Source organism: Shewanella sp. TB7-MNA-CIBAN-0143, from assembly GCF_040310065.1.
In the GTDB taxonomy this organism is placed as follows: Bacteria; Pseudomonadota; Gammaproteobacteria; order Enterobacterales; family Shewanellaceae; genus Shewanella.
In genome coordinates this window covers 115343-160459 of the sequence record NZ_JBEOPL010000011.1, presented here as the reverse complement: position 1 = coordinate 160459, position 45117 = coordinate 115343, and the positions used below count along the sequence as shown (strand labels likewise).

Annotated in this window: 36 protein-coding genes and 1 pseudogene (1 of these 37 running past the window's edge); 6 read left to right on the top strand and 31 right to left on the bottom strand. The window is 42.7% G+C overall.

From position 1 onward, the window contains the following. Nucleotides 1-70: 70 nt before the first annotated feature. The 7 genes and pseudogenes from AAEY97_RS11055 to AAEY97_RS11025 all read right to left on the bottom strand — a co-directional run. Nucleotides 71-1158: pseudogene (locus AAEY97_RS11055) on the bottom strand (IS4 family transposase); the annotation flags it as partial. Nucleotides 1159-1447: 289 nt separating this feature from the next. Then, entirely contained in the window at nucleotides 1448-2632 is a 1185-nt protein-coding gene (gene megL, locus AAEY97_RS11050) for a methionine gamma-lyase (RefSeq protein WP_350998840.1), read from the bottom strand. 221 nt (nucleotides 2633-2853) lie between these two features. Then, nucleotides 2854-3903 (bottom strand): 2-alkyl-3-oxoalkanoate reductase, encoded by a 1050-nt coding sequence (oleD, locus tag AAEY97_RS11045; RefSeq protein ID WP_350998837.1) that lies wholly within the window; start codon nucleotides 3901-3903, stop codon nucleotides 2854-2856. 66 nt (nucleotides 3904-3969) lie between these two features. Further along, a complete protein-coding gene (oleC, locus tag AAEY97_RS11040) occupies nucleotides 3970-5664 on the bottom strand; it encodes an olefin beta-lactone synthetase (RefSeq protein WP_350998834.1) in 1695 nt (564 codons plus the stop codon). Between the two features lie 121 nt (nucleotides 5665-5785). Then, complete coding sequence (locus AAEY97_RS11035) at nucleotides 5786-6661, bottom strand: alpha/beta fold hydrolase (RefSeq protein WP_350998831.1); 876 nt, start codon at nucleotides 6659-6661, stop codon at nucleotides 5786-5788. 58 nt (nucleotides 6662-6719) lie between these two features. Continuing rightward, nucleotides 6720-7769 carry a 3-oxoacyl-ACP synthase III gene (locus AAEY97_RS11030; RefSeq protein WP_101086711.1) on the bottom strand — a complete coding sequence of 350 codons (1050 nt, stop codon included), beginning with the start codon at nucleotides 7767-7769 and terminating at the stop codon, nucleotides 6720-6722. Between the two features lie 255 nt (nucleotides 7770-8024). Next, nucleotides 8025-9341 carry a methyltransferase gene (locus AAEY97_RS11025; RefSeq protein WP_101086710.1) on the bottom strand — a complete coding sequence of 439 codons (1317 nt, stop codon included), beginning with the start codon at nucleotides 9339-9341 and terminating at the stop codon, nucleotides 8025-8027. A 79-nt stretch (nucleotides 9342-9420) separates the two neighbouring features. Between AAEY97_RS11025 and AAEY97_RS11020 the strand changes: the two genes are divergently transcribed. Beyond that, nucleotides 9421-9648, top strand: a complete 228-nt coding sequence (locus AAEY97_RS11020; protein ID WP_101086709.1) for a DUF1289 domain-containing protein — start codon at nucleotides 9421-9423, stop codon at nucleotides 9646-9648. Nucleotides 9649-10045: 397 nt separating this feature from the next. Here AAEY97_RS11020 and AAEY97_RS11015 read toward each other — a convergent pair whose 3' ends face one another. From AAEY97_RS11015 to AAEY97_RS10985, 7 genes are all read right to left on the bottom strand, one after another. After that, nucleotides 10046-10402, bottom strand: a complete 357-nt coding sequence (locus tag AAEY97_RS11015; RefSeq protein ID WP_041413485.1) for a YajD family HNH nuclease — start codon at nucleotides 10400-10402, stop codon at nucleotides 10046-10048. Between the two features lie 85 nt (nucleotides 10403-10487). Then, entirely contained in the window at nucleotides 10488-12458 is a 1971-nt protein-coding gene (locus tag AAEY97_RS11010; protein WP_192115240.1) for a choline BCCT transporter BetT, read from the bottom strand. Nucleotides 12459-13056: 598 nt separating this feature from the next. Next, the gene (locus AAEY97_RS11005; protein ID WP_101086708.1) at nucleotides 13057-13638 is read right to left on the bottom strand and encodes a DUF502 domain-containing protein; all 582 of its coding nucleotides are present in this window, start codon (nucleotides 13636-13638) and stop codon (nucleotides 13057-13059) included. A gap of 139 nt (nucleotides 13639-13777) precedes the next feature. Then, nucleotides 13778-14482 carry a phosphate signaling complex protein PhoU gene (phoU, locus tag AAEY97_RS11000; RefSeq protein ID WP_041412865.1) on the bottom strand — a complete coding sequence of 235 codons (705 nt, stop codon included), beginning with the start codon at nucleotides 14480-14482 and terminating at the stop codon, nucleotides 13778-13780. A 48-nt stretch (nucleotides 14483-14530) separates the two neighbouring features. Beyond that, complete coding sequence (pstB, locus tag AAEY97_RS10995) at nucleotides 14531-15349, bottom strand: phosphate ABC transporter ATP-binding protein PstB (protein ID WP_101086707.1); 819 nt, start codon at nucleotides 15347-15349, stop codon at nucleotides 14531-14533. A gap of 26 nt (nucleotides 15350-15375) precedes the next feature. Next, complete coding sequence (gene pstA, locus AAEY97_RS10990; protein ID WP_162023451.1) at nucleotides 15376-17037, bottom strand: phosphate ABC transporter permease PstA; 1662 nt, start codon at nucleotides 17035-17037, stop codon at nucleotides 15376-15378. 58 nt (nucleotides 17038-17095) lie between these two features. After that, nucleotides 17096-19351 (bottom strand): ABC transporter permease subunit, encoded by a 2256-nt coding sequence (locus tag AAEY97_RS10985; RefSeq protein ID WP_101086705.1) that lies wholly within the window; start codon nucleotides 19349-19351, stop codon nucleotides 17096-17098. Nucleotides 19352-19555: 204 nt separating this feature from the next. Between AAEY97_RS10985 and AAEY97_RS10980 the strand changes: the two genes are divergently transcribed. The 4 genes from AAEY97_RS10980 to AAEY97_RS10965 all read left to right on the top strand — a co-directional run bounded on the left by AAEY97_RS10980 (nucleotide 19556) and on the right by AAEY97_RS10965 (nucleotide 22457). Then, the gene (locus tag AAEY97_RS10980) at nucleotides 19556-20062 is read left to right on the top strand and encodes a glycine cleavage system transcriptional repressor (RefSeq protein WP_011636830.1); all 507 of its coding nucleotides are present in this window, start codon (nucleotides 19556-19558) and stop codon (nucleotides 20060-20062) included. 94 nt (nucleotides 20063-20156) lie between these two features. Further along, nucleotides 20157-20975, top strand: coding sequence for a DUF2797 domain-containing protein (locus AAEY97_RS10975; RefSeq protein WP_350998826.1), 819 nt, complete (start codon nucleotides 20157-20159; stop codon nucleotides 20973-20975). A gap of 304 nt (nucleotides 20976-21279) precedes the next feature. Beyond that, entirely contained in the window at nucleotides 21280-21885 is a 606-nt protein-coding gene (locus AAEY97_RS10970) for a LysE family translocator (protein WP_101086703.1), read from the top strand. A gap of 29 nt (nucleotides 21886-21914) precedes the next feature. Then, nucleotides 21915-22457 carry a DUF1415 domain-containing protein gene (locus AAEY97_RS10965; RefSeq protein ID WP_101086702.1) on the top strand — a complete coding sequence of 181 codons (543 nt, stop codon included), beginning with the start codon at nucleotides 21915-21917 and terminating at the stop codon, nucleotides 22455-22457. A 1624-nt stretch (nucleotides 22458-24081) separates the two neighbouring features. Here AAEY97_RS10965 and AAEY97_RS10960 read toward each other — a convergent pair. The 17 genes from AAEY97_RS10960 to metA all read right to left on the bottom strand — a co-directional run bounded on the left by AAEY97_RS10960 (nucleotide 24082) and on the right by metA (nucleotide 44371). Beyond that, nucleotides 24082-26082 carry a methyl-accepting chemotaxis protein gene (locus tag AAEY97_RS10960; RefSeq protein ID WP_162023452.1) on the bottom strand — a complete coding sequence of 667 codons (2001 nt, stop codon included), beginning with the start codon at nucleotides 26080-26082 and terminating at the stop codon, nucleotides 24082-24084. Between the two features lie 296 nt (nucleotides 26083-26378). After that, entirely contained in the window at nucleotides 26379-27185 is an 807-nt protein-coding gene (locus tag AAEY97_RS10955) for an alpha/beta fold hydrolase (protein WP_162023453.1), read from the bottom strand. A 25-nt stretch (nucleotides 27186-27210) separates the two neighbouring features. Continuing rightward, nucleotides 27211-27576, bottom strand: coding sequence for a hypothetical protein (locus AAEY97_RS10950; RefSeq protein WP_162023454.1), 366 nt, complete (start codon nucleotides 27574-27576; stop codon nucleotides 27211-27213). Between the two features lie 175 nt (nucleotides 27577-27751). After that, nucleotides 27752-29344, bottom strand: a complete 1593-nt coding sequence (locus tag AAEY97_RS10945) for an ABC-F family ATPase (protein WP_101086698.1) — start codon at nucleotides 29342-29344, stop codon at nucleotides 27752-27754. Between the two features lie 355 nt (nucleotides 29345-29699). Continuing rightward, complete coding sequence (locus AAEY97_RS10940) at nucleotides 29700-30650, bottom strand: hypothetical protein (protein ID WP_350998821.1); 951 nt, start codon at nucleotides 30648-30650, stop codon at nucleotides 29700-29702. Nucleotides 30651-30835: 185 nt separating this feature from the next. Beyond that, complete coding sequence (locus tag AAEY97_RS10935) at nucleotides 30836-31756, bottom strand: M14 family metallopeptidase (RefSeq protein ID WP_101086696.1); 921 nt, start codon at nucleotides 31754-31756, stop codon at nucleotides 30836-30838. 101 nt (nucleotides 31757-31857) lie between these two features. Continuing rightward, nucleotides 31858-32796, bottom strand: coding sequence for a DMT family transporter (locus AAEY97_RS10930; RefSeq protein WP_350998818.1), 939 nt, complete (start codon nucleotides 32794-32796; stop codon nucleotides 31858-31860). A 7-nt stretch (nucleotides 32797-32803) separates the two neighbouring features. After that, nucleotides 32804-33010 carry a hypothetical protein gene (locus AAEY97_RS10925; protein WP_101087206.1) on the bottom strand — a complete coding sequence of 69 codons (207 nt, stop codon included), beginning with the start codon at nucleotides 33008-33010 and terminating at the stop codon, nucleotides 32804-32806. A gap of 203 nt (nucleotides 33011-33213) precedes the next feature. Beyond that, nucleotides 33214-33972 carry an SDR family oxidoreductase gene (locus AAEY97_RS10920; RefSeq protein WP_011636818.1) on the bottom strand — a complete coding sequence of 253 codons (759 nt, stop codon included), beginning with the start codon at nucleotides 33970-33972 and terminating at the stop codon, nucleotides 33214-33216. 12 nt (nucleotides 33973-33984) lie between these two features. After that, nucleotides 33985-34884 (bottom strand): 3-hydroxyisobutyrate dehydrogenase, encoded by a 900-nt coding sequence (gene mmsB / locus AAEY97_RS10915; RefSeq protein WP_101086694.1) that lies wholly within the window; start codon nucleotides 34882-34884, stop codon nucleotides 33985-33987. Between the two features lie 14 nt (nucleotides 34885-34898). Then, entirely contained in the window at nucleotides 34899-36017 is a 1119-nt protein-coding gene (locus tag AAEY97_RS10910) for an enoyl-CoA hydratase/isomerase family protein (RefSeq protein ID WP_350998814.1), read from the bottom strand. Further along, nucleotides 36017-36799 (bottom strand): enoyl-CoA hydratase, encoded by a 783-nt coding sequence (locus tag AAEY97_RS10905; RefSeq protein ID WP_162023460.1) that lies wholly within the window; start codon nucleotides 36797-36799, stop codon nucleotides 36017-36019. The genes AAEY97_RS10910 and AAEY97_RS10905 overlap by 1 nt, the downstream gene beginning before the upstream one ends. Nucleotides 36800-36849: 50 nt before the next feature. Then, on the bottom strand, nucleotides 36850-38007 hold the full coding sequence (locus tag AAEY97_RS10900; protein ID WP_101086691.1) for an acyl-CoA dehydrogenase family protein: 1158 nt from the start codon (nucleotides 38005-38007) through the stop codon (nucleotides 36850-36852). Nucleotides 38008-38172: 165 nt separating this feature from the next. After that, entirely contained in the window at nucleotides 38173-39666 is a 1494-nt protein-coding gene (locus tag AAEY97_RS10895; RefSeq protein ID WP_162023462.1) for a CoA-acylating methylmalonate-semialdehyde dehydrogenase, read from the bottom strand. Between the two features lie 166 nt (nucleotides 39667-39832). Beyond that, a complete protein-coding gene (locus AAEY97_RS10890; RefSeq protein ID WP_182744703.1) occupies nucleotides 39833-41023 on the bottom strand; it encodes a thiolase family protein in 1191 nt (396 codons plus the stop codon). 310 nt (nucleotides 41024-41333) lie between these two features. Then, nucleotides 41334-43331: a diguanylate cyclase gene (locus AAEY97_RS10885; RefSeq protein WP_350998809.1), complete on the bottom strand. Its 1998-nt coding sequence runs from the start codon at nucleotides 43329-43331 to the stop codon at nucleotides 41334-41336. 95 nt (nucleotides 43332-43426) lie between these two features. Then, nucleotides 43427-44371 carry a homoserine O-acetyltransferase MetA gene (gene metA, locus AAEY97_RS10880; RefSeq protein ID WP_101086687.1) on the bottom strand — a complete coding sequence of 315 codons (945 nt, stop codon included), beginning with the start codon at nucleotides 44369-44371 and terminating at the stop codon, nucleotides 43427-43429. A gap of 361 nt (nucleotides 44372-44732) precedes the next feature. Here metA and AAEY97_RS10875 point away from each other — a divergent pair, with 361 nt between their 5' ends. Then, nucleotides 44733-45117, top strand: partial view of an SDR family NAD(P)-dependent oxidoreductase gene (locus AAEY97_RS10875; RefSeq protein ID WP_101086686.1) — the 5' portion only. It continues 359 nt past the right edge of the window; only the first 385 of its 744 coding nucleotides appear in the window; its start codon is at nucleotides 44733-44735; the stop codon falls past the right edge of the window.

The window sequence follows — 45117 nt, the reverse complement described above, 5'->3', positions numbered from 1 at the left end:
TGAGCTCTCATTGACCGCCCCCTCTATTTAATTATTGGATGATTTTAAGGGGTGACAACAATCCTGACACAGGGGGGGATTTGGCCATTAATATCATTTTGTATCGAATTAAATTATAGGCCAATAATACTCCCCACAGCTCTTGTGTGATTAACTCCGGCCAGTTGCTTCGTAGCGTAAATCGGCTTTCTAATAAATACTGTTTCATCTTTCGATAGCCCACTCAATTCCCCATCGATGGGCATATAAATACACGATTTCAGCGCTCGGATACGCCATTGGGTCAAGCATTGAACTCTGAATACTGACTTACTTACCCTTCACTTGACGAGTGGTTAATCTCGCTTCTATCGTCATTGGGAGTTCAGGCCGTTTTTTCCTCGATTAAGGTGTGGTACTCAGCCTTACCCGTTTATAATGCTTACCTAAGCTACGAACTTTCTCATACTGAGTGCCTTTTTTTAACGGCAGCAACCAGTGAGTATTGTCTCCTTTTGACTGCCAAACGTGTAATAAACCTAACGAGTAAAAACCTCTATCAAACAAGGTTAAGCTATTATCATGCACGCGAGCGATAAGCTTAACGACTAAGTTCATTTCATTTTCAGCAACACTGTCAAAGACACTATCTACGAGCAAATGACTACTGTTCTCCATCATGCAAACCATGCAGACTTGTGGGTAACCTGACTCTCACGCTTTGTTTGCTGTACGCGCAAACGTAGCACTGTTATCTTTGGTTTCTGGCGTGCGCCATACTACGCCATCGACGCCAAAAAGATTCAAGCCACACCAATGTGGGTGCTCAGCCCGCTGATGCCACGAGGCAGCAGAACGATGGAAGATATCTCGAACAACATCACTGCCTAGCTTTTTTCTTTCCTGTGTTACGGCACTTCGAGCGACATAATCAACCTCTTGCGGTAACGCAATACAAGCTTATTAATCAATTGACGGACGGATTCTGAGCGAAATAAAGACATGCCTATAACAGCCCAAACCATCGCGTCCATGGGTAATTTACGTCGTCTTAATGTCGCCACGCCATTAGACTCAAAGCAAGATTGAATAATATCGGGTTCTAGAACATCAGGCCAGAGATGAAAACTCAGTTAGGCGATTAATTGAGGTGCGAGCAAGGGCTTCTGAAAGTTCAATAAAAAAATCCGATAATAAAGATTATCGGATTTTCGCAGACTAGAAAGATCGGTCAACCGATCAGTTAAATTTTTCGTTTTACCGCTTAACTGATCGGCATTACGCTTAATGCGCTCTTTTTTATACCTATAATACTCGCAACATAACTTAAGCGTTGTGAGGATAACCTATCGGTAAGTATTATCAGTCTTTTTTGTAAGGTTCATAGCCGTGTTACGATTACATTGACCGTTATTAAAGTATTTACGTTTAAAATCGCTATTAACAGATTTTGCATTAGCTACCGTATTCATTTTAACGCTTGTTCTATATCCGCGATAAGATCTTCTACATTCTCTAATCCGACTGAGATACGTAGTAGGTTGTCGGTAATGCCTGCAGCTAGTCGGGCTTCTGGGGTGTAAGGGGAATGGGTCATTGATGCAGGGTGTTGGATCAGCGATTCTGCGTCACCTAAGCTTACGGCGATAGTGAATAACTTTAAACGATTAACAAAGTTGATTGCGTCTTGCTTATCACCCGCCAATTCGAATGCGATGACACCGCCAGCGCGCTTCATTTGGTTGCCGATGAAACGATGACCTTGGTGGTGTTCTAAGCCTGGGTAAAAGACCTGGCTGAATTTAGGGTGTTTATCTAAAAATTCAGCTAACACTTCTGCATTGTCGCAGTGACGAGTTAACCGTACGTCTAGGGTTTTTAAACCGCGTAAAATTAACCATGCATCGTGAGGTGAAATCACGCCACCGAAGTCTTTTAGGATTTCGTATTTCAATCTGTGCATGTGCTCTGCATTGCCGCACACAATACCTGCGATGACATCGCCATGACCGTTTAAGTATTTGGTGGCACTGTGGATCACCATGTCAATGCCTAACGCTAGCGGTTGTTGCAATAGCGGTGTCATAAAGGTGTTATCGACGATAGACACTAGGTTATGGGCTTTGGCGACGTTGGCCATGGCGGTAAGATCGAATACTTGTAAATGTGGGTTTACTGGTGTTTCGCAGAACAGCACTTTGGTGTTTGGCTTGATGGCCGCCTCTACTGCGTTCATGTCGGTGAAGTCGACTAATGTACTCGTAATGCCTAAGCGGGTTAACTGAGTGGTCATGAGTGCGAAGGTGCAACCATAAACCGCTTTAGATGCGATTAAGTGATCGCCTGCATGCAGATGAGTTAATAATGCACTGGATACTGCCGCCATACCAGATGCAGTTGCTGCGGCATCTTCAGCACCTTCTAGCAGCGCCATTTTACGCTCAAGCTCTGCGGTGGTTGGGTTACCGAGACGAGTATAAATATAACCCGGTTCTTCTCCGGCAAAACGTGCTCCGCCCTGCTCGGCTGTATCAAATACAAAGGTGGCAGTTTGATACAAAGGTGTGGTAAGTGAGCCAAAGGCTTCGCGTTGATGTCCGCCATGAATGGCTAATGTGGCTAAGTTCCATTTACCCTGATTGTTATCTTGCATTGCTTCTCCCTGCGCCACCTTGTTATGAGTTGTTACCCTCTTTGGGGTTATTGTTGTGGTGGTCGGAATTTAAGATACAGTGGAATAAAATATAACCAAGTGATTGTTGAAAAATAACCCACGAAGTGATGTAAAAACAATTTTACAAACAGCTGTTTACATCGTTTAAATCACATATGTTAGTGCGGTGAATATACGGAAGATGTGTGACAGCAAGGCAATTAGTTCGACAAAGATTGCTTCAGTTTAAGCATTCCTTGATCGATACTCACCAGCGGCTGGTAGCCTAAGTCTTGTTTTGCTGCGCCAATGTCAAAGTAATGGCTGGTCGACAGTTGCCTTGCTACAAAGCGAGTCATAATGGGCTCTTGCTGTTTATTAAACAAACCATAAACAAATTCAAGTACAACACCTGCGGTGTAAGCGACACGCGTTGGTACACGTTTGGTCACGGGCGGTAAGTCGACACACGCTAAAATGCGATTAAGCATGTCTGCCATGGTAATAGGTTGATCATTACTTAAAAAATACGCTTTACCGGCGCATTTAGCGTCTGCTATTAAGTCTACTGCAGCCAAAATATGGGCGTAGGCGGCGTTATCAACATAAATGGTATCGACCAGTTTATCTTCATTTCCCACTAGCTTTAATCGCCCTGCTTTAGCACGTTCAATCACTCGAGGTACCAGGTGAGGATCGTTTGGCCCCCAAATTAAATGTGGCCGTAAGGCGGTGGTTCGAAGTTGAGCAGAATTAGCTGCAAGCACATTTTGTTCGGCAATGGCTTTAGATTCGCCATAGTAATTGAGGTATGTGTCAGCGTAAGGAGCTGATTCGTTAATGCCGTTTTCGTCACGCCCTGCAAAGGTCACGCTTGGGGTGCTGGTATACACTAAACGTTGAATATTAAGCGCTTTACAAGCATTAACAATATTAGCCGCACCATCAACATTAGGCGAATAATAACTTTGCTTACTGCCCCACACGCCTGCCTTTGATGCTACATGAAACACTACGTCACAGCCTTGCATTGCCTGTTTTACCGTGTCAAAGTCGCTGATATCACCTTGACGCATATCAACACCAAGCTCAACAAGCTTAGGATAATATCCTCTGGCAAAACCCACTACCTCAATACCTGCAGCCAATAAGCGCTGGCAAATAGCAAACCCTAAAAAGCCGCCTGCACCGGTAACAAACACTTTGTTGACCGATAGCGCTAATTGTTTAAGTGCGGCTTGCTCTAGGGGATGTAAGTCTGTCAGCTTCATTATTATTACCTTGCTCTAACTTTAGGACTGGTCTTATTCTTACTTAATAATTACTTGAGTACGGCCTTATTCTTTCCACTGCTTTTGTGCCCAAACAGCGAGCTTTTCTCTGAAGATTTTAGCATTATGGCGTACATCTACAGGGAAGTCGGGATGAATTAAAAAACGACCAATACCTTGCGTATGTGGATACTGCTCGGCTAATTCTATTAACTCTTGATAAAGGGCTTTAGCCGTTGAGCAAACAATATCTTTTTGCAATTCGATACACATAACTGGCACAACGTCCCCACCCACATTAACGCCAACAATGGCAGAACGTTTGACTTGAGTGTGAGTATTAAACACTCGCTCACAGGGCAGTGTATAAAAGCGCTTTAATTTTTGCTTACCGCGCGTGGCATCAACAATATGGCCTTTACGACCACACATCCACAATAAGCCATTATCATCGAGATAACCCACATCTCCCATGCGGTGCTTAACGTGTTCACCGTCGTGTATTTTTGCTAACTCAGTGGCATGTTGACGCTGATAATAGGCTTGACTGACCATAGGGCCGCTCACTACAATTTCACCAATTTCGTTAGCGACAAGTTTTTTAACATCGACCCAATGAGGTTGAGGCTTATCTGTAATCGCAATAATATCAACGCTCACCGACGATATCGGTTTGCCGACACATATGCCTTTACCTTGATCGGTCAGTTCACTGGTCGCAAACAACGCATGACTACCAATCATGCTAATAGGTAACGATTCAGTGGCACCATAAGAGTTAAGCACTTCAACCTGTGGGTTGAGCATTTGGCTAAAACGTTTAATAGAACTAATCGTTGCCGGTGCGCCTGCTGATATCACTCGCTTAACGCTAGTCAGTTTATGCTGAGTTTGCTCGCCAGCTTGACCTAATCGCTCTAGCAAAGCTGGGTTAACAAACATATTGCTACATTGATATTGCTCGATTGCAGCAAACAAATTGGCTGGGTTTGCGGTAATAGGTTTACTGGCATCCATGTCTGGCACAATCGATGCCATGCCAAGCGCTGGGCCAAATAATGAAAACAGCGGGAAAGTGGCTAAGTCTCGCTCACCAGGAGCGATGCCGTAATCGTGTTTAAGTGCGCTTATTTGCGCTTCAAACATGGCATGACTGTACACCACGCCTTTGGGAGTACCGGTGCTACCACTGGTAAACAAAATAGCGGCCATATCATCTGGCTTTAGCAGGGCCATTTCAAAAGGATAAGCCTCATTTCGGCCTATTTCGGTAATAGTTTCTAAACTTGTGGCATTTGTTAACCAACGTTCAATGCCTGAACCACCGACATTAATTACCTGTTTAACACTGCTTTTGCCCCAACCCAGTACACGTCTGGCGATATGCGCTTTCGGGATACCGATAAAAGCATCTGGTTGCGACTCTGCAAAACACTGTTTAAGGTTTTTGATGCCCATACCTGGGTCAACTAAAATGGGGATAATACCTGCTTTGAACAAGGCAAATGTTAACGAGAAAAACTCAATGCTTGGGGTGACCATTAACACGGCTTTCATGCCACGCTTGATACCGTATTGAATAAGCCCTTTGGCAATCATGTCTGATTGTTGATGTAAGGTCACAAAGTCGATTTCTTGATAATTGAACTGGCCCTGCTTAGCGTGTTGCACTGCAACAGCAAGTCCGGTAGGCATAGCTTGCGCAGCCGTTTTAAGGTGCTGACAGATATTGGCATTAGCAAGTGTAGAGGTTTTGGTCATGTGGCTTCATTTTGGGCTAATGTGAATAACGCATATATGCTGGTTAACAAGTACGCCAACATATAGATAATTTTAGACGATTAAATAGCTAAAAGGCTCAAATGAGCCTTTTAGGGTGTAATTAATTTTTTGCGATAAAGTCTTTAATTAAGCCAATCACTTCGTCGCTGGCATCTTCAAGAATGTAATGACCGCAGTCAGCAAACTCGTGCACCGTGGCGTGAGGCATTCGCTGTCGCCATTCTTCTAAAAAAAACTTATCAAACACAAAATCTTGTAAACCAAAACAAATCAAGGTTGGTACGTCAGCAAACTCGCTTAAGCTATCGCCAATGCTAGTCACTAAGTCGTAGTTTCTGTCGCCAGGTTTAAGTGGAATGTCTTGAACAAAGCGTAGTGTCGAAATACGGTTTTTCCAAGAATCAAATGGCGCTACATAAGCTTCACGCACTTCTTTAGACATGGGTTTACGTTTAACCCCCACATACGAGGCTGCTGATGAAAATGCATTTAACCCACGGACTAACAAGGTGCCGAGTAAGGTTTCGCGGCAAATCCATAATGCCCAGGGAAAAGGCTTAGTTTTAGGAAGATGAAACGCGGCCGTGTTTAAACACACAATGCGTTTGATGCGCTCAGGATGACGAGCCGCAAAGCCCATTCCAATCATACCGCCCCAGTCGTGTACCACGAGGGTGATGTTTTGTTTTACATCAAGGCTGTCTAGCAAGGCTTCTAAATCATCAATACGGTTTTTTAGGGTGTAATCGTATTGTGGATCATCGGGTTTGTCTGATAAGCCGCAACCAATATGGTCTGGCACAATACACTGATGCTGATCGCTCAACGCGCTCACTAAATTACGGTAATAGTAACTCCAACTAGGATTACCGTGCACCATAACGACTGGCTCGCCTTGGCCTTCGTTTATGTAATGTAGTTTATTGCCGTTACGGTCTAAATAATGACTTTTAAATGGCAGTAAGTTGTCTAGCATGATGCATCCTGTTAACTATTTTTATAATGATATGCAAAAATTCAGTGCAGCCCAAGGCTTACCACTTAATTCCTAACATCATGCAGTTCAAACCACTGCCTATCCCTAAAAAGCTGACTTGGTCGCCAACACGTAAAAAACCTTCATCGTGGGCAATTGCAGCAGTAACAGGTAATGAAACCGTACCCATGTTGCCTAAGGTTTGATAGGTGGGATATTCTTTTTCGTGGGGGATGTTTAATGCATTTAGCACTTGTCGGCGGTTTGATGCGCCCACTTGGTGACAAATCACTTTATCAACTTGCTCAACAACCCAATCACGCTGCTCTAGGAAATGCTCCCAAGTGTGCTTAGCAAGCTCTACGCCTTCTTTGAGCAAGGTAACTGCATCGGTACGCATAAACTCGCGATACAATAAGTGCCCTGCTTCTTGTAGGCCCCACTGACACAATTGGTGGTGCTCTGGTGCAGACAAATGACTGGCGCCTAATAACTGATGCTGACGCGTGGTGGTGAGTGGCAAAGTGCCATCGGTTAAAATGACTGCTACCGCACCTGAACCACCGGTTAACGTAGCCAATGACTGAGCAAAATTCTGCATTGTCGGTTCGGCTAGCATGTGATCGATGGTGGCATCAACGATATCTCGTGCAGATTCGCACGACACAACCATGCCGGCTTTGATTTGCCCAAGTTCAATACGATTGGCAATATCTAAAATACCCGACAACACCCCTAAACAAGCATTGCTGATGTCGTAAATGGCTGTGTCTTTAGACACGCCAAGTTCGGCAGCAATACGGCAAGCGGTTGCTGGTTCGTGTTGGTCACGGCACACACCCGTGTAAACCACAGCACCTAAGTCGCTGACATTAATACCGGTTTCATTCACGGCTTTACGTGCAGCAGCAATAGCGCCGTCTGATAAACGATGACCTTTAGGCCACCAACGACGCTCGGTAATTCCGGTTAATGCGGCAAGTTGCCCCATAGGAATACGAAACTTTTGATAAAGCGGGGCCAAGCGAGATTCTAAATCGCTACTCGACACTACTTGGGGTGCTAGCTCATAAGCCAGACTATTGATAAAGACGCGTGAATATTTCATTAAACCGTATAATTCGCTTCGCTCTAGCAAGCACAAAAGCCACTAGAATAGTTGTTATTCGTTATTAACCCGCCATTTGAACAAGAATGGCTTAATTATTCAATCAAAAACAGCAAGCTAATGCGGTAATTTGGATAATATATTGTGGTTAGATTTTATTATTTGATTAACTAGTTTGTTGATTTTCACAGTTTTAGGGCAAATAGACTAGTATAAACAAAGGTTTAATTTACAGTTTTGTGACAAAGACTGCTATTAGTTTGTTTTAATTGCTTGGATCATCGCATTTCGTGGTGTAACACTGTTTGCACAAAATTCAGTCAAAGCCACTTGATATCCCTGCTCTTGTAAAAAACACACTCGATCGAGCAACAGCCAATGCTCCAAAGCTCGGCGAAATAGATGGGCCACTAAATCTATTCGCTTAGTAAGCCGTTGTCGCTCAATTCCGCGGTGCAAATAATGGCTCAAATTAATCTCACTGGATATAACTAAATGCTTTTGATTTGCAGCCCATTGGCAAAAGTCGCTAAAACTGCCACTAAGCTGGCTTTTTTTAATGGTCGGCACCGATAAATAAGCATCGATGCCGCGAATTTCTCGTTGCAAACTGTCAAAACCTAAGCGCCATGATATCTCTTGATTGCGTAATGTTTGTTTTTTGGTGCCTGCAATAACGCTTTGTTGCAATGGCAGCTGTAAGTCATGCTTTGACAGTTTGACCGCACTGACTTTGGCTAAGGCCGATAGCGGTTGATAATGTGTATGTTCAATCAAATGATAACAGCAGGGTGAAATAGACATCACCCGAGTGCCTGCCGATACTGCGAGTTGGAGTAAACGAATGTGTAAATCACCACAGGCGTGCAATGCGATTGCATGTTGATCAATTAACAAAAGCGGTTTACCTGGGTCGATTGGCGCAAAAGCATCGGCACAAATAAAAGTTTGCGGTAATTGCCATTGTTTTGCAAAAACCTGGCCTTGTGAGCATAAACTCGCTTGCCACTCAATACTTGTTACCTCAACATTTTGCTGCTTAGCCACCAAGCGGCCCAAATGCCCTTTACCAGCACACCACTCTAAAATAGGTAACCGAGGTAGTTGGGGTTGAGATTGTGGATCAACTTGCTCCGAGAACGCGGTAATCTGTTGCCACTTTCGACCTTTAATATGGGCACTAAAATGCGCTGAATCGCTATTTAGGTGATCATTCACGAGTGTTTCAGTGTCAGAAACAGCTTGAGCATCGTCACTGTTAATCGTACTTGTAGGCAAAGTGATGACTAACAAGCTTAATTGGCTAATTAACTGATCAACCTGCGGCAGTTTGCTTTGCTTGATATCGCGAATCAGACTTGGCAACAACGACTCTACAAGCTGTTGCTGATCCATATCAATAGTATCAATTTCTACATCATCAAGTTGCCACACCTTTTGGGCTAATTGTGGGAAATCGTGCTGCCAAGGTAAGTGGTCACACTCAAACGCGACCAGCTGCCATAAGGGTTTTAGAGCCTCAAGAAGTGAGTCTATGGCATTAAAGGTCTGTTGATATTTGATTACGGACATATTGAGACTTGTAGTTAACCTTAGCCGATTGAAATGATAGGATGCGAGTCATTAAATCACCGAACTGGAATTATAAACTATGCACTCACCTTGTGTCGCCCGTTGTGGCTTAAATGCTGACGATTATTGTATGGGCTGTTTTCGTCACATTGATGAAATTGTAACGTGGTCACAAGCCAGTGAAGAACGTAAGAAACAAATTTTTGATAGTTTAGAAGGCAGAAAACAGCTGTATTTAGGCGACAACAACAACCAAACGTTGTCACGGGCAAAATGGTTAGAAGCTGAAAAGCGAATCAAGCGGTAACGTTGAGATAAAATGTGATAACGAGCGATTACAAGCGATTACAAGCGATTACAAGCGGTAACAAGCCTAGATGCTAGGGCGGACTGCGTCCAGCTAGTGCGCTTCGCTTCTATAACAACGGTAAAACATCAAGCAGATCCCTGCTCAGAAGTATTTCCATGATGGGACCTAGCCCTAAGCTTGTATCTTTTGAATTTGATTTTATAGCATCTCGCCGCGAAGCGACCTAGCTCCGAGGCTGTTTCCCGCTTGTTATCGCCTGTCATCGCCTGTTATCGATTTTTATCGTTCTTACCAACTTTTGACATTGCCTGTATAGCATCTCGCCGCGAAGCGTCCTAGCATCTAGGTTGTTTATCGCTTGTCATCGCTCTTAACCGCTTCTACCGTCTCAGCTCTACTTCTTCATCATCGCTTTTAAGTCTGCGAACGGATTGAAAGTGGCAGCATCTTGTTTGGCTTCTTTAGTGCTACCGTAACGAATAAGCTCTTCAAAGCGTGAGTGTTCATTGTCGTGACAGTACAGGCACAACAACTCCCAATTCGTGCCATCTGACGGGTTATTGTCATGATTATGATCACGGTGATGCACAGTTAATTCAGATAAATTTTTATGAGTAAATTCTCTAGTGCAACGCCCACATACCCAAGGATAGAGCTTAAGCGCTTGCTCACGATATCCTTTTTCACGAGAGGCTTTGTAGTCTCTGGCTTCAGCTAATACTTTATCTAATTTACTTTCGTTGGCTGACATTAATTTATCACTCGTAAAAAAAATTACCCCAAGGATAATCACTGTTATCGCTTGGGGCAATTGTTTGCTAGATCTTATTTTAAGATTATTCTGCTACAGGCGAAGAATTCGATAAATAAAGGTAATGTAAATAACGCTCATATTGAGTCACGATATCTGCAATTATCTGTGATTGGGTATAACCCATCACATCATATTGCTGACCGCCGTGCTCAAGATACACTTCAACACGATAGAAAGCTTGTTCAGCATTTTCGACAGTTAATTCAGCACCCATCATGTTGTGTGCTCGAATCCGTAAACCATACGCAAACGCCAGAGCTTCATCTGAACCAATCACCAAACGTATACGCTCATCACTCAGTATCATCTCAGCTTTAATATTTTTTGCGATGAAGGTGTCTTTGACTTCATTAAGTGCAGGACGAGCAATGGTGTCGAGAAACACCTGTGCATCTTGATGGCTTGGTTGTGACACCAATACGTCAAGGCGATCTTGCCAGCTCATGTTAGCTTTAACATATTGCACACTCGTATTATGCGACTGCACACTGTTGATTTTAAGCCAATCATCTTGCAATGCTCGGTACAAACCAACACACATAAACAACATTACAATTAAAAATGGTAATGCACTGGCAATTGCCGCGGTTTGTAAGGCTTGTAATCCGCCAGCAACTAACAATACAGAAGCAACAACACCTTGTAACAGAGCCCAAAAAATACGTTGCCAAACAGGCGCGAAAGCATCGCCACCAGATGTGAGGTTATCAATCACTAATGAACCCGAATCCGATGACGTAACAAAGAAAGTTACCACTAAACATAAGGCGATAACAGACAACAAATTTGACATTGGCATATGCTCAAAAAACATAAACAATGCCACTGATACGTCACTTGATACCGCTTCAGCCAAATAAGTTGCACCATGATTCATGATGGCATCAATTGCTGTGTTACCAAATACCGTCATCCATAAGAATGTTAACGCACTAGGTACAAACAACACACCAATTAAGAATTCGCGAATTGTACGACCACGACTTACGCGGGCAATGAAAGTACCGACGAAAGGTGACCATGAAATCCACCAGCCCCAATAAAGCAGAGTCCAACCACCGATCCAGTCGTCTTTTTGCTGATAGGCGTATAAGTTAAACGTTTTACCAACAATATCACTTAAGTAACTACCTGTGTTTTGTACAAAAGCTTGCAATAACATTACGGTCGGACCAAGTAATAACACTGCAAGTAATAACAAACATGCTAAACCAAGATTTAACTCACTTAAGCGTTTAACCCCTTTATCAAGGCCAGAAAATACCGATACAGTTGCAATTAAGGTGATAACAATAATTAAGCAAACTTGCACTGTGGTATTGTTTGGAATATCGCTCATTAGATAGCTCAGGCCAGAGTTAACCTGTAAAACACCAAAGCCTAATGACGTTGCCACACCAAACATGGTACCGATAACCGCAAAAGTATCGACCGCATGACCTATTGGGCCGTATATGCGCTCACCAATCAGCGGATAAAGCGCAGAACGAGGTAACAAGGGTAACTTATGACGGTAGGAAAAATACGCTAAACTTAAGGCGACTACAGCATAAATAGCCCAAGCATGAATACCCCAATGGAAAAAGGTAATTTTAAGCGCATCTTTTGCTGCTTGGATGGTTTCTGGCGTCGCATCTGGTGGGGCTAAATAATGCATCACCGGCTCTGCTACACCAAAGAACATCAAACCAATTCCCATACCAGCAGAAAATAGCATCGCTATCCAGCTTTTATAGCTGTAGTCAGGTACGGAATGATCTGGGCCAAGCTTTATGTCACCGAAGCGACTAACCATGACAAAAATAATAAAGATTAAAAATATCGCAACACTGAGGATATAAAGCCAACCGACTTTTACTTCAACCCAAGATTGGACACTTTTAAAAAATTGACTGGCACCTTCCGGCCAAACAGCACAGAGCAACACCATTAAAAATATGATCACCACCGACGAGAAAAAAACAGGTGGATTGATACTCGACTTTATAGCCACAAACTCTCCTTTTCGAGTGAAAAACACTCGAAAATCAAAAATACCGAAATAAGTGCAAGAAATTCTATCTAATAAAAATGGCTTGCTTTATAAAGAATAACGGACGTTATTCACACATATTGTTGGTTAACTAGATGATAGTTACCATTTTGTGCACTTATACTAAAACTATGCTGACAATGCAACAAAGATAAACTAAAGCCTAAAACCAATCTCTGCCTGACTAACTACAGGTTAGAACTTAGCATTGCTAGATGCTATACAAGCAAAGTAACAAACGATGATAAGCGCATCGCTCGCCGTTATCGCGTGATACCGATGGTTACCGTCAACAGGCTCTTATAGCAGCGAAGCGAACTAGCAGGACCCTGTCCGCTCTAGTCTCTAGGTTTGTTATCGCTTGTTAGCGCCGTTACCGCTTGTTATCGCCGCTATCGCTTGATACCGATGGTTACCGTCAACGGGCTCTTATAGCAGCGAAGCGAACTAGCAGGACGCAGTCCGCTCTAGTCTCTAGGTTTGTTATCGCTTTATTAGCGCCGCTATCGCTTGATACCGCTTTTATCAGTGTTATCGCTCGAACCGTCTTTCAGACTATTTAAGCTGCTTTACTGTTCGATATTCCAGCGGTTAAATTAAAGCGCATTGCATCTTCAAATGACCAATCGACAAAAATAAGGTCGTCGCGTTTAACCAGACTGGTCACCCCAGCTATTTGGTAACTGAGTTGGAATAATACTGGCACCCAATCACCTTCTGGCAATGCATCGGCAAGGGGTTGTGGTGCTGAGTCACTCATAATAAAGCCCACGACAAAACTACCATTGGCTTGTTTGACTAATACCGTTTTTTGAGTTTTAGGTTGGCCGTCGCGGTTCATTAAACTGGCGATATCACGAATACTGCCATAGACGGATTTAAACAAAGGAAACTTCATCAGTTGGTTTTCAACCCAACCGTACACCCAAGCAATTGGACTAACGGAAAATAATAATCCCGCTACAAACACTAAACTCGCCACCAAACAAAATCCTGCGCCAACAAAAGCCGATTTTACCCCCACAATATCAAGCAATAATTTACCTAAGCCATCGAGTGAGATAAACAATGACCAAAATAGCCAAATAGACAACACCATAGGTAATAAATTGGTTAAACCACGAGTAAGGGTATTTTTCATGAACGATTTCTTCTACATCAGATTTAGGCGCCAAAGATAACAAATATCCATCAAAACCGCTAAACAAAAACGCCCTATGCGGGGCTGTTTGTTAGATAAACAGTGCAACATAGGGCGTTTCTAAAGTCGCTAAGACCTATTACAGCTCTTTTTCCATTTCTTCGTAAGAAATATGGCGAACGTCTTTACCTTTCACATAGTAAATAACGTATTCACAGATATTTTTACAACGGTCGCCGACACGCTCAACTGCACGCGCAGCCCATAATACGTCTAACACACCAGGGATTGAACGAGGATCTTCCATCATATGAGTCATTAATTGACGAATAATACCTTCATACTCTTTGTCTAATTTCGCATCTTCTTTGTGTAACTCAAATGCTTGATCAGCATCCATACGTGCTAATGCATCTAACGTTGAGTGCAACATACGTGTAGCATGACGCCCCATGTTTTCAATACTCACCAATAAAGGCTGTTGACTGTTAGCGCGCTTTTCTACCGCGGCTTTGGCGATACGAACACAAGCATCACCAATGCGTTCAAGATCGGTAATGGTTTTAGAAATAGCCAAAATTAAGCGTAAATCACTGGCAGCAGGTTGACGCTTAGCAATAATACGGGTGCACTCTTCATCAATAGCCACTTCCATACCATTGACTTTGTGGTCGCCTTCAATCACTTGTTGCGCTAATTCTGAGTCAAGTGTTGCTAGCGCATCCAATGCTTGCTCAAGCTGGCGCTCAACAAGCCCGCCCATGGCTAATACGCGATTACGAATATCATCAAGCTCGGCATTAAACTGACCTGATATGTGTTTACTTAAATTCATTTTTTCCATGATACCCACCTAAATTCTGTATGTTAATTAAAAGCGTTTTAAGCAAGATTAACCGTAACGACCAGTAATATAATCTTCTGTTTTACGCTTTTTAGGGGTCGTGAAAATGGTGTTGGTATTAGCGTACTCAACCAATTCACCCATGTACATAAAGGCCGTTTGATCTGACACTCGTGCCGCTTGTTGCATGTTATGCGTCACAATCACCACGGTATATTTTTGCTTTAACTCAGTAATCAATTCTTCAATAGTTAAGGTTGAGATTGGGTCAAGTGCTGACGTTGGCTCATCGAGTAATAATACTTCTGGCTCAATGGCAATGGCACGGGCAATCACCAAACGTTGTTGCTGACCACCGGATAAGCCAAATGCATTGTCGTGTAGACGGTCTTTCACTTCGTCCCAAATCGCTGCGCCACGCAATGAACGCTCTGCCGCTTCGTCTAAATCACGACGATTACTTAACCCTTGCAAACGTAAACCATACACCACGTTTTCGTAAATTGACTTAGGGAACGGGTTAGGACGCTGAAACACCATACCGACGTTACGACGTAGTGCCGCTACATCGACTTTCTTGTCATAAATGTTCTGCCCATGAAGTAAGATTTCACCTTCAATTTTACAACTATCAACCAAATCATTCATGCGGTTAATACAACGTAACAGCGTTGATTTACCGCAACCACTTGGGCCGATAAATGCCGTAACTTGTTTTTTAGGGATCTTCATCGACACATCAAATAGCGCTTGTTTGTCACCGTAACGTAAATCAAGATTACGGATTTCAAGTGCGGTATCCTGTGCCGGTAAATTAGCTAAATCAACGGCTTCTGTTTGCATTGCTGAACTATCAATAGAAATCATTTTATCTTTCCTCAGGATATCGCTAATTAATGTTCTAGCGAACGGAATTTTTCACGTAAATGGTTGCGCACGCTGATAGCGGTTAAATTAAGAGCAACAATTACAGATACTAATAAGAACGAAGTTGCGTACACCAATGGGCGTGCGGCTTCTACGTTAGGGCTTTGGAAGCCTACATCGTAAATATGGAAACCTAAGTGCATGAACTTACGTTCTAAATGCACAAACGGGAAGTTCATATCAATCGGTAATGTTGGGGCTAATTTTACTACACCCACTAACATCAACGGAGCCACTTCGCCGGCAGCACGTGCCACGGCTAAAATCAAACCAGTCATAATTGCTGGGCTTGCCATTGGAATAACAATGCGCCATAAGGTCTCGGCTTTAGTCGCGCCTAATGCCAAGCTGCCTTGACGCACAGCACTCGGAATTCGGCTTAAACCCTCTTCGGTTGATACAATCACCACCGGCAAGGTTAAAATGGCTAAAGTTAATGCAGACCAAATCACCCCAGGAGAGCCAAATGTCGGTGCTGGTAACGCTTCTGGGAAGAACAATTGGTCAATTGAGCCGCCCATCATGTACACAAAGAAACCTAAACCAAACACACCATAAACAATTGACGGTACACCGGCTAAGTTAATCACCGCAATACGGATAAGCTTAGTAATAGGGCCTTTCTTGGCGTATTCGTGCAAGTAAATAGCAGCGACAACTCCAAATGGCGTCACGATAACGGCCATGAGCATCACCATAAATACCGTGCCAAAAATAGCGGGGAAAACACCACCTTCAGTATTGGCTTCACGCGGGTCATCACTCACAAAGCGACCTATTCCCACAAACCAGTGACCCACTTTACCTAGCAAACTCATGTGATTGACATAACTTACGTCTAAAATTGAGTCCAGTTGCAAGGTGACTTCAACACCGCGCATGTCTTTAATCACCACAGAATCACGCGCCGCTTTATCACGCAGGGCAAACAAGTCTTTTTCAAGCACTAAGTAGTCTTGGTTAAGCTGTTCGATTTGCGCCTTGATATCCGCTTTACGCTCAGCCGTTAATTCACCATCAAGCTCATAACCACGCTCTTTCAAACGTAGACGTTCCATTTGATAATTTATCGAGCCAATATCGCTTTTTTGCAACGCCAAGGCTTCGTCAGAAATTGCCACTGCGCGGTCGATATGGTCAAACAAAGACGCTTCTATGTCTGCTTCATTAGTTAGCTCTAAACGTTTACCGTCTTCGATTACCGCAACAGGATAACCGTAAAAATTACCGTTTTTAGTTCGTTCAAGTTTAGCGACATCAGCAGGCATAGAGCGGCTAACGATATCGGTTCCTAAAATCCAACGAAAATCTAAACCAACAAACTCACGGTTACCGGTTTTTACCAAGTAACGAGTAACAAACTCACCAGGGTGTTTGGCAAATTTATGACCAGCTGAAATTAAGCGCTCTGTAGGCACCTCTTCACGGTCGTAAATCTCACCAATTAAGGTACTTTTAACACCATTGTTGTCTTCGAGTTGCCATTCATAAACATCAGCAGGCCAAAAGTAACTCAAGCCACGCCAAGCGATTAACAGTAATAAGCCTAAAACGGCAATCAAACTGATACTAACGGCACCACCGGTCATCCAAATCCACGGTGAACCTGATTTAAACCACTTACCCATTGCACAAACCTCTCAAGGCGATTGGCGAATTAATCATTAATTGAGTCATCATCTTTCCTTACAGTGAGCTATAACGTTCGCGTAAACGTTGGCGAACAACTTCAGCAATGGTATTAAAGAAGAAGGTGAACACGAACAATACAAAGGCAGCTAAGAACAATACGCGATAATGCGTACTGCCAATGGCCGACTCAGGCATTTCTACGGCAATGTTTGCCGCTAAGGTACGCATACCTTCAAATACACTCCACTCAAGGATTGCAGTATTACCGGTAGCCATTAACACAATCATGGTTTCACCCACTGCACGGCCTAAGCCCATCATGATAGCCGAGAAAATACCCGGACTGGCGGTAAGCAATACCACCTTGGTCAGGGTTTGCCAGTTTGTTGCACCCAGTGCCAAACTGCCGTTTGATAAATGACGTGGTACAGAGAAAATCGCATCTTCAGCAATCGAGAATATGGTTGGAATGACCGCAAATCCCATGGCAATACCCACAACCAGCGCATTACGTTGGTCGAATGTGATGCCTAAATCATTGGTAATAAATTGACGAGTATTGCCGTCAAATAACGCCACTTCAATTATTGGGCTGATTTCAAAGGAGAACCAACCAATAAATAGAATCACTGGCAATAGCATTAGCTCTTGATAGGTTTCAGGTAAGCGCTGCTTCCATTTTTCTGGCAATTTACTCCAAGCAAATGCAGTGGCAAGTATTGATGTGGGCAATAACATCAACAACACCACAATGCCGGGCAAATGATCTTCAATCAGTGGCGCTAACCATAAACCAGCCAAGAAACCTAAAATAACCGTCGGTAATGCTTCCATGATTTCAATGGTAGGCTTTACTACATTACGCACTTTAGGTGTCATGAAGTAAGCGGTATAAATCGCCCCCGCAATCGCCAATGGCGCAGCGAATAGCATGGCGTAAAATGCCGCTTTCATGGTACCAAATGCCAGTGGCATTAAGCTCAACTTGGCTTCAAAGTCGTCAGAACCAGAAGTGGACTGCCACACATATTGTGGTTCGGGGTAACCTTCGTACCATACTTTTTCCCACAGAGCGCTCCACGATATTTCTGGATGATCATTTTCAACAGAGAAAAGGTTAAGTTTGTTATCGGCTTCAATCACCAAGGCGTTTGAACGCGGGCTAAAGCCCATTTTACCTGGGTTAGTTAACTGAAATTTCTCGTCGAATAACTGACGTTCACTGGTTGTATAAAGCAGGGTTAATTCGCCATCTGCACTCAACACTGCAAAGCTTTTACGATAAAACTCTGTCGCCATTACACTGACAGGAGCAAGGTCATCAAACTCACGAATCTGCTGATATAAACGACCTTTTTCGCTATTAACTTGGAAGTACTGACTCACAATACCGCTGTCATAACTCACCAATATAGAGCTTGCTCCGGCAAGTAAATTTACTTGCTTAACTTCAGCATTCACTTTTTTAACATCGACAACTTGTAGTAACTCAATAGAGTCGGCATCGCGAGTGTTATAAATAAATAGTTTATTATTGGTACTCAAAATAAGCTGACGATGATCTGGAGTCATTATCGCTGATATAACATGATTAGGTGCATCATCAATAAACACTTCAACAGATGACCACTCAACTTCTTCAGTCATCATGTTTTCTTCGCCTTCTTGGCGATTAAGCTTCCAAGCACCATTGGCATTTTGGTAAGCAAAGCTCATGCGGCTGTCGCTAAAATCAAACACCAGATTATAAACAGCGCCCTCACTATTAATCGTTAATGGCGTTTCTCCCATCGGATAACGTAAAGTCGGCGTAATCAAGCGTTTATTGTCTGGGTAGGTTAGTCCAAACTCAATGCCGACAACAATCACTTGGCCGTTGCTCAGCCCTAATGCAAAACGTTGCTCACTTGGGCTCGATTTAGCACTGCTGGTGACCGTTGTGCCTTCAGGAATTTTTGGCTTAAAAGATGAAATCAATTCACCGCTCGCGGCTGAATAAAAGTCAACTACACCCGATTCGGTCACGCGATAGAGCACTTCGTTTTGTTCATCGCTACCAACAGTTAAGGTTTTAACATCAGCATGTTGATAACTCACACTCGTAACAGGTTCTATATGTGCCCCATCAAAAATGGGCTTGATGACATACAGCAAATAGAAAAATATTAATAACAGGGTGACAAACACTAATGTGCCGCCAACGGTTACCCCAATCTCTGCTGCTTTATCCTTAAATGCTCTGCGGGTTGCATGTCTATCAACGAGTAGACTTTTTTCCGCAGAACCAGGTTTATTGACCTGACTTTCCATTAAGAACCTCTAATAATTAATCGATGCCATAATTAGCGCTTTGAATGTGTAGTCTACTATGCTAACAATAAATATTTATGACTAAATATATGAAAGTAAACAGCAGTAAAACAATAACACAATCTTAAGTGCTTAAGTGGCTGCGATTATATGACGTAAATATGACATTTGTGTTACAGACATTATTTATAGGAGAAATATCGAATGATGCGTTATCTTATTACTCTTCAAGCACCTGATAGGAAAGGTTTAGTAGAACAAATTGCTAATGTAGTTAGTCGCCATGGTGGTAACTGGCTAGACTCTGAAATGCGCCATATAGACGGTATTTTTGCAGCAATATTACAATTAGAAGTGCCTGCGCTAAAATGGGATGAGTTAATTGACGCCTTGGAATGCATTGACGGCTTAACTTTAACCTTCGCTAAAACAACCTTAAGTGCTAAACCTATTAAACATTTGCACTATAACTTAGTCGCATATGATCGCCCAGGGATTGTGTTGCATATATCTAATAAAATGAATGCCCTAGGCGTAAATATAGAACAATTTAGTAGCCAATATGAAACCGCCAGTCACACGGGCATTGCATTATTTAGAGCCACTATGGCATTAGGATTAACCGATCCGAGCCAAGAAGAGCAAATTACAGCATCACTGTATGAAATGGGTGATGATGTTGTATTAGATAAACTCAGTAAATCAGCATAAGTTAATTTAGACATTGAAAACCAATTAAGTCTAAAATCCGTTTTGATCCTCTGTTAAACTGCCACGAAATAATGATGATAAAAATGGATTAACCATGTTTGGAACGCTATCAAAACTGAAAACCCACCTCAATGATAACCATGAGGTGGAATATCATTTACCTGTTGGTGAAGCGCGTTTGGCGCTTAACCCGCTTATTGGTAAGTCATTAACCATGACTCATACAGGTAATATTTTTTGCAGCAACTGCGGTAAAAAGACCAAGAAAAGTTATTCTCAAGGTCACTGCTACGTATGCATGACAAAACTGGCCAGTTGCGACTTGTGTATAATGAAACCAGAAACATGCCATTTTGATCAAGGCACTTGCCGCGAACCTGAATGGGGCATATCAAATTGCTTTGTGCCCCACTACGTGTATTTATCGAATACATCAGGGATTAAAGTCGGCATTACTCGCCATACTCAAATCCCAACCCGTTGGATAGACCAAGGGGCGACTCAGGGCTTACCGATTTTTAAAGTGTCGACGCGTAAAATGTCGGGCTTAATCGAAATTGAATTAGCTAAATTCATTAACGACAAAACCCATTGGCAAGCTATGCTAAAAGGTCATAATGATGATGTCGATTTGGTTGAACAAGCAGCCCAACTTATTCCGCTAATTGAAGATAAACTGCAAGCGCTCGCAGCCGAATACCAAGACATTGTTATTGAACGCCTTGATGCCAACATTCAAGCGATTAGCTACCCAATTACGCAGTTTCCGGTGAAAGTTAAATCACACAACTTTGATAAAATTGCTGAAGTCACTGGTATTTTGCAAGGCATAAAAGGTCAATACCTTATTTTTGATACTGGGGTAATTAATATTCGTAAGTTTTCATCTTATGAAGTAGACGTTAGTTATTAAACTATCTAGCGATTAACTTGCTAATGACTTGTAACTTAATCGCTAAAAACCGTCTACATGCCGAAATAACGAGTTCAAAAGTAAAATTTGAACTTGTTAAGTAAAAATGACCAACCAGAATTACACTTAGTAACTAATAATTTATTTGATAAATATCAAACCGTTAACAGTAAAACGAGTGTTTTTTTAGTCTTGAAATGACAAATTTAACCAAGCGTTAAAAAAATCATTATGGTGAATCACTCATTTCCCCTAGAATTCGATTTATAAAAATATCTTATTAATTCACTACAGAGACCCTTTCATGGAGTTAGTATTCGCCATTGCTTTATTTGCTTTTTCTGCCGGTATTACTCCTGGCCCTAACAACATTATGCTAATGACCTCTGGGGTTAATTTTGGTATTAAGCGCAGTATTCCGCACTTAATGGGTATTAGCTTGGGTTTTCCGACCATGATATTAGCGGTCGGGCTTGGGTTAAGTGCAATATTTCAAGCTTATCCTTTTATTCATATTGTGATTAAAGTGATTGGTATTAGTTACCTACTTTATCTGTCATGGTTAATTGCCAATAGCAGCAGTAAAATGGAAGGTAAAAAAGTAAGCAAACCGTTTAGCTTTTTACAAGCGGCAGCATTTCAATGGGTAAATCCAAAGGGATGGATTATGGCGGTAGGTGCCATTGCTACATTTACCTCAGTACAACAAGAGATCAATAGCCAAGTCGTGACCATTGCCAGCGTATTTTTATGCGTGGCATTTCCGTGTGCGATTGTTTGGTTAGGGTTTGGCGTGGCACTTAAACGTTTACTTAAAAATGAGCGTCAGCAACGTATTTTTAATATCACAATGGCTTTATTATTAGTGGCATCGATCATTCCAATGATGTTACCGCCAGCAACCCACTAATCAATTTTTTAGCGTTAAAAGGTTAACTAATGGAACAACATGAATGTCTTACTCATACTGAAAATTGGGTAAAAGATGTCATTATGAAATACAACATTTGTCCGTTTGCCCGTCGAGAAGTCGAACGCGCTAGCATTCGTTATGTTGCCATTGAAGAAACTAAAACAAAGTCTGTGTTAAAGGCGCTAATTGAAGAGTGCCAATACTTAGATAATCATCCTGAAACTGAAACCACGCTGTTTATTTTGCCGCGAGGTTTTGAAGGTTTTTACCCTTATTTAGATTTAGTCGATTACGCTACCGATGAGTTAATTGAGCAAGGCTATGAAGGTGTTTATCAATTAGCGACCTTTCATCCGGACTATTGTTTTGAAGGTGAACCACAAGACAGTGCGGCTAATTTTACCAATCGCTCCCCCTACCCTTGTTTGCATATTATCCGTGAAGCCAGCATGGAAATGGCATTAGCCAACTATACTGATCCTGAATCCATTCCTGAGCGAAATATAGCTTTTGCGGAACGTAAAGGCAGCGATTTCTTTGTCCAATTACTGCAACATTGCACTAAATGAGTTGAGAAAGGTCACAGGCGATAAAGAGCGCTGACTAGCGATGACAAGCGATTAACAGCCTAGAGACTAGGGCGGACTTCGTCCTGCTAGACGCTGCGCGGCTATAAGAGCGGATAACAGTTGGATCCGTGGTGTAGCAAAAAACCTTCAGACTTAGTCGCTCAAGCTTTTATAGCCTCTAGCCGCGAAGCGTTCTAGCATCTAGGCTCTTTCGCTTGTCATCGCCCTTACCGCTTGTTATCAATTTATAGCCTAGAGACTAGGGCGGACTTCGTCCTGCTAGACGCTGCGCGGCTATAAGAGCGGATTAAGCGAGTAAGTGATGAAAACGATAACGAGCGATGATAAGCCTTCTAGCATCTAGGCTTGTTCGCTTGCTATCTTTGCTTAGATTGTCATCGCCCTTACCGCTTGTTATCAATTTATAGCCTAGAGACTAGGGCGGACTTCGTCCTGCTAGACGCTGCGCGGCTATAAGAGCGGATTAAGCGAGTAAGTGATGAAAACGATAACGAGCGATGATAAGCCTTCTAGCATCTAGGCTTGTTCGCTTGCTATCTTTGCTTAGATTGTCATCGCCCTTACCGCTTGTTATCAATTTATAGCCTAGAGACTAGGGCGGACTTCGTCCTGCTAGACGCTGCGCGGCTATAAGAGCGGACAATAGTTGGCTCCGTGGTGTAGCAAAAAACCTTCAGACTTAGTCGCTCAAGCTTTTATAGCCTCTAGCAGCGAAGCGTTCTAGCATCTAGGCTCGTTCGCTGTTCTCTCGCTTGTCATCGCCCTTACTGCTTGTTATCGCTTGTTATCAATTTATAGCCTAGAGACTAGGACGGACTTCGTCCTGCTAGACGCTGCGCGGCTATAAGAGCGGACAATAGTTGGATCCGTGGTGTAGCAAAAAACCTTCAGACTTGGTTGCTCAAGCTTTTATAGCCTCTAGCCGCGAAGCGTTCTAGCATCTAGGCTCTTTCGCTTGTCATCGCCCTTACCGCTTGTTATCAATTTATAGCCTAGAGACTAGGGCGGACTTCGTCCTGCTAGACGCTGCGCGGCTATAAGAGCGGATAACAGTTGGATCCGTGGTGTAGCAAAAAACCTTCAGACTTGGTTGCTCAAGCTTTTATAGCCTCTAGTCGCGAAGCGTTCTAGCATCTAGGCTCGTTCGCTGTTCTCTCGCTTGTCATCGCCCTAACCGCTTGTTATCGCTTGTTATCAATTTATAGCCTAGAGACTAAGGCGGACTTCGTCCTGCTAGACGCTGCGCGGCTATAAGGGCGGACAATAGTTGGCTCCGTGGTGTAGCAAAAAACCTTCAGACTTAGTCGCTCAAGCTTTTATAGCCTCTAGCAGCGAAGCGTTCTAGCATCTAGGCTCGTTCGCTTGTCATCGCCCTTACCGCTTGTTATCAATTTATAGCCTAGAGACTAGGACGGACTTCGTCCTGCTAGACGCTGCGCGGCTATAAGAGCGGACAATAGTTGGCTCCGTGGTGTAACAAAAAACCTTCAGACTTACTCGCTCAAGCTTTTATAGCCTTTAGCAGCGAAGCGTTCTAGCATCTAGGCTCGTTCGCTTGTCATCGCCCTTACTGCTTGTTATCGCTCGTTATCGATTTATCGCCTTAGCTTTTAGAAAGGATAAATTTGCTGACTTGTTGTGACATATCACTGGCATCACTTAATAGGTTGTCATTGAGCAAAGCAATCTGTTGTGATATTTCCTGCGTATGGTGATAGATATCGGTGATTTTCATCGCATTACGATTTACTTCTTCTGCTACGGCCGATTGTTCATGTGTTGAAGCGGCAATTTGTTGGTTCATGCTGTCAATCACGCTAACGTGTTGAGCAATCAATTTAAGCTCATTGCCTGCATGTTGTGACTCTGTAACGCTTTGTTGTGCTTGTACTTGGCCTCGCTGCATAGCACTGACGGCAGTGGCTGCACCCGCTTTAAGGCGCTCGGTCATCGCTTTAATGTCTTCTGTTGAACGTTGTGATCGCTGAGCTAAGGTACGAACCTCATCTGCAACAACGGCAAAACCTCTTCCTTGCTCACCCGCTCTAGCAGCTTCAATTGCCGCATTTAATGCGAGTAAATTAGTTTGGTCAGCAATAGAGCTGATGACCGCTAAAATGGTCACAATATCTTGTACATCTTTATCTAAACGTTCAATACTTTGTGCGGCATTAGCTATCTCTTTAGCCAACAATTGAATCGCATCGCTAGTTTTACTGACATCATTGTTGCCACTCTGCACTTCGATATTGGCATTGGCTGAAGCTTCTGAAACCTGTACCGCATTGGCAGCAATTTCATGGACGGTTGCGCTCATTTCTGTCATAGCAGATGCAACTTGTTCGGCTTCTGACGAACCTTGTTCAACATCGGCTTGCATTGAACGAGTAAAGCCATTCATTTGTTCAACGGCATGAACCAAACTCAATGCATTTCGACGTACGTGGGTAATAACGTGTTCAAATTCTGCCATCATTTGATTAAATGCTATCGAGATTTGGCCAAACTCATCATCAGATTGATGGCTTAAGCGAGTGGTTAAATCAAACTGAGTACCAGCATGCAATATCTGCTTGTGTAGCTGACTTAAACTACGATGCAAATAGCGAGAAACAACCATGCTCATCACAATAGCAAAAATCAGAGCCAGCAATAACACCGCGCCTGTGAGATACATATGCTCAGTTGCTTGTGACAATTTGTCTTGGCTTAATTGCGACAAATCTTGGCTGAATTGTTTTTCAAGCTGAGTTAGCAGCTCAATACGTACCGTTGCGATTTTAAACCAATCTTCAGGGCTTTGCTGCGCCATTGCAGCGCTGTCTTGTGCAAAAGCAATTTCACGAAGTTGACTAACATTTGCCATAGCACTGTCTTGTTGGGCTTGTTTAAAAATGCGAATGTTTTCTGGGCTAGCTGCGGCAATAAACCGTTCGGCATAAGTTTGTTGTTCCGCCACCAAAGTGACAAACTTTCGATATAACCCAGGGGGGAATTCACTGCGACCAAAAGTTGTGCTGAGTACTGCTCGCTCTATTCCTGCGCGTTCTTTTAATTGTAAAAATGCTGCGAACGCTTTGAGTGTTATACCTATTTGGCTATCTACACTCTGACTAGCTGCATTATCGACCATTGATAATAATAGGGTGTTGATGCGGGTATAATAACTAACTTGCTCTGCGACACTGATGTTAAGGGCCGTGACATTATTACGCATTTGGCTTAGCTGATTAAATGCTGAAGCAACTTCATTATATGTGGATTGTAATTGTTGCGGAAAATCGTCTTGCTGAGCAACAAGATTAAAACGTTGAATTTGTATGTCTGTTTGAGCACGTTGAGTCACTAAATTGTCTTTAAATGCTTGTCCTTTAGAGCCGAGGAAACCGGCACTCATACCTCGCTCTTTTTGCAGTTCATGTACTAAGGAGCTATTGATAATGGCAACCTGGGTTAAATCAATAACCAGTGCTAACTGATGCTGAGTTTTGTACTCATTATTAAGGTACATACCACCGAATAAAATACTGGTTAATAAAGGGGGAATGACAAGTAAGGCCAGTTTACGCGAAATATTGAGGTTGCTAATCCATTGCCAATTCATACATCATCCTTTTTAAAACACTTTTGATAAGTAAATTTATCTTCACTGAACCATAAACTAGATTAATAGATTTTGGTAAGTTATTTGCAACAAACTCAGATCTTGCTCACAGCTAATTTAGTTTCTTTTAATTTAATAATGCTTTAAATACATATAATTGAATAGTGAAAGTTATTCCACCTGCGTTAACGCCATACTTACGACATTGTCGGACAATAAAATCAATGAATGTTTTTATCGTGAATGGTTGCAGCGATAAACAAACTAAACACTATTTTTAGACCATCAATAACAACTTATAAACTGAGGCAAAACTCACTGATCAATTCAGGCCATTCATTAACCTCATCTATCGAGGCTGCAATGTGTAAGGTCGAATTAGGTATTGTGGCATGTAATTGAATGGCAGTTTCTATGGGATGGGTCTTGTCGCCGTGCCACGCTAAAATCAGGGTTGGCATGGTCAGTTCGGCAAGTTGCTGCTTACTGGGCAGATCGTTAAGGGCGGCAGCGCGAAACAAATGATCTAGCGTTTGACGTGTCATTAGTTTTAATCCGTCGAGCATGCCTAATACACTATGTTCATGACCATTAATCAGCCAACTTGGAAGTAATTTATCCCAATGTTTAGCGTTTATTTTAGCTAAACCTTTACCACCAAAAATGCGCGCTGCTTTGGCCATTTTATGATATTCGCCTACTTGTACTGCACGAGCATGCCATGCTGTGGGCGGGTTCATCAAGATTAACCCTTTTACCTTATGCGGATGTTTTAATGCTGCGAACAAACACGTAGCACTGCCCATTGATTGGCCACCTAAAATAAGCGATGGCGTTGCGTTAAAGTGCGTCGCGATACTTATCATGTCATTGGCCAGTTCTGGCCATACATAGTCTTCTACGCACTTACCGGCAGAAGATAAGCCATGGCCAACGGCATCATAGCGAATAAGCTGTAATTTTTTAGGAAACCGATGCCAGGCATATAAACCAATCGCATCTTCACTTTGGATACTGCCGGTTGACCCATGAGCCCAAATCAAAGTTTGTCCTTTACCATTAATGGAACAATTAAATTGATTGATATTAAATTGCTCTGTCATGATGCGGCACTCCTAATGAGGTTATTTATCCTCTTACTATTTCAATCAACCTATTAATAAATAATTTGATTGCATCTGTGGTATCAAACCGAAATGCTAAACCGTAATGAATTTCACTTAAGCCTTTGTTACGACGAGTTGGAAATCGGGTCATTTGAGCATTGTGATAGTAATCATATTTCGCGTGTACCCCGTCAATCGTAGCCAGCTCAGTGGAAAAAACTTCAAATGCCGGACGAATGATCAGTAATGGCGTTTTTCCTTCTACATGCAAATAAACCGGCTCTTTTAACTCAGGTAGCATGTATTCGGTGACATTCTTAATATTAAAATTAGTACGACATTGCAGTTCATTCAAGGTTGATGCGACTTGTTCAAGGGTGATGCTCATAAAGTAGATGCCTGTGCTGGAGAATGTCATTGATTTATATCACTAGAGTATATGGCCTAGCCGAATAAATAAAAACAAAAAGCCCCGAACAATTGTTCAGGGCTAATGGTGTTAATCAGTGGGCATTGGTTACAAACAATGCTGGTTACTGACAGTACTGGTTATAAAACCAGAATTACGCGTCAATACCTTTACTCACTAAGAATTCGTCGTAAGTGCCTTTAAAGTCATTAATTCCGTTAGGAGTCACTTCAAGAATACGAGTGGCTAGTGACGATACAAATGCACGGTCATGAGACACGAACATTAACGTCCCTTCATATTTTTCAAGCGCGTTGTTTAACGACTCAATAGATTCCATGTCCATGTGGTTGGTTGGCTCATCGAGTAATAAAATGTTCGGCTTTTGCATGATAAGTTTACCGAAATACATACGGCCTTTCTCACCACCAGATAATACTTTAACTGACTTTTTAATGTCATCTGCACCGAACAACATACGGCCTAAAATACCGCGTACAGATTGATCATCGTCATTTTCTTTGCGCCATTGGCTCATCCACTCGAACAAGGTCATTTCATTAGCAAAATCTGCTTCATGGTCCTGGGCGTAGTAACCAATATTGGCATTTTCAGACCAATTAATGGTGCCATCGTCTTGCGGGATATCATGTACTAAAGTACGTAACAAGGTGGTTTTACCCACACCGTTTTGACCCAAGATAGCAATACGTTCACCCACTTCAACCATTAGGTTAAGTTTGCTGAACAATGGTGTGTCGTAACCTTTGGCTAAGTTTTCAACCACTAATGCATTACGGAACAATTTCTTTTCTTGTTCAAAACGAATAAACGGATTGACGCGGCTTGATGCTTTGATGTCATCTAGCTTAATTTTATCAATTTGCTTAGCGCGTGATGTAGCTTGTTTCGCTTTAGATGCGTTAGCAGAGAAACGGGCGACGAAGGTTTGTAATTCAGCAATTTGCGCTTTCTTCTTGGCGTTGTCACTCATTAAACGTTCACGTGATTGCTGTGCAGCCATCATGTATTCGTCGTAGTTGCCAGGGAACACTCGTAGCTCACCGTAATCTAAGTCAGCCATGTGAGTACACACTGAGTTTAAGAAATAACGGTCATGCGAAATAATAATCATGGTGCTGTTACGTTGATTCAACATGTCTTGTAACCAACGAATAGTATCGATGTCCAAGTTGTTGGTAGGTTCATCAAGTAGCAGTAAATCTGGATTTGAGAATAGTGCTTGTGCCAATAACACACGCAATTTAAAACCTGGAGCAATTTCACTCATTAAACCAAAGTGTTGCTCAATGGAAATACCTACACCTAGTAGTAAGTCACCTGCGCGAGATTCAGCAGTGTAACCGTCCATTTCAGCAAATTCCATCTCAAGCTCAGACACTTTGATGCCGTCTTCTTCGCTCATTTCAGGTAAAGAATAAATACGGTCACGTTCTTGCTTTACTTTCCACAGTTCTCTGTGGCCCATGATCACAGTATCGACTACTGAAAAGTTTTCGTAGGCAAACTGGTCCTGGTTTAATTTACCCATGCGTTCGTTAACATCTATAGAGACGTTACCGCTTGATGGCTCTAAATCACCGGCAAGGATTTTCATAAAGGTGGATTTACCACAACCATTCGCGCCAATTAAACCGTAGCGATTACCGCCACCAAATTTTACTGAGAGATTTTCAAACAGTGGCTTAGCGCCAAACTGCATCGTGATGTTAGCTGTTGTAATCAAAATGAAATTCCAAATCGTGTTGTGTGTTAAAGCCCATATCAAATTGTAGTCTAATTGCTCGAGTTGACATCTATATGACTCAAGCAAACAAAAATGATATTGAAACTGGCATACGGCAGAGCCGAGGTAAATACGAAGCGCGACAGTGTAAGGATTTTTGGCCTAATTATCAACCTAGCAATGATACAAATACTGCCCGTTTTGAGATGTGACGGTGATGAAAGAAGTATTTGCGCGTCATTATAAATGTCTAAATAGCGATAATGCGTCAGCGTTGATTTAATGCCGAAAACCTAGAGCCGCTTTCGGCATCAACCATAACCTTGTGAACCGTTTAGTAAAAATCTTAATTACATTATACCTTTGCAGGTTCAGCCACATCATCTGAGAGAGTTTCAGCTTGGGTAAAGCAGTTTTGTAGAATTTTTTTAGACGGATATACGCCCACAGCACTATCAATCATCTGCGCATCAAAATCGATAATAATTGGAATTAAATTAGTTGCTTTGGTGATTTGACGTTTTCTCAATGCTTTCAATATACTGATGTCTACTTTTGAAGGAGTGTTGTCGAAAGTAAAATACAGATAATGGATCGTACTTTGAGACGTCATCCCTAGGGTTTTATTCAACCCAAGTAACGCAGTAAATAACTGCTCATGCTGAGCTTGAACTTGCTCAATTGACACCTTACCCATATCAATTACAGATATTGAAATAATATTGTTAAAATACTTTTTCGCCGCAATAAATGCTATGCCTTCAACTTTGGGTTTACCTTCTGTCTCGATAACAGATAGGTCTAACTCAGTAAAGTCATTGCTATTGATTAAGATATCTTTCAATCGCTCACGCCCAGTCGCTAACGAGCTAAAATAAGCTGCCTTTTTTTGCATGCGCTGTCTAACGTAAAGTGCTAATGAGCCACAAAGCAGTAAAAAAACTATTTTTCCACCGATACGATGCCAGAAATCGAGGTATGGAGCTTTAGGTAATACCACGCCAGCCTCTAAAACGAGTCCAGTGACTTCCAAGGGGGTTAAGTCTATATACAAGTCTTGTTGTGACAACATTCCAGCAAAACGGCCATCATAATTCCACAGTGGTAGAAACAATATATCAACAGATTTATAGATATAACCTACATCAATGAATTCACCATCTTGTGTTTGAAAGCGTGGATCATCAGGAAGTTCCACAACAGGTACAATGTTTTCACCACCAAAAGAGATTAAACCCGCTTTGGCGTGTGCAAGATGGGGCGTCATTAATAAACAGAATAGACAAAGCAACAGAGTATTTTTCATTTTAATCCTTTATTAATAAAAAATAGGCGACTAGCGAGGAGGCTAATCAATAACCGAGGAACCACAGGTTTTAACAGCAATGAGTCTTTTAGATTCCATTCAAACAGCGACTCACCGCCATTATACTAAAATATGTCTAGACGACAACGGCATCGCTTGTAATCGTCTATATCACTTAACGTTTTTTAGAGCTTCAAATAACCAATAAGATAATCCAATCCACCAGTGATAGCGGCGACTTGAGCATCGTTACATTCTTGCGCTGTCACGTTTGGACTGTCTGGATAAACCTCTGTGGTGGTATTGAAGTGATTGTCAGTAATACCAGCACATAAACTGAGTTTTTTGACCGGATAGTTAATCACCCCAAATTGCTCAATCGGTACTTCAATTAATTGTCCATTATCGTCAGGCGCGATATGAGTCACTTTAGCCACTGAATCAATCACTGCTTTTTGGAACGCTGGAGTTGGGTTATCACTGTCGCCGACTAGGTAGAAACCGTCAGGAATAATGCCTTTATCGTATTCTACGCCATCTCGAGCAGACAACAAAGGTCTAAACTCTAACTCATCGGTGTCGGTGGTTTCATGCAAATCAATGTGGGCATACACCTCACCTAAACTCGCGACAAATGCTATCAATGCAGCAGACTCTTCTGCTGGGCTATCGGCATAAAAAGAGCGATTAGGATCGATGGCTTTCGGGTTCCAGCGGTTAACGGTTTCATAACCCCAAGGGCTAATGCAAGGCGCTACAGCAACATTAAAATACTCGGTATAAGTTTGTGCTTTGGTGGTTAAAAACTGAATCGCGCCATGAACACCGCTGGTTTCATAACCGTGTACGCCACCGGTCACAAGAATGGTTTTTTTATTGCTATCCCACTGCTGAGATTTAAATGCAAACAGTGGATACTTATCAGCGTCATAAGATAATGCGCCGTATTGTACTTGTTCAAACGGACCAGTAATCTGAGCCAGTTTACTCACCACTTCATCTTGATATGAGCGTTTTATGGCAACTTGTGCTAACCATTGTGCTTTATCTGCATCGGTCCATTTTTGACCTGGAGTACCAATTGGATACGGTGTTGAATTGCTCATATTACCTCGTTAATCATTTATTTTATTGAGTTATGTATGTGTAAGTCACTTGGTTTTCACTGATGTTTATTGCTCAACTATTTGTTTACTTATATACCGTTTTACTGACCATTTCGCTGGCTAACTGGATGGGATTTAGCAAAGATAACCAATGCAATCCCAACAAAAATAATGCCAGCCGATACACCTAGATGAAAACTGATCATTTCATCTAAAAAGAGAATACCGCCCACTGCGGCAATCACAGGTACCGTTAATTGTAAAACCGCGGCATGGGTTGATGTAAGTCCACGCAATGCTTGATACCACAACGCATAACCAATACCCGAAGCAATTGCACCCGATAACACAGCTAACAATATGCCTTTAGCAGACAAGACTGTTGCTTGCGGCGCTGATGTTAATTGAGGTAAGAGCCACACCACCAATATCATCACCGCGACCAGAGGTAAACTGCGAATAAAGTTATAACCTGTATCAAATAATGGGTTAACTGACTTTTTGCCAAGCAAAGTATATCCACCCCAAGCACAGCCGCTGATCGCCATTAGCACTAAGCCGGTCATCGAAGGCGCACTCACGCCGGGCAACACTAAATAAGCAAAACCACTAAAAGCCAATAATGCGCCAATCCATTCAAGTAGGGTTAAGCGTTGGCCTTGAACATAGCTGATTAACATCATGCTAATTTGCACCGCGGCAAACAAAATCAACGCACCAGTGGCGGTATCGAGTAGCACATAGGCGTATGAAAAAGTCACCGCGTAAATAAACAATAATGCCGCAGCAAACATGCTGCCACGGCTAGTGGGTCGGCTTGTCCCTGCTTTAGTGTTACGCAATAACATTAATAGCCCCAACACTAAGGCACCAGCAGCTAAACGAATCGCAGTAAAACTGCTGGGATCTATAAGTGCAGGAGTTTGTTGGGTCGATAATGCCATACGACACAACACTGAATTGGCAGCAAATGCGACCAAGGCAATTAAGGTATACAAAGCGATAGAAAACCTTGATAAAAATGCGGATAAGCTAGACATAACAGAGCTACTTAGTCGATTTTTTGAAACTAAATTTATGAGTAAACCACTGTATTACAGCCACTTGCTGTACGTGGGTTAAGCCAAAGTAAACACAAATCCACGGTGAAATGAGTAAAAACCACGGGAGCGCCGCAGTCGAGCGACCTGAAAACAATAAATACAAAAAACCGCCATAGATAATAATCACGCCCAGAATGCCTACGATTAGCATGATTTTTTTAAGCAGGTATTCTAACTTCGCCACGTCATTAATCCTTAAAAGTAAAAAAGCCACGCCGAGCATAAGCTCGGCGTGACAACATCATAACAAACTGAATGTGGGTAACACCAATCACATTCATTATATGAAAGTGCGCAACGCGTTATATTGCACTGAGCGAACAGATAATGAGCACAATGAATATACTCTATCGCTTATAAGCGAATACCGCCGTCAATTTCAAATACACGGCCGTTAACGTAATCGTTTTCAATAATAAAACGTACGGTTGCAGCCACTTCTTCAGGCTGACCTAAGCGCCCTACTGGGACCATTTTTTCTAAACGCTCTAATGCTTCAGGTTTCATCGCTGCGGTCATTTCGGTAGCAATAACACCAGGAGCCACGGCAGCACTGCGAATATTATGACGGGCTAACTCTTTTGCCCACCCAACCGACATAGCCGCAACGCCCGCTTTAGACGCTGAGTAGTTAGATTGTCCCATGTTACCGGCTTTAGCAACGCTAGAGATATTAATAATTACCCCTGCTTGCTTGGTTTCAATCATCGCTGCTGCGGCTTCACGGCCACATAAAAAAGTGCCGGTTAAGTTAACATTGATGACAGACTGAAACTGCTGATACGACATGCGATCGGTGACAACGCCATCTTTGGCTTTAATCATTAGCCCATCACGTAAAATACCGGCATTGTTAATTAACACATTCACTTTACCAAAGTCTTCAACGATAAATTTAAAGCCAGAGACCACATCTTCTTCATCAGTAATGTCTAGGGCGTAACCTTGAACTTCAGTTACAGAACCTAAATCAGCACAAGCTTGTTCAAGTTTAGCCTGATCAACATCGATAAGCGCCAACTTAGCACCTTGGGCAGCTAAATCATGCGCCATAGCGAGACCTAACCCACCAGCTCCGCCAGTAATGACGACAACCTTATCTTTTAATTCCATCAACTGAATCCTTTATTTTTTCTTTGAAAATTGTTCAAAAATACTCGAAAAATCGCGACGACCATGGCCTTGGCGAGCATGATTAACATATAAACTGCGAGCCAGAGAACCCATTGGTGTGCTTGAATTAGAGGCGACCGCCGCTTCTTGCGACAACCCTAAATCTTTAACCATCAAGTCAACCATAAAGCCACCTTGGTAATCTTTTGACGACGGCACATTTTCCATCACATCTGGGCATGGATTGTACTTTTCTAACGTCCAGTTACCGCCGCTGCTGACTTTCATGATATCAGACAACACTTTAGGATCTAAACCATTATCCAAACCAAGTTGTAATGACTCGCTAGTACCCACCATTAACACAGACAACAGCATGTTATTACAAATTTTAGCAATTTGACCTGCACCTACTACACCAGCGTGAAAAATATTGCCGCCCATAACCGTTAATACCGTTTGCGCTTGTTGATAGGCTGCTTCACTACCACCACAAATAAAGGTTAAGGTTCCGGCTGCCGCGCCTGCTGTGCCGCCTGATACTGGCGCATCCATAAATTCGATACCCTTCTCAGCGGCTTTTGCTCCCACTAAACGGGCACTGTCGGCATCTATGGTTGAGCAATCTATCAGTAATGCCTGTTTAGACACGACATCTAACAAACCTTTATTATTGTCATCGCCTAGGTACAAGCTGCGAACATGCTTGCCTGCTGGCAGCATGGTAATCACAAAATCGGCGGCTGCCGCTGCGCCGCACGCGGTTTTAGCACTGAGTGCGCCTTGCGCCGTTAACGCTTCTACTGCGACAGGGTTTAAGTCAAACACAGTGACTGTCATACCCGCGTTAACTAAATTGGCCGCCATTGGGCCACCCATGTTACCTAAACCAATAAATGCTACTGTTGCCATTTCGTTAATCCTTTTTAAGTAAAGTCTGCTAATGGGTGTCTATCTTCAGCCCAAGGCGAGGTAACCAATTGGGTCACTTTATTCGCATCCACTGCGTCTACATCTGCAAATAACCATTTAGGTTGGCGATCTTTATCAATCAGTAAGGCGCGAACACCTTCGCAAAAATCACCCATAGAGCAACAATTGACACTCACACCTAACTCCCACTTAAAGCAATCAGCTAAGCTAAGTTCTGTGCCAAGTTCTGCCTGAGCAAAAATCAAGTGCCAGCTAATAGGACTGCCAGCTAACGCGGTCTTTTGGGCTCGTTTTAGCCAATCAAGCTCAGTGTTTAATGTCGATAATTGATGATGCACATCAAGGATGTCACCCGCCATCAACAAATCAATTTGTGCTTGGAATTGTTGCAGTTGGCTAACGGATAATGCCGCTAAGTGTGGCTGACTCATATTGGTCAACAATCCGCTCAGCAGTTGATGGTTTATCTCACTATCTTGACTCCAAGCCAGTTCAGCCATGGCATCGAATAACGGCTCTTTTTCATCGCTATTAAGAATATGATTTCCTAAACCGACATACAGCGCATCTGCACAGTTCATGTTGTAAGCGGTTAAGCCTAAAAACAACCCTGTTTTTCCCGGCATACGGTTTAAAAAGTAGCTGCCGCCAACGTCTGGGTATAAACCAATGGTCACTTCAGGCATTGCAATACGGCTACGCTCGGTAACAACACGATGGCTCCCGCCCGCCATTAGCCCGAGTCCACCGCCCATAACAATGCCGTCACCCCACACTAAAACGGGTTTGCCGAATTGATGCAGTAAATAATCAAGTTGGTATTCTTGGGTAAAGAACTCACACGCCTCTGTGGTCATGTTGTTCGGATTGGCTATGGATGCATGGTAAATGGCACGTACATCTCCACCAGCGCAAAAGGCTTTTTCGCCGGCGCCATCAAGCACAACACACGCAATACTGTCGTCTTGTTGCCATTTAGTGAGTTGTGCTTGCATTGCTGCAACCATGTCGAGGGTTAATGCATTAAGTGCTTTTTCAATATTCAGAGTTACCACGCCAATAGATTGACCTGATAACGTGCCTAAGGTTTGAAATATTACATCTTGAGTCATTAGCAGTTCTTCCAGTTTGGGGCGCGTTTTTGTAAAAAGGCCTTCACACCTTCAGCCTGATCTTCGGTATTAAATAAGCCAACAAACAGTTCACGCTCAAGCGGTAATGCTTGAGTTCGCGGCATAGTTCGTCCAGCTTGAATAAGGGTTTTACATACGCTGACACTGCTAGGTGATTGCTTAGCCACTTTCGCTGCTAACGCCACTGCGGCATCTAAGACATGGCCTTGTTCAACGACTTCTTCCACTAAGCCAATTTTTTCAGCCTTCGCAGCATCAATACGCTCGCCACATAAAATCATCCGTTTTGCCCAACCTTCACCCACTAATGCGGTTAAGTTTTGGGTGCCACCAGCACAAGGCAGTAAACCCACTGAGGCTTCAGGCAATGCCAATTGGGCTTGCGCTTCTGCAATTCGTAAATCACAAGCTAATGCCACTTCTAACCCGCCGCCCATGGCGTAACCATTAATGGCCGCAATAGATACACCTCTAAACGCACTTAAGGCTTCAAACGCTTCGCCGAAATGTGTTGCCATGGAAGCTGCATTGTCTTTATCGCCGTCAGCAAACAAATTCAAATCAGCACCTGCTGAGAAAAACTTGTCACCTTGACCGGTGATCACAAGCGCATAAACATCTTTGTTTTGATTCAGTTCGAGCACGATATGTTTCAGCGCTTGCAAACTGTCAGCGGTCCAAGTATTAGCTGGCGGATTATTCAGAGTCAAAATGGCCGTGTGGCCGACTATATGTTTTAGAATTGCAGGGTGTGTAGTCATAATGCTATGTCCTTATGCTAAAGCTAGTGAGTCACGAGTGGAACCGCTAATTACAGGATCGGATGAGCATCGCTAGCGAGCAAACGGCGAGCAATAATCAGGCGCATAATTTCATTAGTGCCTTCTAAAATCTGGTGCACGCGCACATCTCTGAAATGACGTTCTAGAGGGTATTCACGGATATAACCGTAACCGCCGTGAATTTGCAGCGCACCGTCACACACTTGGAAACCTACATCGGTCGCAAAACGTTTCGCCATAGCACAATAAGCACTGGCTTCAGGGTCTTGAGTGTCTAATTTAAAAGCTGCTAAACGTACCATTTGACGGGCAGCCACTAATTCGGTTGCCATGTCAGCCAGTTTAAACTGCAATGCTTGGAATGCCGCCAGCGGTTTACCAAATTGCTTACGCTCATTCATGTATTGAGTTGCGCGAGTCAGTGCAGCTTGCGCGGTGCCAATTGAACAGGTGGCAATGTTAATACGTCCGCCGTCTAGGCCTTTCATCGCAAAGGTAAAACCTTGGCCTTCTTCACCAAGTAAATTGGCAGCCGGTACACGCACGTTTTCAAAACTGATCATTCTTGTTGGCTGTGCGTTCCAGCCCATTTTATCTTCTGCTTTTCCGTAAGTGACGCCTACTGCATCTGCTGGTACGGCAATCGCTGAAATCCCTTTAGGGCCAGATTCACCGGTACGGCACATCACTACGAGTAACTCGGTTTCACCGGCACCAGAGATAAACATTTTTGAACCGGTGATCAAGTAATCATCACCATCACGCACAGCTTTAGTTTGCAATGAAGCGGCATCGCTGCCGGCACCAGGTTCTGTTAAACAGTAAGAGGCTAATAACTGCCCTGTGGTTAAGCCTTCTGACCACTGCTTACGCAAGGTTTCTGTACCCCACGTAGTCACCATCCAGGTTGCCATATTATGAATAGTCAACATTGCTGTGGTGGCTGTACAACCATGGGCTAATTCTTCAAAAATAATTGAAGCGTCTAACCGGGATAAGCCCATGCCGCCTTCTGATTCTGGCGAATACAAAGAACAAAAGCCCAGTTCACCGGCTTTTTGAATAACGTCTTTAGGAAAATGATGCTCTTCGTCCCACTTGGCGGCGAATGGCGCGAGTTCTTCGGCAGCGAATTGACGGGCTAAATCAGCAAACTGACGCTGATCTTCGTTTAAATTAAAATCCATGCTGGACTCCTAATATTGTCTTGGATGACTCTTGGGTCATTTATTGCCTTAGCCGCATACCGCTTTAAGCAGTTAACTCATTACTAGGTGCAATGGGAGGTAAGGTGGTCTTGTTGTTTAGCGAAAAATATTACCGTGACAGCGTCACGGCAATAAACATCATTTCTATTTAAGATCAATACTCATGTTAGGACCGCTAACGGCTTCTGAGTCAAACCAACGGGTGGTGATGGTTTTGGTTTCTGTGCAGAAACGTACCGCTTGCTTGCCGTAGGCGTGTTGGTCACCATAGAAACTGCCTTTCCAACCTGTGAATGAGAAGAATGGTAATGGCACCGGAATTGGCACGTTAATACCCACTTGGCCTACTTCAATTTCATGTTGATATTTACGTGCAGCTCCGCCTGATGCAGTAAAGATTGAGGTACCGTTACCGTAAGGGCTGTTGTTAACCAGTTCGATAGCATCGTCTAAGTTATCCGCTTCCATACAACACAGTACCGGACCAAAAATCTCTTCTTTGTAAATGCTCATGTCGGTGGTGACATTGGTAAACATGGTTGGGCCAACCCAGTTACCCGACTCGTAACCTGCAACGGTGAAATCGGTTCCATCGAGTAAGCAATCAGCACCTTCAGCTTTACCTTGAGCAATCAATTTGAGTACGCGCTCTTTTGCTGCTGGACTGATAACAGGGCCGTAAGCAGCATCTTTGTCATCCCATAAACCAGGACGAACCTTAGCTAACGCGTCTTTTAGTTCAGGGATCCACTCTTTGGCTTTACCGACAAAAATCGCGACTGAAATGGCCATACAACGCTGACCAGCAGCACCCACAGAGGCTCCCACCATGTTATTGATCACTTGCTGCTTGTTCGCATCAGGCATGATCACACAATGGTTTTTAGCACCTGCAAACGCTTGCACACGTTTTAGGTTGTCGGTACCGGTTTTATAAATGTATTGACCAACACCCACAGAGCCTACAAACGAAATCGCTTTAATGGCTGGGTCTCTTAGCAAAATGTCGACTGCTGTTTTGTCGCCATGAATAAGTTGCAACACGCCTTTTGGCGCGCCTGCTTCAACAAATAACTCCACTAAACGCTGTGGCGTCATTGGATCTTGTTCTGACGGTTTTAAAATAAACGTATTACCACAAGCGATAGATAACGGGAACATCCATAATGGGATCATCGCAGGGAAATTAAACGGAGTAATACCGGCACACACACCTAAAGGTTGAGTGTAGCTATAGGTATCGATATTACGAGCAACGTTTTCAACGGTTTCGCCCATCATTAACGAGGCAACACCACAAGCATGTTCAGCAACTTCAATGCCGCGCCATACATCACCTTTAGCATCTTCAAAAGTTTTACCGGTCTCGTGAGCTAAAATAGTTGCTAGTTCATCGTGATGCTCTTTGAGCAAATGTTGATAACGCAACATGACGCGCGCACGTTCAGACACGGGGACTTCTTTCCAGGTTTTAAACGCTTCTTTGGCACTATGAATGGCCTGCTCTACTTCGGCAGTAGTAGCGCAGTTAATTTTAGCAATAACGCTATTATTGGCTGGATTGGTCACATCAATATTGCGATCGCCGCTGCCATAAGTGAATTCGCCATCAATATAATGCTTAACTTGTGTGATCATGTTGTTTTCCTCGATCCTTGAACATCTTATGAGTGAATAACATCACTCGTATTGAGTTACTGCGCAGGTAATGCGATTTATTATGTTTGTCAGTCGCACATATTAAGTGGCTGCGTATACATTTACCTGTGCGGTGGTCTTGTCGAACTTAACTTGTATTGTCTATTTACACTTCTATCGCCATTGCTGTGGCTTCGCCGCCACCAATACATAACGATGCCACGCCGCGCTTAAGGCCGCGTGCTTTTAGGGCATAAATCAATGTGACTAGCAAACGCGCTCCAGAACAACCAATTGGGTGTCCCATTGCACATGCGCCGCCATTAACGTTAACTTTATTGGCATCTAAGCCAAGTTCAGAAATCGCTAACATGGTGACCATGGCAAACGCTTCGTTGATTTCGTATAAATCGACGTCATCTTTGTTCCACTGCACTTTATCGAACAGTTTTTGCATCGCGCCAACCGGTGCGGTAGTGAACATTGACGGTTCTTGTGAATGGGTAGTATGACCTTTAATTGTTGCCATTACGGTTAATCCTAATTCAGCAGCTTTGTCGCGGCTCATTAGCATTAACGCTGCTGCGCCGTCTGATATTGAACTTGAGTTGGCAGCTGTAATTGTGCCGTCTTTGGTAAATGCAGGACGTAATGTCGGGATTTTTTCAGGGCGGGCGTTACCAGGCTGCTCGTCTATCTCAACCGTCACGTCGCCACGACGCGTGCTGATGGTTACAGGCACTACTTCATCTTTAAATGCGCCAGAGTTAATCGCTGCATTGGCTTTTTCCAGCGAACTTAATGCAAAAGCATCCATTTGCTCACGAGTTAAGCCAAAGTCATCTGCCGTTTTTTGGGCAAATGTGCCCATTGCACCACCGGTATAAGCGTCTTCAAGGCCGTCTAAAAACATGTGGTCCATTACTTTGCCGTGGCCCATGCGCATACCGCTGCGCGCTTTGTCGAGTAAATATGGTGCTTGGCTCATGCTTTCCATGCCACCCGCAACCACAACTTGACTGCTACCCGCTTTAATTAAATCGTGCGCTAACATGACGGTTTTCATGCCTGAACCACAAACTTTATTGACTGTTGTTGCACCAACACTTAACGGTAAACCTGCACCTAGAGTCGCTTGGCGAGCAGGCGCTTGGCCCAGACCGGCTGGCAATACACAACCCATCAATACTTCGTCAACAGCATTAACGCTGATCCCCGTTTGGGCGATAAGACCTTTGATAGCGGTTGCTGCTAATACTGGAGAAGCTACCTCAGACAATGCCCCTTGAAACCCACCCATTGGTGTACGTTTCGCGGCAACAATAACGATATCTTGACCTGTTTGCTCTGTACTCATGACCACTCCAATTTACTGCGCTTAAAAAATAACATCAATAATATGGATATCACTTTGACGTTGACGCGAACGTAAAGCAAGTAAAAAATGGTCTAAATGTTGATGTTAATTGATTGGAATTGTCAGTGAAGATTTACACTTGAAGAATGTCACATTTAAATTTGATGTAAGATGTTGTTTTTTATAAGACATATCAATATCTATTTATCAGTAACATGATTGCTGTTGAGTGATTTATTGAGCGTAAAACTTTAGTCTAAGCACAAAGTAGCGTAGTGACTCAATAAACTAAATCGGCACTTAGAGAGGGTTATTGGTCCACTATCACTACTTGATTGCGGCCTTTATCTTTTGCTTGATATAAGCCTAAATCGGCTTGCTTAATAATATCGACAAGTTCATGAGTTTGCGGGGTTAACATAGCGACAGCCACACTAATGGTGAAATTCATTTTAACCTCGTTAAACACAAACTGGTTTGACTCGATACTGGTTCGCAATCGCTCGGCTATGTCAACGGCTTGTGCTTGCTCTGTATCGGGTAAAATAATTAAAAACTCTTCGCCACCTATGCGGCCTAATATATCGTTTTTCTTGAGCCAATTACGTGCACGTCTACCACACGCTTTTATGGCTAAATCACCAACGTCATGGCCATAATGATCATTAATGACTTTAAAGTTATCTATATCGAACATAATAACGGCGAGTGGTCGATGATGTTTTTTAGCCTGATTAAAGCGCTTTTTGCCCTGCTCAAAAGTATGACGTCGATTAGCAATGCCAGTCAGATAATCCGTTTGAGAGCGACGTTTAAATTGTCGGCGAGATTGCCACAAGAAAATGACCAGCACTAATAACACCAAAGCAATTAGCACCGCGATTGCCATTGATAAGTTAGTGATTTTTTGAGTATCGATTTCGGCTTCCAAATTCAGCTTATTGATGGCCAATTGCTTTTCGAGCAGGCGGTTATTAAACTCAGCCACGGTAAGATTATGGTCTAATGATGAATTAACCACATCGTTATTTATGATGTTAGCAAAGTGCTTTTTTTGTAAATCGATGGTATCCAAAAGCTTATTCATGCCCAGATTACTCGACCCATTGGCGTAATCAATAATGGCCGCAATCATCAATTTCAGTTCATTGGAATGGCCGTCATAAGTCGCCGAACCAGAAAATATTTCAGCATACTTAAAAGCTTTATCTGGTTGTTGTTGGCGAAAATAACTCAATGCCAACCATGCATGCGTAGCGTCGACAAAGTATTTTTCTTGGGTTGTATCTTGCACTTCAAGTGCGCGTAAAAAATGATCTATACCTTCTTGAAATAAACCTTGAGCCCAACAGCTAATACCCGTATTAAATTGATAGAAAAAATCAAAATCAGCAAACTCTGGCGATTGCTCTACCAGTTGCTGCATTTGGGCTAAATGAGCTTTATTTTCCCCCCACAAGGCCAATTTAATCGATTCGCCCACCATGTTATGCAACATATTAAACATGTCTTGTTTATCTTGGGCTTGCTCCCAAAAGTCATAGGCTTTGTTAAAGTATTCGTAGGCTTTACGGTTTAAACCATTGTCACGATAGATAGCAGCCGTGGCATTGAATATCATCGCTTGACGACTCAGTCCTAATTGATGCTGTTGTGCTAACGCTAAAGCTTCATTTAACCTTTTGAGACCTTCGCCAAAATCACTTGGTTTATTATGGCAATACGCACTTTGCGCTAACACTTCGGCCAAGATATCAACGTTTCCAAGCTGACGGGCTAATGTAATCGCCACTTCACGATCTGGGCAATAAATTTGGGTGTCGTTAGTTTGAAGGTAAAGTATGAATGAGCGTTCGAGATAGCTTTTGACCAGTTCTTTGCTAAGAGGATGTGGTGTAAGTAATTTAATGGCATGGCTATAGCTGTTAATTGCAGCAACAAGATCACTGTTAACTTCTTGCTCTATTGCCAGTAAATGCAATAACTGGCCTTGCTGTTCAATCGGCCATTGAGCACTTTGTGGTAGCTGTTGTTGTAAAAAGTCAATGCGTTGTTGTGATGAGCTTAATGTGGCTAACTGTTGTTTGATATCAGTAATTTTTGTGCTATCAGTAATTTTTGTGCTATCAGTAATTTCTGTGCTAACGGTATTGTTGCTAACAGTATTGTTGCTAACAGTATTGTTGCTAACATTGGCGCCATTCATAATAGTGCCATTAGCGTCACTAAAAATGTCACCGGCCCCCCAAGTAGTTAGCGGCCAGCTTACTGCACACACCAATAATATCATCAACTTGGTTTTAACCATTTAACCTCGACCTTACAATAAAAACATCTAAGTTTAACAATAGCTTTTATCGAAACGAAGTCAACGTTAAAACGCCGGTATAACTATATTCAAGTTTACTTTTTACTTTCCCATGGTGTTTTCGCATTCATGTCAGACAAGTCATATGGCGTTAACTGGTAAACATAATAATTAAGCCAATTACTGACTAACAAGCTGCCATGACTATGCCAACGAACAATAGTATCTTGTGTTGGGTCATCTTGTCGGTAATAGTTTTGCGGAATATCTGGCTTGAGGCCTTCGCCAACATCGCGCACATATTCTTCATTCAAGGTGTCTTTTTGATATTCAGGGTGGCCCATAACAAACACATTATGATTATCACGACTGAGTACAATATACGCGCCAGCCTCGTCTGATTCAGCCAACACTTCTAAATCTGGATGTTGACGAATTTGTTCAATATCCATTTCAGCAAATCGTGAGTGCGGTGCAAAAAACTCATCATCAAAACCGCGCAATAGTGGGTGTGGGTCGCTGGTTCTTCGATGATTAAATACACCTGAACGTTTATTCGCTAATAACTGACGATGTAAATCATAAAGATGATACAAACCAGCATGAGCTGCCCAACACAAAAACAGTACTGAAGTGACATGTTGTTGTGACCAGTCAATAATTTCGCGAATGTGGTCCCAATACACCACATCTTTAAAATCAATTTTTCCTAACGGTGCACCTGTAATAATCAAACCATCGTAATTGTTATTTCTAATGTCTTCAAAATCACGATAAAAAGTATTCATGTGATCCACTGATGTATGCTTTGATTCCTTATCATGAATGCGTAATAAATCGACCCCAACTTGCAAGGGCGTATTGCCCAGTAATCGCAACAACTGGGTTTCAGTTTCGATTTTATTAGGCATTAGATTCAAGATTAATACCCGCATTGGACGAATGTCCTGATTAGCAGCTCGGGTTTCAGACATCACAAAGATATTTTCTGACTCTAAAATACCTGCTGCAGGCAGGTTATCTGGAATTCGAACCGGCATACGTCTCACCTTTAGATTAATTAAACACATGTACCTGATTAACCAACGTTCGGTTAACCAACCAGCCTTTTCACAATAACGTTAATGTCTGTTATGTCACAGTTTCAACATTCAGTTTAGCGCTAAAAACAGCGGTCATCATCGATTGTCAAATGTCGTTTGCAAACATAACTAACCTACTCACCCAGCCTAAACCGCGACAGAATGGCTTATTGCTAACGTTAATATCGGTCAATCTGTTAGATAACCATCATACACTTGGATGGCTAGAAGTCTACACGTCTCAAGTTGAATTTTTTTCTTACTTGTTATCAACTGATGTTATTTCTATTATGAGTCATTATTTTTGATGAGATGAATCATGTCTACAGCGACAGCGATGATTATTGGCGCCAGCTCTCAACTGAGCCAAGCCTTAGCCAGACAGTTATCTGCACAGCAAGTTTCGCTGGTGCTTTTTGTTAACGACCCTGAATCACTTAACGAGTTTAGTCAAAGTCTGCCTGGCGATGTCAGTGTATATCCGTTAGTAATTAATCAACCTGACACACTAATAGCACAGCTGAATGCCGCTTGGAGCAAACATAATGGCGCCCATTTGGTGATTGTTAATACCGGTGTTAATGACTACGATTCTACCCTGCCTTGGGCAATTGATAAGCACACTATCGATATTAACGTAATGGGCTTTGCTGCGGCAAATAACTGTATTTTTAAATTAATGTGCGAGCAAGGTTACGGCCAAC

What these genes read in the sequence shown, in the direction of transcription:
- megL (WP_350998840.1), bottom strand. Translation starts at nt 2,632, where the DNA reads ATGCAAGATAACAATCAGGGTAAATGGAACTTAGCCACATTAGCCATT.
- oleD (WP_350998837.1), bottom strand. Translation starts at nt 3,903, where the DNA reads ATGAAGCTGACAGACTTACATCCCCTAGAGCAAGCCGCACTTAAACAA.
- oleC (WP_350998834.1), bottom strand. Translation starts at nt 5,664, where the DNA reads ATGACCAAAACCTCTACACTTGCTAATGCCAATATCTGTCAGCACCTT.
- AAEY97_RS11035 (WP_350998831.1), bottom strand. Translation starts at nt 6,661, where the DNA reads ATGCTAGACAACTTACTGCCATTTAAAAGTCATTATTTAGACCGTAAC.
- AAEY97_RS11030 (WP_101086711.1), bottom strand. Translation starts at nt 7,769, where the DNA reads ATGAAATATTCACGCGTCTTTATCAATAGTCTGGCTTATGAGCTAGCA.
- AAEY97_RS11025 (WP_101086710.1), bottom strand. Translation starts at nt 9,341, where the DNA reads ATGTCCGTAATCAAATATCAACAGACCTTTAATGCCATAGACTCACTT.
- AAEY97_RS11020 (WP_101086709.1), top strand. Translation starts at nt 9,421, where the DNA reads ATGCACTCACCTTGTGTCGCCCGTTGTGGCTTAAATGCTGACGATTAT.
- AAEY97_RS11015 (WP_041413485.1), bottom strand. Translation starts at nt 10,402, where the DNA reads ATGTCAGCCAACGAAAGTAAATTAGATAAAGTATTAGCTGAAGCCAGA.
- AAEY97_RS11005 (WP_101086708.1), bottom strand. Translation starts at nt 13,638, where the DNA reads ATGAAAAATACCCTTACTCGTGGTTTAACCAATTTATTACCTATGGTG.
- phoU (WP_041412865.1), bottom strand. Translation starts at nt 14,482, where the DNA reads ATGGAAAAAATGAATTTAAGTAAACACATATCAGGTCAGTTTAATGCC.
- pstB (WP_101086707.1), bottom strand. Translation starts at nt 15,349, where the DNA reads ATGATTTCTATTGATAGTTCAGCAATGCAAACAGAAGCCGTTGATTTA.
- pstA (WP_162023451.1), bottom strand. Translation starts at nt 17,037, where the DNA reads ATGGGTAAGTGGTTTAAATCAGGTTCACCGTGGATTTGGATGACCGGT.
- AAEY97_RS10985 (WP_101086705.1), bottom strand. Translation starts at nt 19,351, where the DNA reads ATGGAAAGTCAGGTCAATAAACCTGGTTCTGCGGAAAAAAGTCTACTC.
- AAEY97_RS10980 (WP_011636830.1), top strand. Translation starts at nt 19,556, where the DNA reads ATGATGCGTTATCTTATTACTCTTCAAGCACCTGATAGGAAAGGTTTA.
- AAEY97_RS10975 (WP_350998826.1), top strand. Translation starts at nt 20,157, where the DNA reads ATGTTTGGAACGCTATCAAAACTGAAAACCCACCTCAATGATAACCAT.
- AAEY97_RS10970 (WP_101086703.1), top strand. Translation starts at nt 21,280, where the DNA reads ATGGAGTTAGTATTCGCCATTGCTTTATTTGCTTTTTCTGCCGGTATT.
- AAEY97_RS10965 (WP_101086702.1), top strand. Translation starts at nt 21,915, where the DNA reads ATGGAACAACATGAATGTCTTACTCATACTGAAAATTGGGTAAAAGAT.
- AAEY97_RS10960 (WP_162023452.1), bottom strand. Translation starts at nt 26,082, where the DNA reads ATGAATTGGCAATGGATTAGCAACCTCAATATTTCGCGTAAACTGGCC.
- AAEY97_RS10955 (WP_162023453.1), bottom strand. Translation starts at nt 27,185, where the DNA reads ATGACAGAGCAATTTAATATCAATCAATTTAATTGTTCCATTAATGGT.
- AAEY97_RS10950 (WP_162023454.1), bottom strand. Translation starts at nt 27,576, where the DNA reads ATGAGCATCACCCTTGAACAAGTCGCATCAACCTTGAATGAACTGCAA.
- AAEY97_RS10940 (WP_350998821.1), bottom strand. Translation starts at nt 30,650, where the DNA reads ATGAAAAATACTCTGTTGCTTTGTCTATTCTGTTTATTAATGACGCCC.
- AAEY97_RS10935 (WP_101086696.1), bottom strand. Translation starts at nt 31,756, where the DNA reads ATGAGCAATTCAACACCGTATCCAATTGGTACTCCAGGTCAAAAATGG.
- AAEY97_RS10930 (WP_350998818.1), bottom strand. Translation starts at nt 32,796, where the DNA reads ATGTCTAGCTTATCCGCATTTTTATCAAGGTTTTCTATCGCTTTGTAT.
- AAEY97_RS10925 (WP_101087206.1), bottom strand. Translation starts at nt 33,010, where the DNA reads ATGCTAATCGTAGGCATTCTGGGCGTGATTATTATCTATGGCGGTTTT.
- AAEY97_RS10920 (WP_011636818.1), bottom strand. Translation starts at nt 33,972, where the DNA reads ATGGAATTAAAAGATAAGGTTGTCGTCATTACTGGCGGAGCTGGTGGG.
- mmsB (WP_101086694.1), bottom strand. Translation starts at nt 34,884, where the DNA reads ATGGCAACAGTAGCATTTATTGGTTTAGGTAACATGGGTGGCCCAATG.
- AAEY97_RS10910 (WP_350998814.1), bottom strand. Translation starts at nt 36,017, where the DNA reads ATGACTCAAGATGTAATATTTCAAACCTTAGGCACGTTATCAGGTCAA.
- AAEY97_RS10905 (WP_162023460.1), bottom strand. Translation starts at nt 36,799, where the DNA reads ATGACTACACACCCTGCAATTCTAAAACATATAGTCGGCCACACGGCC.
- AAEY97_RS10900 (WP_101086691.1), bottom strand. Translation starts at nt 38,007, where the DNA reads ATGGATTTTAATTTAAACGAAGATCAGCGTCAGTTTGCTGATTTAGCC.
- AAEY97_RS10895 (WP_162023462.1), bottom strand. Translation starts at nt 39,666, where the DNA reads ATGATCACACAAGTTAAGCATTATATTGATGGCGAATTCACTTATGGC.
- AAEY97_RS10890 (WP_182744703.1), bottom strand. Translation starts at nt 41,023, where the DNA reads ATGAGTACAGAGCAAACAGGTCAAGATATCGTTATTGTTGCCGCGAAA.
- AAEY97_RS10885 (WP_350998809.1), bottom strand. Translation starts at nt 43,331, where the DNA reads ATGGTTAAAACCAAGTTGATGATATTATTGGTGTGTGCAGTAAGCTGG.
- metA (WP_101086687.1), bottom strand. Translation starts at nt 44,371, where the DNA reads ATGCCGGTTCGAATTCCAGATAACCTGCCTGCAGCAGGTATTTTAGAG.